We start from the raw sequence: 57,671 nt of genomic DNA on the forward strand, positions 1-57,671 counted from the left end.
TTCCCTTTCCGGCGGTTCCGACTCTATCAGATCCTTTCGGGCCTGATTCCCAGTCAGAGGGGGCTTGTCTTCCCGGCTGTTGGGCCGTTCCGACGTCTCAAACCTTAGCGGATCCGCTCGGCAGCTCCTAATCGGGCTGCCGACTCCAAATCGAATTGAATTCGGGCACGCCGAATTCGCCCCGTTGGGAGATCGTGCTGATGGTTTGTAGTGCCGCTACTGCGGCGGAGGTGCTGTCGGAGAACCGTTACGCCTCCCCGGCAACCCGAAGAACTCTACGGATCCTGGATGGGGATGTCAACCACCCCTGTCAAGATCTTTTAGTGCGGCCGGCGGGGGCCGTTCAGTCGAGGTCGCTGAGCCGGCCGCCGGCGTCCGGCTGGGCGTGCTCCACCCGGCGCAGGAGCCGGGTCAGGACCTCACCCAGGACCGTCCGCTCGTCCGCGGAGAGGTCCTGGAGGAGATCCTCCTCGAAGACCGTCGCCATGCGCATCGCGTCCAGCCACTTTTCGCGACCCTCCGGCAACAGCTCGACGATCACGCGCACGCGGTTGGACTCGTCCCGCTCCCGGGTCACCAGTCCCTCGGCGACCATGCGGTCGATCCGGTGGGTCATCGCGGCCGGCGTCAGGCCGAGGCGCTTGGCCAGATCGCTGGGGCCCAGGCGATAAGGGGCCCCGGAGAGGACCAGCGCCTTGAGGACCTCCCACTCGGCGTTGCTGATGCCGAGGTCCGCGGTCTGGCGGCCGTACGCCACGTTCATCCGGCGGTTGAGGCGGGAGAGCGCCGAGACGATCTTCTCCACCTGGGGGTCGAGGTCCTGGAATTCGCGCTGATAGGCCGCGATCTGCTCTTCGAGGGTCGGCTCGCCGCCGTTGCCGGTGCCGACCGTGCCGGGGGTGTCGCCCATGGGCCCAAGTATCGCACGGGGCTCGTTCGCGTTGAAGTTCTTCGAGGTGTACAGTTTAGCTTCTAACTTTAGCTTCGAAGTCTTCGGTGCTAAGTACTGAGGCGGCGGAAGTAGTACTGGCGCTGCCCGGACGCGGTACCGAGGACGACTACCTGATTGAGGTGAACGTGACCAGGGCGAGGGGCGCAGCGATGCGCCGGATCCACGTGGGCAACGCACTCAGCGCGTTCGGGCTCGGCTTCACGGTCCCTTACCTGTACGTCTATGTGGCGCAGGTGCGGGGACTGGGTGCCATGACGGCGGGGCTCGTCCTCGCCGTCTTCGCCGTGGCCGCGCTGATCGTGCTGCCGTTCGCCGGCAGGGCGATCGTGCGGCGCGGTCCACTGCCGGTCCTGCTCGCCGCCCTGGTCACGGCCGCGCTGGGGGCGCTGAGCCTGGGGCTCGCCGGTAATGCCACCGCCGTACTGGGTGCCGCGGCCGCGCTCGGCGCCGGGCAGGCCGTGATGCAGCCGGCGCTGGCGACGATGATCGTGGACTGCTCGACGGCGGAGACCCGGTCGCGTGCGTTCGCGACGCAGTTCTTCCTTCAAAACCTCGGGCTCGGGGTGGGTGGGCTGATCGGCGGGCATCTCGTCGACACCTCGCGCGTGTCCTCGTTCACGCTGCTGTTCGCCATCGAGGCGGCGATGTTCCTGCTGCTGGCCGTGGTGATGTCGACCGTGCGGCTGCCGCACGCTCCGCGGGTCGGGGACGCCCCGCAGTCCGCCGGGGGCAGCTGGAAGCGGTTGCTCGGCAATCGGGCCATGGTGCAGCTGTGCGTGCTGGGCTTCGTGTTGTTCTTCGCCTGCTACGGACAGTTCGAGTCGGGGCTGAGCGCGTACGGGGTGGAGGCCGCCGGGATCTCGACGTCCGCGCTCGGGACCGCGCTCGCCGCCAACACCGCGATGATCGTGGTCGCGCAGTTCGCCGTGCTGAAGTTCGTCGAGCGGCAGAAGCGGTCTCGGGTGATCGCGGCCGTGGGGCTGATCTGGGCCGTCGCGTGGGTCGTCGCCGGGTACGCCGGGCTGGGCCACGGCAGTCGGGAGATGGCGACGGCCGCGTTCGTGTCGACGTACGCGCTGTTCGGGCTGGGTGAGGCGATGCTGTCGCCGACGGTCGCGCCGCTGGTGGCCGATCTGGCGCCGGCCGGCCTGGCGGGGCAGTACAACTCGGCGTTCGCCCTGGTGAAGCAGCTCGCGCTGGCCGTCGGGCCGGCGGTGGGCGGGCCGATGGGGGCCTCTCTGCACGCGCCGTACATCGTGACGTTCCTGCTGTTCTCGCTGGGGATCACCTATCTGGCGCTGCGGCTGGGGCGGCAGCTGACCGCCGTCCAGGATCAGCCGTGGCTGGTGCGGAAGCGGGTGGTCGCGCGTGGTGGCGCGGTGGCGGAACCGGTGGCCGCCGAGGCGTGAGGCGGGTGGGGGAGGCGGTCGTCGTCCGAGAGGGCGGCGGCCGCCTTTCGCGTCACTCCTGCGGCTTCGGCAGGACGAACTCGCACCACACCGCTTTTCCGCCGCCCGGGGTGCGGCGGCTGCCCCAGTGGGAGGCGATCGTGGCGACGATGGCGATGCCTCGGCCGGACTCGTCGCCCGGTTCGGCGCGGCGGCGGCGCGGGAGGTGGTCGTCGCCGTCGGTGACCTCGATGATCAGGCGGCGGTCGGTGCGGCGCAGTCGCAGCCGCATGGGCGGGGTGCCGTGCTGGAGGGAGTTGGCGACGAGTTCGCTGGCGGCGAGGACGCCGAGGTCGTGCAGGTCGGGCGGGAAGCGCCAGCTGGTCAGGACACCGGAGGCGAAGGCACGCGCGCGTGGGGCCGCCTCGACGCCGCCGAGGAGCTCCAGGGCCGCGTTGCGGAACAGCTCGCCGTCGGGGCCGGTGCGGGCCGGGTGCTGGAGGACCAGGACGGCGACGTCGTCGTCGTGGTCGGCGGTGACGCCGGCCGAGCGGACGAGGCGGTCGCAGACGACCTGCGGGGTGCCGGTGGCGCCGGACAGGGCGCGTTCCAGGGAGGCGATGCCTTCGTCGAGGTCTTCGTCCCTGCGCTCGACCAGGCCGTCCGTGTAGAGGACGGCCGTCGAGCCGGGGCCGAGCGGGATCGAGCCGGAGGCGTGCATCCAGCCGCCGGTGCCCAGGGGCGGGCCGGTGGGTTCGTCGGCGCGCAGGACGGTGCCGCTCTCGTCGCGGACCAGGATGGGCAGGTGGCCTGCGGAGGCGTACACCAGTCGGCCCTCGTTGGGGTCGTGGATGGCGTACACGCAGGTGGCGATCTGGTTGGCGTCGATCTCCGCGGCGAGGCCGTCGAGGAGCTGGAGGATCTCGTGCGGGGGCAGGTCGAGGCGGGCGTACGCGCGGACCGCCGTGCGGAGCTGGCCCATGACGGCTGCCGCGCGGACGCCTCGGCCCATGACGTCGCCGATGACGAGGGCGGTGCGGCCGCCGCCGAGGGTGATGACGTCGTACCAGTCGCCGCCGACCGCGGCCTCGGTGCCGCCGGGCTGGTAGGTGGCGGCGATGCGCAGGTCGTCGGGCTCCTCGAGCTCCTGGGGGAGGAGGGAGCGCTGGAGGGTGACGGCGGTCTCGCGCTGACGGCGTTCACTGGTTCTGAGGCGTTCGGCGGCCTCGGCGTGGTCGGTGACGTCGGTGGCGAAGATCAGGACGGTGCCCTTGCCGTTGTCCTCGGCGGCCGGGGTGCAGGTGAACGTGTAGGAGCGGCCGTCCGGGGCCTTGCGGGACTTCAGGGTGCGGGGCTTGCCGCTGCGCAGGGCCTGGTCGAGGAGGGGCATGAGGCCGAGGTCGCGGAGCTCGGGGAGCGCCTCGGCGGCCGGTTCGCCGCAGGGGCGTACGCCGAAGGCCGCCGCGTAGGCGTCGTTGACGTAGGCGAGGCGGTGGTCGGGTCCGTGGACGAGGGCGACGAGGGCCGGGACGCGGTCGATGACCTCACGGACCGGGAGTTCGTCGACGGCGGGCACCGGGGGCGGCTCGTCGGTGAGTCGTTCGGCGCGGGCCGCGGGTACGGAGCCTTCGCTCCGCCGGTCCGTGGTGGTGACCGGGTGCTCGGCTCGCGCGGCGGCGCGGCGCTGCGTTCCGGGGAGCCGGGCGCTCCAGCGCGTGAAGTTCACGAATCCTTGCCTCGTGTAGTCGTCGGCGGCCCGGCTCCGGGCCCGGCCTGGGCTGCGGTGGCCGCGCGGCGGTGGCCGCACATTGTTACAGCACCCGGGGTGTGGAGCACGTGGAACGGCCTCGTGGGTCGGGGGGCGGGTGGTGGCCCGCCGGGAAGGGCTCGGGAGGGACTGGAGCAGGGAGCAGTCTGGCAGTGTGGCCGCCGTCCGGGCCGACATTCGTCAGACGTGGGGGCGGTCGGTGGAGTTCCTGGATCCGGTCAGGACGACCCCTTCGGGTCGCCGGAAGACTCGTCAGAAGGCTTTCCACCGGCAGCGAGTTCGAACTCCGCGCGGGGATGTTCGAGGGATCCCAGGGAAACGATCTCCCGTTTGAAGAGCCCGGAGAGGGTCCATTCGGCGAGCACGCGTGCTTTGCGGTTGAAGGTGGGCACGCGGCTGAGGTGGTACGCGCGGTGCATGAACCAGGCCGGGTAGCCCTTGAGCTTGCGCCCGTAGACGTGGGCGACGCCCTTGTGGAGGCCGAGCGAGGCGACCGATCCGACGTACTTGTGGGAGTACGGCTGGAGGGGTTCGCCGCGCAGGGAGCGCACGATGTTGTCGCCGATGACCTTGGCCTGGCGGACGGCGTGCTGGGCGTTCGGGGCGGTCTCCCTGCCGGACTCGTCGGCCGTCACGTCGGGGACGGCGGCGGCGTCTCCGGCCGCCCACGCGTGCGTGACGCCGTCGATGGTCAGCTCGGGGGTGCATTTCAGCCGACCTCGCGCGTTCAGCGGGAGGTCGGTGGCGGCGAGGAGCGGGTGGGGTTTCACGCCGGCGGTCCACACGACCGTACGGGTCGGGAAGCGGGCGCCGTCGCTGAGGACGGCGACGCGGTCGGCGCAGGACTCCAGGCGGGTGTCGAGGCGTACGTCGATGTTGCGGCGGCGCAGCTCACTGACGGTGTAGCGGCCCATGTCGGCGCCGACCTCCGGCAGGATCCGGTCGGAGGCCTCGACCAGGATCCACTTCATGTCCTCGGGCTTGATGTTGTGGTAGTAGCGCGTGGTGTAGCGGGCCATGTCCTCCAGCTCGCCGAGCGCCTCCACGCCCGCGTAGCCGCCGCCGACGAAGACGAAGGTGAGGGCGGCGTCGCGGATCGCGGGGTCGCGGGTGGAGGAGGCGATGTCCATCTGTTCGATGACGTGGTTGCGCAGCCCGATGGCCTCCTCGACGGTCTTGAAGCCGATGGCGTGGTCGGCCAGGCCGGGGATGGGCAGAGTGCGGGAGACGGAACCGGGCGCGAGGACGAGTTCGTCGTACGTCAGCTGCTGTGGGCCGGTGCCCTCTTCGTCGGTGGCGAGGGTGGTGAGGGTGGCGCTGCGCTTGGCGTGGTCGACGGCGGTGACCTCGCCGACCACGACCCGGCAGTGCGGCAGGACACGGCGCAGGGGCACGACGACGTGCCGGGGGGAGATGGAGCCCGCGGCGGCCTCGGGGAGGAAGGGCTGGTAGGTCATGTACGGGTCGGGTGTGACCACCGTGATCTCGGCCTCGCCCCGGCCGAGTTCCTGTTTCAGCTTCTGCTGGAGCCGCAGGGCCGTGTACATCCCGACGTAGCCGCCGCCGACAACGAGAATGCGCGCACGTTCCTTCACCGTCCCATGACGCACCGGACGCCGGAGTTTGTCCACAGCCCCGACAATTTGTGTGACCGCGAGTCGGGTGTGCGCAGGGTTGGCCGAAACACCGGAGTGCGGGGCATGAGCGCAGGTCAGAGGTGGTGCGCCGGGGTGCGGGAAGGGGTGCAATCGGGACGTATGCGGCCCGTACTCCGATCGGGGGGCGCTCCGTGCGGAACCTGCCCCTTCTGAATTGACTCCCTCTCAACTATGTTCGTGTGTCGACGGGGTGTCAGGGGGAAGTGCTCTGCGGGTCTGCGACGGGTGGGCCCGGGGAGGCCGTCCCCTGTGTTCCACGCCCCCGACTTTCGATGGCGGGGAGAGTCTCCGGGGGGAGACGTCATTACCGGGGGATCATTCATGCACATTCACAACTCGCATTGGTCGTCCACGTCCGCCCTGCCACACGGCGGCGCGGTCGGTGCGGCGATGGGCAACGGACGCGGAGAGGGCGCTCGGACAGCGCCTCTGCGCGTGGACGCACAGCGCAATCTGGAGCACGTACTGCGGGCGGCGCGCGAAGTCTTCGGCGAGCTGGGTTACGGCGCGCCGATGGAGGACGTGGCGCGGCGCGCGCGGGTCGGGGTCGGCACGGTGTACCGGCGCTTCCCGAGCAAGGACGTCCTGGTGCGGCGGATAGCCGAGGAGGAGACGTCCCGGCTGACCGATCAGGCGCGGGCGGCGCTCGGCCAGGAGGACGAGCCGTGGTCGGCGCTGTCGCGCTTCCTGCGGACGTCCGTGGCGTCCGGCGCCGGGCGGCTGCTGCCGCCGCAGGTGCTGCGGGTCGGCGTCGCGGAGGACGACGGCGAGGGCGTGCCGGCCGACGAGGCGCGGGTGCCGCAGCAGCGGACCCAGTCGGGCGGCGGCGAACTGCGGCTCGTCGCGGGCGACGGCACGACGGCCGCCGTCGACGACGCCGGGGCGGCGGCGCTGCTCGAGGTCGTGGGGCTGCTGGTGGAGCGGGCGCGGGAAGCGGGCGAACTGCGCACCGACGTGTCGGTGTCGGACGTGCTGCTGGTCATCGCGACGGCGGCGCCCTCGCTGCCGGATCCGGCTCAACAGGCGGCGGCTTCGGCGCGGCTGCTGGACATCCTGCTGGAGGGCCTGCGGTCACGCCCCTCTTCGTGAGGGGCGGGGCCGGCAGCGTCAGCGGCTTCCGGGCGGGTGGCTCGAAAGGGTGATGGTGGGGTGGGGGTACCGCGTGACCCTCACCCCACCCACCATGCCCGACGTTCGCGACATTCCGGACAGGGTGCTCAACTGCTGCCCGCAGCACGACAGTTGAACCTTCCCTGTACGGGTGAGAACTAGTACTGGATTGCGTCAGGTCCGCACGGACGAGTGGACGGCTGTTTCCACGGGGTCCTGACCAAAAGCCAATATGGCACTCTGACCCGGTGGTCAGGACTGGTTGGGCCGGCGGCGGGGGCATTCCGCGATGAGTGTTGACGGGGGGGACGAGTCGCTCGGTCCATCCGGTGACGGTGACACGGAGGCCGACGGCCCGACCGCACCGCAGGTGCCGAGCCAGGGCGGACGCGCGAGCGGGTTCTTCGGCGGTCCGACGGGCGGTCGCCCGCGCGATCCGGTGCCCCGTCCGCCGGTACGTCCGCTCGACGGCCCCTCCGAGGGCAGCGTTCCGGCGCAGCGCGAGCGGCGAACCGAGGTCGTCCTGCCGCCGCCGCGGGACCTGCCGCCGGCCGACACCGACCTGCTCGGCCGGATGCGCTCGGGCGACGACACGGCGTACGAGGAGCTGTACCGGCGTCACGCCGACGCCGTGCGCCGCTACGCCCGCACCTGCTGCCGGGACGCGCACACCGCCGACGATCTCACCGCCGAGGTCTTCGCCCGCATGCTGCAGGCGGTGCGCGGCGGTTCCGGACCCGAGTACGCCGTCCGCGCCTACCTCCTCACCTGCGTCCGGCGGGTGGCCGCCGGCTGGATCCAGTCGGCGAAGCGGGAGCAACTCGTGGACGACTTCGCGGTGTTCGCCACGCAGTCCGCCCGTTCCTCCGAAGTCGCCGACGACGCCGTGTCCGGCGGCTCCTTCGGGGCGGGCCTGGAACTGGGCGCCGATGTGCGCGCGATGCACGAGGCCGAGCAGTCCATGGCCATGCAGGCCTTCCGCTCGCTGCCCGAGCGGTGGCAGGCGGTGCTGTGGCACACGGAGGTCGAGGACGAGTCGCCGAGCGAGGTCGCCATGCTGTTCGGCCTCGACGCCAACGGCACCCGCGTGCTCGCCAGCCGCGCCCGTGAGGGCCTCAAGCAGGCCTATCTCCAGGCCCATGTCAGCTCCACCCTCACCAGCGACGAGGAGTGCGCGGGCTACGCCGACCAGCTCGGCACCTACGCCCGCCGCAGGCTGCGCACCCGCGCCGAACGGGGGCTGCGCAAGCACCTGGACGAGTGCGCCAGGTGCCGGCTGGCCGCTCTCCAGATCGAAGAGGTCGCCAGCAGCATCCCCGCCGTCGTGCCGGTCGCGGTCATCGGCTGGTTCGGCGCCGCCGGGTACGCCAAGGCGGTGGCGCTCATCGCCGGCGGTGCCGGAGCGGGGGCGGCGGGCGTCGCGGGCGCGGCGGCCGGGGCAGGCGGGTCCTCGGGCGGAGCGGGCGCCGGTGGCGGAGCGTTGGCCTCGGAGGGGCTGGGCGCCCCCGTGAAGGCCGGGATCGCGGCCGGAGTGGTCGCGGTGGCGGCCGTCGCGGTGGCGCTCGCGCTCGTCGGCCACGGCGGTCCCGCGAAGCAGCCCGAGGCCCGGCCCCCGGCGTCCGCGCCGGCGCCGGTCGCGCGGCCCGAGGAGCCGACACCCGCGCCGACGCCGACGAAGGAGCGCGAGCCGCGGCCTCCGGCGATCGTCCAGGCCGGCGCCCCGACACCGTCCCGCGCCGCCGGGTCGACGCCCACGCCGGCGCCCAGATCGACCCCCACGCCCAGCCCGACGCCCACCCCTGTCCCGACGCCGACCCCGCCCCCCACGCCCACACCCACTCCCACGCCCACGCCCACGCCTCCGCCCGCCCCGGCCGTCTATCCGCTGAGCGAGGTGTCCTTCGACGTCGGCGGCGACGGAACCGGCCCCGAGATCCGGCTGGGCGGCAGCAGCTGGGTGTGGCAGCGGTACGGCCTGTCCATCGCGGACCGGCGGTACGAGCGCGGGGTGACCGTGCACGGCCACTCCTCCGTCACCGTCGACCTCAACCGGGCCTGCACCTCCTACGACGCGCTCGTCGGCGTCGACGACCTGACGATGAAGCTCGGCGCGGTCTCCTTCGCCGTCTACGCCGACGGGCGCCGGGTCTGGGTGTCCGGGGTGATCGAGGGCGGCGACCCGGCCGTGCCCGTCCATGTGGATCTCGTCGGCCGCACCACCGTCCGTCTGGTGGTCGAGCCGCACAGCGGCCTCGACTCCGTGGCGCTCGCGGACTGGGCGGAGTCCGGCTTCACCTGCTCGTAGGCGCCCGCGCGGTCACGGCCGGCGGTCCAACCGGGTGGTCGCGCACGCTGTCGGTGAGCTCGCGCAGGGCATCGGCCACCGTCAGCGGCGCGCCCAGGAGCCGCTCGGCCGCGTGCCGCTCGGCGCCCAGGGCGTCGCGGGCGGCGGCCTCGGCCAGCTCGGCCCGGGCGTGCTGCGGGGCGGGACGCGGGTGGGGGCCGCGCAGGGTGTCGGCGGCCGCGAGAAGACGGGTCGCGCGCGGGTGGTCCCCGAGCCGGGTCAGCAGGTCCGCCGCGCCGTCCAGGATCGACGAGGTGACCGCCTCGGCGCACTGGTCGGCCATCGCCTGGCGCAGCGTGTCGGCGAGCATCGGCAGGCCGTGCGCCGGGCCGGACTCGGCGGCGGTGAGGTCCGCGTCGAGCATGTTCAGCGCCGCCACGAACTGGGGCGGCGGGGTGCCCGCTCCGGCCGCCACGCGGACCTCGTCGCACAGCACCCGCGCGTGTGCCACCTCCCCCTCGATCAGCGCGATGTGGGAGCGCAGCAGGAGGACGAACGCCCGGACGTCGGGCACGCCGTAGCGGTCGGCGGCGCTGTTCGCCTCGTCCAGCGCGGCCAGGGCGTTCTCGACGTCGCCCGAGCGGTAGGCGATCTCCGCGAGCCGGGCGATGAGGAACGGCGACTCGGCGTACGCCCCGACCTCGTAGGCGAGGCGCAGCGCCTCGCGGTACTCGCGCTCCGCCTGCGGGAAACGGCCGCGCGCCAACTCCGCCTCGCCGGCCGCGCCGCACACCTGGGCCCGCATCCAGCGGTCACCGACGCGCAGGCTGAGCATCCGCAGCTCCGCCAGGTCGTCGTCGACGCCGAGCAGTCCGCCGGGTGAGTCGACGACCATGTGGGTGCGGAACATCAGGGCGCAGCCGAGTTCCCAGTCGCCGCCGTGGACCCGGCAGTTGTCGACCATCCGGTCGAGGACCCCCCGGACGTCCACGATGTCGCGCATCTGGAAGGCCGTCAGCGGCCAGAGCAGGCCGGGCATCCGGGCCGCCCGGGGACCGCCCGGCTCGTAGTCGGCGCGCAGGCGGACCAGGTACTCCTGGTAGCGCGGGTCCGTCGCGAGGTCCTTCGGATCGGACTCCGACAACAGGAACACGTTCAGCATCCGCAGATTCATCCGCTGCACGTGCCGGGGGTGGGCGTTCTCCGTGGCGGCCGGTGTGCCGAGCAGGACGTCGACGGGGTCGAGGGCGGCCATCCGGGCGGTGAGGTCGGCGACGGTGAACGGCGGCTCGGGCGCGGGTTCTCGGAGGGTGTCCAGGACGGCGCCCAGGCGCAGGGTCCGGTCGCACCACTCGGCGCCCTCGCGACGGTAGTTGCGCAGCCACCAGAACCAGCCCGTGGCGATGCAGAGGGCGGTGGCCTCCTCCTCGTCGCCCGCCGTGTGCGCGCGCTGGAGGGCCACGCGGATGTTGTCCCGTTCGGTCTCCAGGCGGGCGATCCAGGGGAGTTGCCCGGCGGAGCGCAGCAGCGGGTCGGCCCGCTCGACGAGTGCGCGCACCCACGCGCGGTGGCGCCGTCGGGCCGCCGCGCGGCACGGGGGGAGCTCGGCGGCGCGTTCGTCGGCGTACTCGTGGATCGTCTCCAGCATGCGGTAGCGCATGGCGCCCCCGCCGCCCGGCTCGAACGGCGCCGCCACGACGAGGGACTTGTCGACGAGCGCGCCGACGAGGTCCGCGACCGGGCCGGTGCACACGGCTTCCGCCGCCTCCAGGTCCCAGCCGCCCGCGAACACGGACAGCTCGCGCAGCAGGGTGCGCTCCGGTTCGTCGAGCAGGTCCCACGACCAGTCGACGACGGCGCGCAGGGTCTGCTGGCGGGGCAGGACCGTGCGGCTGCCCGAGGTGAGGAGGCGGAAGCGGTCGTCGAGGCGGTCGGCGATCTGGCGCGGGGTGAGCAGCCGGAGCCGGGCGGCGGCCAGTTCGATGGCGAGCGGCAGTCCGTCCAGTCGCCGGCAGATCTCGGCGATCGCCTCTTCGTCCCGCAGGGCGGCCGGCGCGTCGGGGCGGGCGGCGGTCGCGCGCTCGGTGAAGAGGCGGTGCGCCTGGTCGGGGAGGAGGGGCTCGACCGGGCGGACCGACTCGCCGGGGACGCCCAGGGGTTCACGGCTGGTGGCGAGGATGGTGAGCCCGGGGCAGCGGGTGAGGAGGGTCTCGGCGAGGGCGGCGGCCGCGCCGATGACATGTTCGCAGTTGTCAAGGATCAGGAGTTGGCTGCGCGGGGCGCAGTACTCGACGAGCAGGGCGACGGGGTCGTCCTGAAGGGCCGCCAGCTCGGTGCTCAGCAGGACGGTCTCGCGCAGACCGAGGGCACTGACCACCGCGCCCGGCACCGCCTCCGGCCGGTCGAGCGGCGCCAGCTCGGCCAGCCACGCCTGCGGGAGCCCGGCGGCGGCTTCCTCGGCGAGACGGGTCTTCCCGGAGCCGCCCGGTCCGGTGAGCGTGACGAGACGGGCCCTGTGCAATGCGGAACGGATGGCGTCGAGCTCGGGTTCCCGGCCCACGAAAGAGGTAAGCCGCGGACGGATGTTGCCGGTGCGCTCGGGGAGTTGGAGCGACGTGCGGGGCGTCGGGGCATCCGGTTCGGTGCCGGGCGCCGACGGGGTGCCGTGGGTCGGTTCCGGGCGGTCGAGGAGCTCGGCGTGCAGGGCGCGCAACCGCGGCCCCGGGTCGGCGCCGAGGCCGTCGGCGAGGGTGCGGCGGGCGGTCTCGTACGCGGCGAGGGCGGCGGCTTCGCGGCCGGTGTCGCGCAGGGCGCGGATGAGGAGGGCGTGCAGCGGCTCGTCGTACGGGTGCGCCGCGACCAGTTCCGTCAGGCGCGGTACGGCTTCGCGGGCGCGGCCGAGGAGGAGGTCCGCCTCGGCGCGGGCGCGGGTGGCCTCCAGCCGGAGGGCCTCGGGGCGGGCGGCCGCGGTGCGGTCGGGGAGATCGGCCAGGGCGGGGCCGCGCCACAGGGCGAGAGCGTCGTCCAGGGTGCGGGCGGCGGCGGGCGCGTCACCCCGACGCAGCGCTTCGTCGCCCTGGCGTACGAGTCGTTCGAAGACGAAGAGGTCGACGTCGTCCTCGGTCGCGGCGAGGCGGTACCCGCCCGGGGCGGAGGTGACGGTGTCCTTGCCGACGGCACGGCGGAGACGGCCGATCAGGGCCTGGAGGGCGGCCGGGGCGTCCTGGGGCGGGTCCTCGGCCCACACCTCGTCGATGAGGGTCTCCGGGGCGGTGAGCCGGCCCGGGCGGAGCGCCAGGGCCGCGAGGAGGGCGCGGAGCCGGGGGCCCGGGACGGATAGGGCGGTGCCCTGGTCGTCCGCTGTCTGGGTGACGCCCAGAATTCTGTACCGCACCCGCTCATTGTCACCGGGGGCGAGGCGTGGGGCACGGGGTTTGCGGGCGGTGCGTTTCTCACCCCCCGGAGGAGACCGCCCGTCTCTGGGGAGCGATGCCAGCCGGTACCGCACGCGCGCGTGCCGGCGTGCCCGTCCAGCAGGTGCCCCTGCGGGACAGCAGGCGGCGGAGCCAGAGTTCGAGGGAGATCAGGTCGGCCAGGCCGTCCAGGGGGAGGGGTTCGCCCGCCGCGGCGGCCCGGAGGGCCTTGCGGACCACTCTGGCCTCGATCAGGCCCGCCTCCGCGAGGAGAGGGGCTTCGAAGAGGGTGAGGAGGGGGTCCATGGCCATGCGCAGGCCCGCCCGGGCCGCCGCGGTGGCGGACGCCTGGGAGGGGGCGCCCCAGCCGGACGGGAGGTCGGTGACGCCGGCGCCCTTCAGGACGGTGCGCAGGATCGCGGCACGCGCCCCCGGTTGCACGCGCAGGGTCTCGGGGAGCGCGCGGCACGCGCGGACGACCTGGTTGTCGAGGAACGGCGCGTGCAGTCGCTGGGAGCGGATCTCCGCGGCCTGTTCCAGGACGCGCAGGTCCATGGCGTGTCGGGCGAGGGCGGCGCGGGCCCGGTAGTCGCCCGGACGCTGGCCGGGGCCCACGCCGGTGCGGTGTGCGGCCCCTTGGAGGCGAACCGATACTTCAGCCAGCGCCTCGCCCGTCAGCCAGCGCGCGGCCGGGCCCGCTCCGCCCCAGGTGAGTGCGGCCAGGGACGCCCCGACGGCGCCTGAGGGGTCGTCGGAGCCGAAGCTGCGGTGCAGGAGGCGTTCGGCCAGACCCTCCAGTCCCGCGCGGTACGGCGTACGGGCCAGTCGGCGGGCCGCGCCGTACACGCGCGCGGGGACGAGCACCGAACCGTCGGCCTTCGTCAACGCGGCCACCGGACGCACCAGGTGACGGCGTTTGCGGTCCATCAACAGGTCCGCGAGGCGGGCCGGGTGGGCGTCCAGCACCTGCCGGGCGCCGTAGCCCGTGAAGTGGTCCGCGCTGCCCGCCGCGAGGCGCGCCCGGTGGCGGGCGGCCGTGACCAGGCTCTGGCCGGGTTCGTCGGTCAGCGGGCCGTCCAGGTCGGCGTACGGCAGGGCCTCCTCGCCGCCGGCCACCACGACGTGGTGCAGACGCGGGTTGGCCGCGAGGGCGCCGGCCCGTTCCAGCTCGGCCTCGCGTCCGCCGACGGCCAGGTCGTTGAAGGTGACGGCCAGCAGCCGCTCCCCCGCGCCCGTGCCGTGCCCCAGCAGCGTGCCCGGCATGCCGGGCAGACCCGCCGCGAGGAGCGCCAGCGTGCCGGAGGCCGGACCGCCGGAGAGGTCGGCGCCGATGCCCGGAACGGGCATCCCGCGCGCGGCACGTCGTTCCGCGGGCCCCATGCCGGGCACCGGGCCGGGGTCGATGTCGGGGACGTGCCGGGGCGCGGCCAGACGCGCGCGCACCGCCTCGATGAGCGCGTCGCGTACGGCGCCGACCGCGCTGTCCGGGTCGGCGGGGGGCGCCGCCACGGCGAGCGAGGCCACCGGCTCGTACCCGGCGATCTCGCGCGCCCCGGTGCGAAGGATCAGCGCGTGCCCCGGCGGAATGCGGTGCACGCCGTCGTAGGGGGTGGAGTCGTGCAGGGCGGCCGGCACGTCGGGGGCGGCCAGGAGCGCCGCCAGGTGACCGAAGTCGAGGTTGGCCTCGATGAGGTCGGCCAGCGGCAGCGCGGCCGTCGCGTACGCCGTGCCACCGGCCCAGGGAGTGTGGAACACCGGGCGCGCGCCCGCCAGATCGCCGCAGACGGTGATGCGCCGGCCGACCTGGACGATCGCCGTGTAGCTGCCCGACCAGGCCGTCAGATGCCGAAGTGCCCCTCCGCGCGCGGCGAACAGTCCGACGCGCAGCTGTTCGTCGGTCGCGCCGCAGGTGCCGAGGACCGCGACCCGGGTCTGGGCGTCGGCCTTCACCACCCGCACCTCGTCGGGGCGCCAGTCGCCGACGGCCCACAGCGGATCGGGGTCCCCCCACAGGAGTTGGGAGCCGACCGGTTGCAGGGTCTCGCCGTCGTGGCCGACCCGCCCTCCGTACGTCGCGTCGTCGTCGTGACGGCCCTCGTGGCCCACGGATCCGCCCAGCGCGCCCGCGGAGGTGCTGCTCCATCCCACCAACCACCGCATGGACGCCTCCACAGGCTGTGGACAACCGAGTGCACCGCACGAACGGTTCACCATGCTGCCACGAAGAACGCGCCGTAGACGGAGGCGGCGCCGGTCGCGATCCGGGGACTGCGCCCGCGTCAACGCGTCGGCGGCTCTGGAGGAGTACCTGCGCACCCCGGCGTCTGCGACGTGAATGCGCCCCCGGTACGCTCCCCCAAGACGCCCTGCGCGCCCTCGATTTCCATGGTGGGAGGCGTTGTCCCCCACAGAACAGAGGGTCGATTTTCGGCCAAATCCCCGTGATGCGACGCGTGTCGAGAACGTCCCGCGCAGGCTTCGCACACGCTCCGTACACACGCGCGTGCCGTACAAGGCTCGCGCCGGTCCGGGAGGCGGACGCCGCCTCCCGGACCGTTCCGCCGCCCGCGGGGATGTAGGCGGCGGTGTCCCCCAGCCCACTGGATCCAGTACAGCGGGCCGACCCACGCACGGCCCATGGAACCGCTCCCGCGGTGGCCGGAGAAGAGCGCACGGCCGGGCGCACGGCCACACAGCGGGAGCACGTGGCGACGGTCCGTACCTGCGCCCGGACTTTCGTACGGACCACAATCCCGCCAACCGGAAGAATGCCCCTTAACGCTTGGGATGCGGCGAACTACGCTGGGTTTACGAATGCCGCATGGTTATGCCAGCGCGGCAGCCGTCTGTGTCGAGGGGTGGCGCAATGTCCAGGGAGCAACGCGGGCCGAACGAAAAACTCGGCGCCGTTCTCGCCCTCGCGGGAATCAGCAACGCAGGACTCGCGCGACGCGTCAACGATCTTGGCGCTCAACGCGGGTTGACTCTTCGCTACGACAAGACGTCCGTGGCGCGCTGGGTGTCGAAGGGCATGGTGCCGCAGGGCGCCGCGCCCCACCTCATCGCGGCCGCCATCGGCCAGAAGCTCGGCCGCCCGGTGCCGCTCCACGAGATCGGCCTGGCCGACGCGGATCCCGCGCCCGAGGTGGGCCTCGCCTTCCCCAGGGACGTCAACCAGGCCGTTCGGTCGGCCACGGAGCTCTATCGCCTCGACCTGGCCGGCCGCCGGGCCGGTTCCGGGGGCATCTGGCAGTCGCTGGCCGGATCGTTCGCAGTAAGCGCCTACGCGACGCCCGCCTCACGGTGGCTGATAACCCCGGCCGACAGTTCGGTGGCGCGTGATGTACACCTCGTGGAGGAGTCCGGCGCACCGCTCAAAGTCGGCCACAGCGATGTGCAGAAGCTGCGGGAGGCAGCCGAGGACGCCAGACGCTGGGACTCCAAGTACGGAGGCGGCGACTGGCGTTCGTCCATGGTGCCGGAGTGCCTGCGGGTGGAGGCGGCGCCGCTGCTGCTCGGGGCGTACTCCGACGAGGTCGGCCGGGCCCTGTTCGGGGCGAGCGCCGAACTGACCCGGCTGGCGGGGTGGATGGCCTTCGACACCGGTCAGCAGGAGGCCGCGCAGCGCTACTACATCCAGGCCCTGCGGCTGGCCCGCGCGGCGGCCGACGTGCCTCTGGGGGGCTATGTCCTGGCCTCCATGTCCCTCCAGGCCACCTACCGCGGCTTCGGCGACGAGGGCGTCGACCTCGCGCAGGCGGCCCTGGAGCGCAACCGGGGGCTTGCCACGTCCCGCACGATGAGCTTCTTCCGGCTCGTCGAGGCACGTGCGCACGCCCGCGCGGGGGACGCACAGGCCGCCGGAGCGGCGCTGAAGGCCGCCGAGGGCTGGCTGGAGCGGTCCCGTGACGGCGACCACGACCCGTCCTGGCTCGGCTTCTACTCCTACGACCGTTTCGCCGCCGACGCCGCCGAGTGCTACCGCGACCTGAAGGCGCCGCGTCAGGTGCGGAGGTTCACCGAGCAGGCGCTGTCGCAGCCGACGGAGGAGTTCGTCCGGTCGCACGGGCTGCGGCTCGTCGTCTCGGCGGTCGCCGAACTGGAGTCGGGGAACCTCGACGCCGCCTGCGCGCAGGGCGTGCGGGCCGTGGAGGTGGCCGGGCGGATCTCCTCGGCCCGCACCACGGAGTACGTCAAGGATCTCCTGCATCGGCTGGAGCCCTACGGCGACGAACCCCGGGTGGTGGAATTGCGTGAGCGGGCCCGGCCCCTGCTGATGACTCCGGCCTAGGGCGGCGCGGCGGGCGCGGGATCGGCATGACGCCCCTCCCGGGTTTGAAGGCACTGTCAGTGGCGCAGTGCACTATCGAAGCCGGGAGGTGGTGCACGTGCCGAAGATCGCTTACGACTGTGATGTGCTCGTGGTCGGCGGGGGCATCGTCGGGCTGTCCACCGCGTACGCCATCACGCGCGCCGCGCCGGGTACGCGGGTGACGGTGCTGGAGAAGGAGCCGGGGGTCGCCCGGCACCAGACGGGGCGCAACAGCGGGGTCGTCCACAGCGGGATCTACTACCGGCCGGGATCGCTGAAGGCGCGGTACGCGGTGCGGGGCGCGGCGGAGATGACGAAGTTCTGCGCGGAGTACGGCATCGCGCACTCCGTCACCGGCAAACTGATCGTCGCCACGGACCGGGCGGAGCTGCCCCGGCTGCACGCGCTGGTGCAGCGCGGCCGGGAGAACGGGATCGCGGTACGGGAACTGGGCGGCGCCCAGATCGCGGAGTACGAGCCCGAGGTCCGGGGGCTCGCCGCGATACGCGTGCGGACGACGGGGATCTGCGACTACACGGCCGTCGCCCGGCAGCTGGGCCGGGCCTCCGGGGCGGACATCCGGTACGGCGCGCGGGTCGAGCGGATCGACCGGCGGCCGGAGCGCGGGGTGGCGGTGCTCACCGCGCGCGGGGACGTCGTACGGGGGCGGGTGCTGGTGAACTGCGCCGGGCTGTACTCCGACGAGGTCGCCCGGCTGACGGGGGACGAGCCCGAGGTGCGGATCGTGCCGTTCCGTGGCGAGTACTACGAACTGGCGCGGCCGGAGCTGGTGCGCGGGCTGGTGTACCCGGTGCCCGATCCGGCGTTCCCGTTCCTCGGCGTCCATCTGACCAGGGGGATCGACGGGGGCGTGCACGTCGGCCCCAATGCCGTGCCGGCGCTGGCCCGGGAGGGATACGGCTGGGGCGTCGTACGGCCCCGCGAGGCGATGGCGACGGCGGCCTGGCCCGGGGTGTGGCGGATGGGCCGCCGGCACTGGCGGTACGGGGTCGGGGAGCTGCGGCGGTCGGTGTCGAAGGGTGCGTTCGTGGACGCGGTGCGCCGGCTGCTGCCGGCCGTGGAGGAGGGGGACCTGGTGCGGGCGGCGGCCGGAGTGCGGGCGCAGGCGGTACTGCGGGACGGCACTCTGGTGGACGACTTCCTGATCCGGGAGGGGCCACGGGCGGTCCATGTGCTGAACGCGCCCTCACCGGCGGCCACCGCCTCGCTCCCGATCGGACGAGAGGTGGCCCGCCGGGCCCTGGGAGCACTGGCCGACGCGTGAGCGGTCGGGCGCCGGGCGCACGGGCGCGGCCGGCACCTGGAGCGGACCCGTAAAATCGACCCCACTGTGTCTGATTCCGTGAGCACCCCCGAAGTCCCCCAGCCCTTTCCCGGTGGCGAGCACCACCCGGGCGAGTCCGTTCGGCACACCCGGGCCAAGGGGGAGCCCCGGTTCCCCGACGGGCCCAAGGCCGATCCCGCCGGGTCGCACTTCGAGCGGCGGATCCGGAGTTTCCAGCCCCGGCGCAGCCGGGTGACGGCCGGGCAGGCGGACGCGTTGCAGCGGCTGTGGGCCAAGTGGGGACTCGACATCGACGGGCACTTCGTCGACCTCGCCGAGCTGTTCGGCGACGACCGTCCCGTCGTACTGGAGATCGGCTTCGGCATGGGCGAGGCGACCGCGCAGATGGCGGCCGCCGACCCGGACACCGGCATCCTCGCGGTGGACGTGCACACGCCCGGCCAGGGAAACCTGCTCAACCTCGCGGACCGCACCGGGCTGACCAACGTCCGGGTGGCCAACGGTGACGCGATCATCCTGCTGCGCGAGATGCTGCCGCCGGACTCGCTCGACGGGCTGCGCGTCTACTTCCCCGACCCCTGGCCGAAGAAGCGCCACCACAAGCGGCGCCTCATCCAGCCCGAGTTCCTCGACCTGGCCGCGACGCGACTGAAACCGGGTGCGACCGTGCACTGCGCCACGGACTGGGAGCCGTACGCCGAGCAGATGCTCGAGGTGCTGACCGCGCACCCCCGCTTCGAGAACACCCGGGCCGACGGCGGGTTCGCGCCCCGGCCCGAGTTCCGGCCGCTGACCCGTTTCGAGGGACAGGGTCTGGACAAGGGTCACGTCGTGAACGATCTGCTCTTCCGTCGCGTACAGGATCCCGTCCAGCCCGGGGATCGCTGACCGGTCAAAGGCCGATCAAGGGATCGGCCAAGGGATCGGTCGAGGGATCACCGGCCGACCTCCCCCTCCACCACAGTCCCCTCCCTCGTTAGGGTCGATGCCGTGGCCATCAGTCCTCCGTTTCCGCCTTGTCCGCCGTATCCCGGCGGCGCACCCGAGGACGGTGTGCTCCGGCATGCTCACTGGTGGCAGCACAGGTGGGTGCGGTACGGGGCGCTGATCACCCTGCTCACGCTGTCCGGGCTGGTCATCCTCGCGCTCGTGCGCGAACAGACCGGTACCGAGGGATTCCTGGTCGGACTCGGGCTCGCCGTGCTGCCCGTGCCGCTGCTGGTCGCCGCCTTCCGGTGGCTGGACCGGGTGGAGCCCGGACCCTGGCGGAACCTGGTCTTCGCCTTCGCCTGGGGCGCGTGCGCGGCGGCGCTGATAGCCATCATCGCCAACAGTTTCGCGACCCGATGGATAGCCACCGCGACCGCCGACCCGTCCAGCGCGGACACCCTCGGGGCGACCGTCATAGCGCCGATCGTCGAGGAGTCCGCGAAGGCCGCCGCCGTCCTGCTGGTGTTCCTCTTCCGCAGGCGGGACTTCACCGGGATCGTCGACGGGGTGGTCATAGCGGGGGTCACCGCCACCGGCTTCGCCTTCACCGAGAACATCCTCTACCTCGGCACCGCCTTCGGCACCGACCAGCTGACCGGCGACACCGGCATCGCCTCCGTCACCGCCGCGACCTTCTTCGTACGCGTCATCATGTCGCCGTTCGCGCACCCCCTGTTCACCGTCCTGACCGGCATCGGCTTCGGCGTCGCCGCGCTCTCCGGCGATCGCCAGCACCTGCGGCGCGTGCTGGTCCCGCTGTGCGGACTGCTCCTCGCGATGGGCATGCACGCCCTGTGGAACGGCTCCTCGTCGTTCGGCGAGTTCGGGTTCTTCGCGGTGTACGCGGCGTTCATGGTGCCCGCGTTCGGGCTGCTGACCTGGCTGGTGGTGTGGACGCGGCAACGCGAGCTGCGCACCGTACGGGAGGAACTGCCCGCCTACACGGCCGCCGGCTGGCTCACCCCGGCCGAGCCGTTCGCGCTCGGATCGATGCGGGCCCGGCGGCTGGCCCGGGAGTACGCCGGCCGTCACCTCGGCAAGCCGGCGGCGCGGGAGGTGGCGCGGTACGAGGCGTACGCGACGTCCCTCGCGTTCCTGCGGCACCGCGGCAGGCGAGGCCGGGCCGGCGCCGACTTCCTGGTCCGCGAGCGGGAGTTGCTCAACGAACTGTGGAGGCGCAAGGACGTCGCCCGGCCCGCGCTGGACCACGCGGCCCGGATGACGGCCCCGCCGGTACGGGTGACCGCGCCGCCCTGGCCGTTGTACGGGGTGTACGGGTACGGCCAGGGTCCGGCCCACGGCCAGGGCCACACCAGCGGCTTCGGACACCCGACCGCGCCGGTGTACGGGAGCCCGCCGGTGTACGGAAGTCCGCCGGGGCAGCCGTCGTACGGATACGGGCCGGGCTACCAGTACGGGTACGGATACCCCGCGGCGCACGGGCCCGGGAACGGCCCCGGGACCCCGTATCCGTCGGGGCCGTACCCCGCTCCCCACCCGCACCAGTAGCTCGGGCCGAGGCGGGTCACGCCGAGGCCCAGGTCAGGCCGAGGCGCAGGTCAGGCCGAGGCGCGGGTCAGCCGGGCGATCTCCTCCGCCGTCAGTTCCAGCCGCGCCACCGCCAGCAGCGCCGGCAGCTGCTCGACCGTCCGCGCGGAGGCGATCGGCGCGGCCACCGTCGGCTGCGCGGCGAGCCAGGCCAGGGCGACCGTGGGGATCTCGGTGTCATGGGCCTGGGCGATCTCGTCCAGGGCGGTGAGGACGTTCCGGCCGCGCTCGGTGTCGAGGTGCTTGGCGGCGCCGGCCGCGCGGGCGCTCTCCACGGTCGTACCGGGCCGGTACTTGCCGGTGAGGAAGCCGGCGGCCAGCGCGAAGTACGGGACGGCGGCGAGGCCGAAGCGGGCGGCGAGGTCCTGGAGGCCACCCTCGTAGGTGTCGCGGGAGACCAGGTTGTAGTGGGGCTGGAGGGCGACGTACCGGGCCAGGCCCTCGCGGTCGGAGAACTCCAGGGACTCCTGGAGCCGCTCGGGCGAGATGTTGGAGGCGGCGATGTGCCGGACCTTGCCCGCCCGCACCAGCTCGTCGAGCGCGCCGATGATCTCGTCGACGGGCACCTCGGGCTTGTCGAAGTGCGTGTAGTAGAGGTCGATGTGGTCGGTGCCCAGACGGCGGAGCGAGGCGTCGGCGGCGGCCTTGATGTTGTCGGCGGACAGACCGGGGAACTCGGGGTGCTGGCTCACCTTGGTGGCGATCACGACGTCGTCGCGGTTGCCCCGGGCCCGCACCCACCTGCCGATGATGGTCTCGGACTCACCACCGCTGTTGCCCTCTATCCACGCCGTGTAGGAGTCGGCGGTGTCGACGAAGTTGCCGCCTGCGGCCGCGTAGGCGTCGAGTACGGCGAAGGAGGCGCTCTCGTCGGCGGTCCAGCCGAAGACGTTGCCGCCCAGGGAGAGCGGGAAGACCTCGAGGTCGGAGGAGCCGAGCTTGCGAAGAGAAGTCATGCTTCGTCTCAACGGGCGCCGACGGCCCGCCCATTCCGGACGTGACGCGAAGAACATGTGAACAGCGCCTGTGAACGGCACGGACCGGCAGCCCCGACGCACAGACCGGCAGCCCCGACGCGCGGGGCGTCGGGGCTGCCGGGGTGGATCAGGGTGTCCGCGGGAGCGGAACCGCTCAGGGGTTGAGGCCCTTGCCGCGCAGCCAGGCCGCCGGGTCGATGCCGTCGGCGCTGCCGCCGGGGTGGACCTCCAGGTGGAGGTGGGCGCCGGTGACGTTCCCGGTCGCGCCCACGCGGCCGATCACATCACCGGTGGCGACCTTCTGGCCGACGCTGACGCTGATCGACGACTGGTGGCAGAACCACAGCTCGGTGCCGTCGTCCAGGGTCAGGATGGTGCGGTAGCCGTAGGAACCGGCCCAACCGGCCTCGGTGATGGTCCCGCTGTGGACGGCCTTGATGAGCGTGCCCGTCGGCGCGGCGAAGTCGAGACCCGTGTGGTAGCCGGAGGACCAGAGGGAACCGGCCTGGCCGAACGTCGAGGTGATGGTGTACGAGGAGGTCGGCAGCGTGTACTGCTTGGCCAGCTCGGCCAGGCGCGCGGCCTCGGCCTTCGCGGCGGCTTCCTCGGCGGCCTTCTTCTTGGCGGCGGCGGCCTTGGCCTCCGCCTCCTTCTCGGCCTTGGCGGCGGCGTCGGACTCGGCCTTGGCCGCTGCCGCGAGGGCCTTGACCTCGACCTGCGACTGCTGCGACTCGGCCTGCGCCATGATCCGGCTGCGCAGCGCCTCGCCGGCGTCGGAGACGCTCTCCTGGGTGTCCACGGCGGCTTCGGAGCCGAAGCTGGCGAGGGCCGGGGCGGCTTCCGGGGCGGGCTCGTCGTCGGAGATGAGTGAGCCCACGTTGGGCAGGTCGGGCATCGAGATGGAGACCGGCGCCTTGCCGGTGTTGGCGCTGGCCATGCCGCCCGCGCTGACGGCGGCTATGACGCCGACGCCGAGGACGGTGGAGCTGCGGGCGAATCCGCCGCCGCGCTGCTTGGCGACGCGGTGCTTGCCGCGTACCGGGCGGGTGGACTCCGCGGTGGGGTTCCACTCCTCCCACGGGCCCTCGTCGGTGCGGTAGCCGCCGTAGCCGAAGGTCTCGGTGGATGGCTGGCTGGGCGCGTACGGGGCCTCGGGGGCAGGCGGGTTGGACGCCACGCGGGCGCACTCCTTTCCTTCCGTCGCCTACCGGGTTAGCTGACGGGTTCGGAGCGGGAAGGTCTCCTACGCGCGTATACCGGTCGTGGACTCTGCGAGTTCACGACGGCTTCCGCGTGATTCACCCCAAGGTGGTGGTTCCCCGGTTCCCTTGCGGGATTCGGCACGTGCCGCACGGAGCCGACTCTGGTGCCGGCTGGGACGACCGCGCTGCGTTATCGAACGTTAATAGACCCGGGGGTGGGTTTCCAAGCCGTTCCTCTTGATCAACAACATTTCTGGCCTGGACTTTTAGGCCAGCAGCGGTGAAAAACGGGCGAGTTGACCACGCCTCGGCATGCCCCGGAAACGCTTCATCAGTCACAGGAGCGCTGATGGTGACTCAGTTGTTATGCACAGGGCGGTCGTCCGGTCACCAAGAGTGAGGGAGGGTCCGACGAAACGCCGAAGGCCGGAACCCTTTCGGATTCCGGCCTTCGGTTCATCAGTAGCGGGGACAGGATTTGAACCTGCGACCTCTGGGTTATGAGCCCAGCGAGCTACCGAGCTGCTCCACCCCGCGGCGATGAACACAACTGTACGCCATCAGCGGGGCGGAAAGCACACCGGTTGATCCACGGGGCCCCAGCCGCCTCAGAGGAGGTGGCGGTTCGGCTCCTTCGCCCGTTCCTCGTACTCCGGGAGGACGAGGACGTCGACGCCCCGGGCCACCAGCAGACCGGTCCCGTCCGCCTCCTTGACGAAGGTGTCCGGCTCGCGCCAGGCCGTGACCACCCTGCGCACCCCCGCGTCGAGGATGAGGCGGGCGCAGGGGGCCGGGCGGGAGGAGCGGCGGGCGCACGGTTCGAGGCTGCTGTAGACGGTGGCCGTGGGCAGCCGGGGGTCGGCGGGGTCGAGCTTCGCGAGGGCGGCCTCCTCGGCGTGCACGACCGGGTCGCCGGCCTCGCGGGAGTGGCCGCGGGCCAGCTCCGTGCCGTCGGCGGCCACGATCACCGCGCCGACGCTGAAGGCGGTCTCCGACGGCGGGCAGTCGGCCGCGAGTGCGCAGGCGAGGGCCAGCCAGTGCCGGTCGGCCGCGGCGGGCAGCGGTCCGGCGCCGGGGGCGGTGGGCTCGTAGCGGTTCAGGACGATGTCCTCGATGCGCCGGGTCTCCACCAGGCGCAGGCGTCCGCCCTGGTAGCCGCCGGGCCCGAAGAGGCGGGGCGCGGCCGGGTCGCCCACGAACAGCGGGGCGAGGACCAGCTGGAGTTCGTCGGCGAGGCCCTCCCGGAGCAGCTGGGTGTGGATCGTCCCGCCGCCCTCGACCATGAGGCGGCGCACCCCGCGCACGTCGTGGAGGTGTTCGAGGAGACGGCGCCAGTCCAGTTCGGGGCCGAGCGGGACGGCGTCCGCGGCGATGCCCAGCGCGCGGACCCGTTCGGCGCCCTTGTCCGTCGTGTACACGACCTTCTCGCCGCCCGTGTGCCAGAAGTTCGCCGCCGGGTCGAGGTCGCCGGAGCCGCTGACGGTGACCTTGAGGGGGTACGGCGGCCGTCCGGCGGCCACGCGGGCGGCGCGGCGCTCCGGGGAGTTCACGAGGAGCCGTGGGTTGTCTGCGCGGATCGTGCCGGCGCCGATGAGGATGGCGTCCACGGAGGCGCGTACCTCGTCGACGCGGTCGAAGTCGGCGCGGCTGGACAGGAGCAGGCGCTCGGGCGTGGTGTCGTCCAGGTAGCCGTCGAGGGAGACGGCTGCGGACAGCAGGACGTACGGGTACGGCATCGAGCGGCTCCCGGGGCTCGGTCCGACGGCGGTTCGACGGCGGTCTGGCAACGGTTCGACAGCAGCCTGACGGCGGACTTGGTTCAAGTTTGAAACAAACCTACACTGGGTGCATGACGACTCGCTGGCTCACCCCCGAGGAGCAACGCGCCTGGCGCGCGTTTGTCGCCGGTTACCTCCTCCTCGACGACGCGATCGACCGGCAGCTCCAGCAGGAGGCCGGCATGCCCCACCTGTACTACTCCATCCTCGCCAACCTCTCCGACATACCGGAGCGGCGTCTGCGGATGACGGAGCTGGCGGAGCGGCTGAAGATCACCCGCAGCCGGCTGACCTACGCGGTGTCCCGGCTGGAGAAGGACGGGCTGGTGCGGCGCGAGGACTGCCCGCGGGACAAGCGCGGCAGCGTCGCGGTCCTGACGGACGAGGGCATGACGGTGCTGGAGAACGTGGCGCCCGGTCATGTCGAGACGGTCCGCGCGGCCCTCTTCGACCGGCTCACCCCCGAGCAGGTGGGACAGCTGGAGGAGATCTTCACGCAGGTCGCGCGCGGGTTCCAGGAGAACGACGGCGCCGAGACGGCACCCGAGGACCTCCCATGGCGCCGGCGCTCGTCCCCGTGCTCCGGAACCTCGTGAGCGGGGTCGCAAAGCAGTTGCTTCAAATTTAAAGCATGGGGTAGGGTCTCGATTCGTTGGATCTGCTTCAAATCTGAAGCACAAGTCGGCCCGGTGCCGCCTTGCCACCGTCCTCCGGACCCGGGAGACCGCATGCCCGACACCCCCGCCGCCACCCCGCGCGCCCGCGTCCGGGTACCGCTGCGCTTCCCCGACGGCTACTCCGTCGACGCCGAACTGGTCACCTTCCACGGCCTCGCCGACGGCCAGGAGCACATCGCCGTCGTCCTCGGCGAGCAGGCGCCCGGGGCCACCCCCCTGGTCCGGCTGCACTCCGAGTGCCTGACCGGTGACGTCTTCGGCTCCGCCCGCTGCGACTGCGGGCCCCAACTGCGCGAGGCGGTCGAGCGCATAGCCGCGACCGGCGGGGTCCTGCTCTACCTCCGCCAGGAGGGCCGCGGCATCGGCCTCTACAACAAGCTCGACGCGTACGCCCTCCAGGACCAGGGCCTGGACACCTACGAGGCGAACGCCGCGCTCGGCCTGCCCGAGGACGACCGCGACTACACGGCCGCCGCCCAGATGCTGCGCGCCCTGGGCATCACGAGCCTGGACCTGCTGTCCAACAACCCCGACAAGGCAGGCCAGTTGCGGGACCTGGGCATCGACGTCCACGACCGTGTCCCGACGGGCGTCTTCACGACCCCGCACAACGTCCGCTACCTGCGCGCGAAGGTCCTCCAGACGCAGCACACGCTGCCCCTGGCCGACCTCACCGGGCTCAGCGTGGGCTGACCCCCGGCGGCCCGAACGGGCCGTCCAGCGCGGCCCATTGGAGCAGCATGATGGTCTTCGCGTCGGCGATCGCGCCGGTGCGGACCAGGTCGAGGGCCTCGGCGAAGGGGAGTTCGACCACGGTGATGTCCTCGCCCTCGGCCGCCACGCCCGCCGTGTCGGCACCGGGGGCGGAGGCGTCGTAGGGGGCGGCGAAGAAGCTGAGGCGCTCGGTGACCGAACCGGGGCTCATGAACGCGTCGAAGACGTGCTCGACGTCGTGCACCGCCCGTCCGGTCTCCTCGGCCGCCTCGCGGCGGATCGCCTCGCGCGGGTCGTCGCCGTCGAGGAGCCCGGCCGCGGCCTCCAGCAGCATGCCGTCCGGATGTCCGTTGACGTACGCGGGCAGCCGGAACTGCCGGGTGAGCAGGACGGTACGGCGCTCGGGATCGTAGAGCAGGATCGTGGCGCCGTCGCCCCTGTCGTACGTCTCGCGCTGCTCGCGGCTCCAGTGGCCGTCGCTGTGCCGGTAGTCGAAGGTGGTGCGGCGCAGGACGGACCAGTCGCAGGCCAGGACCTCGACGTCGAGGACGCGGACCCGGTCGTTGCCGGTGAGGTCGCGTCCGTGGCGGTCGAGTCCGGTACGGCCACGGGGGTCCGGGACGTCGATGCCGGGGGTACCGGACCTGCCGGGAGCGGGCCGGGACGAGGCGTCGTGGGAGCCGGACACGGGGGCGGGCGAGGTGTCGACGTGGTCGGTCATCGGCGGCCTTCGAGGAGGGTGGCGGCGGCGTCGGCGGTGCGGGCGTCGGGGATGTCGGCGAGGTCGGTGTGGACCGGCTTGCCCTGGGCGCGGGCCCGCTCGGTCATGCGGTCCGCGCCCTGCGACGGACCGCCGATGCGCAGGACCGCGTCGCAACGGTCCAGCAGGCGTTCGGCGACCGGGTGGAAGAGTTCGTCGAAGAGCGGGTCGCCGGGGGCGGCGCCGCCCGCCACCTCCAGCAGGGGCAGCGCGAGAGCCTCGCCGGTGACGGGCAGATGCCCGGCGCGGAACAGGACGAGGGCGGCCTCGTTCATGTCCCTCACATGGGCCGCGAGCTTCGCGGGGTCGTCGCCGGTGCCCGAACGGTACGGGCCGGCGACCAGGATCATCAGCGGTTTCACGGGGTCTCCTGGGGCGGTTTCAGGCCAGCTGGGTCTCGACGCCCGCTTCACGCAGGGCGTCCAGGGTCTGCGGGCCGCCGGGATGGGTGGCGGGGTCCGCCGCGGCGGCGTCGGTGACGAAGGAGTGCACGGCGTCGAGCGGGGCGACCTGGCTGAAGGCGCGGACGCCCAGCTTGGTCGCGTCGGCGACGGCGACCGTACGGGCCGCCTGGCCGAGTCCCGCCTGCTTGACGGCCGCGTCCTCGAGGGAGAACTCCGACCAGCCGTGCACGGCGTGCACTCCGCCGATCGACATCACGAACACGTCGAAGGCCAGGGACTCCAGGGTGCGCAGGGCCAGCGGCCCGACCAGGGACCGCTCACCGGGGCGGGACCGGCCGCCGACGACCAGCAGGTCGATGCCGGGACGGTCGGCCAGCCGCAGGGCCGCCTGCAGACTGAGCACGGCGACGGTCAACGGGCCCCGCGCGGCGAGGTGTTCCGCCACGTGCACGGTCGTGGTGCCGGCGTCCAGCAGCACCCGTGACCCCGGCTCGACGAGTGCGGCGACGGCCGCGCCGAGCCGGTCCTTCGTCGCCGCCTGCCACGCCTGGCGGGCCTCGAAGCCCCCGCCCTCCTCACGCGGCCGCCCGGCGACGGCCCCGCCGTGCACCCGCCGCACCAGCCCCTGCCGCTCCAGCACGTCGAGGTCCCTGCGCACGGTCATCTCCGAGACCCCGAGCCGCTGAGCGAGCTCGGCGACGGAGACCCGCGTCTGCCCCTGGCCATGCCCTTGGTCCTGGCCGTGCCCCTGGTCCTGGCCGTGCCCCTGTACGAGGCGAAGGGTCAGGTCGAGACGGTCTGCGACATCCATGACCACATTTCTACCATGCCGATGTTCGAATGAACATCGACATGTTCACCCAGGCCTATGAGCTCAGCGGAGCCACCGGGACCTCGGGAACATGCGGATAGTCGGCCGACCGGTGCTGGAAGGAGAGGATCTTCGGGTTCTGGACGACGCCGTCCCGGATCTCGATGGCCTTGCTGACCGTGACGTCGGAGTCCCATGCCGCGGGGCCGCTCATGACCTTGCGCAGGTAGGGAAGGAGCGCCTCGCTGATCTCCCAGGTGGCGGAGTTCCACAGGTGGGACGGGCTGTGATCCACCGCGTAGTAGTGACAGCCGGACCCCACCTCGGGCATGGGATCGCCGAAGGTGGTCGGGCGGGCCCACGCGAAGCCCATGCCCTCGTCGCAGGCGACGTCGATGAAGAAGGTTCCCGGCTTGAACAGCGCGAGTTCCGGTTCGGTGACGAACATGAGCGGCGCGTCGGTGTCCTGGAGGACGCAGTTGACGATGATGTCGAACCCGGCCAGGTACTCCGCCAGCGGCACGGAACCGGCCGCGGTGACTGCCCGCAGGCGCGACGGATCGTCCTCCTGCTCCTCGAAGTGGGCCATCACGACCGAGGGCATCGGCGAGGCCACCGCCGCGGCGGCGCGCTGGGTGAGCACCGTGACGTCGGTGACCCCCATGGCGCCCAGACCGGTGACCGCTCCGCGCGCCGTGGCGCCGAAGCTGATGACCACCGCACGCAGGCGGCGGCCGTAGTGGCCGGTCTGCCCGCCGAGCTGGAGGGCGTGCAGCACCGAGCAGTAGCCGGCCAGCTCGTTGTTCTTGTGGAACACGTGGACGCTGAAGGCGCCCGTGGAGGTCCAGTGGTTCATGGCCTCCCAGGCGATCAGGGTCAGCCGCCGGTCGATGCCGGTCTGCGTCATCTTCTCGTCCTGCACGCAGTGCGGCCACCCCCACAGCACCTGACCCTCGCGCAGTTCGGCGATGTCGTCGTGCGTCGGCTTGGGCAGCAGCACGATGTCGCACTCGGCGATGAGTTCCTCGCGCGAGCGCAGGCCGGCCACGAGTGGTCGCAGCGCGTCGTCGGCGATGCCGAACCGTCGGCCGTAGCCCTGTTCGAGGAAGATCCGCGCGCGTACGTCCGGGGCGATCCGGTCGAGGTGGCGGGGGTGCAGCGGGAGGCGGAACTCGTTCTCCTTGCGGGAGGAGGCGAGTACTCCGAGGCTCATCAGGCTCATGTGGGGCGGCTCATTTCCGACCGGACACGATGTGTTCCGGCATTGCCGTTCCCCGAGGGCGACGCCGAAACGGATGACGGCGTGCGAGGTGCGCTCGGTATGGCCACCGTACTCCCGCCCCGATCGCGGAGCGCCCGCCGCTCATCTGAGCCCGAAGGTCCGCGGGGCCGGGGGGTCGGCAGGTCCCGCCCCCGGATGCGCCCCTGGGCCCGCCCAGGACGGGCTGTTGCATAGAATCCGATCTCATGCCGAAGCCTGACGAGCTGATCGTTGACATCGCCGCCCTTGTGGAGTCGGGGCAGAGCAATCAGATGCCTTTGACCGTGGTCACCGGTGGTGCTGTCATCACCGGTCGGCTGGCTCCCGAGTCCATGTGGAGGCAGCGGGTGTCGGAGGTGCTGACGAGCTCCGCCCAGCTGGGCGAGTTCTCCACCGTCTTCGACACCTCCGCGAAGAGGGACGGGCCGCCCACGCATCTGCACTTCCATGTCGCCCGGATTCTGCAGGGCACGGTGGGGATCCCGGAGACGGGCGGGATGTACCGCGTGGCGATCGAGGACGTCAGCGCCTGGACCATCGGCGACTTCAGCTACTCGGACCACTGACCTGCCGAACCGCCCGGACAGCCGCTCACGCACCGGGCCGGAACGAAAGCGGCGCCCGGGTCGACCGAAGTCGACCGGGCGCCGCACCCGCAGGTCGGAAGGGGGATGTCCCCCGCCTGCAACCGGTAGGCCCTGTGGGACTCGAACCCACAACCAATGGATTAAAAGTCCACTGCTCTGCCAATTGAGCTAAGGGCCCAGGCGATGTTGCCTCCCCGAGCATAGCCGGACGCGGCCGTGTCTCCGATCGGGTATCGGAGACACGGGCGCGCCGGTCGACGCGAAGCGATCGAGATCGGTCACTGCTCGGGCAGTTCGGCGGGCGCTCCCGCCCGTGACGCCTCGCGGGCGATGGTCCGTTCGTGCTCGGGGTTGAGGAACCAGTTCCGGGCGGAGACCTGCCACCACACCCCCGCGAAGCCCAGCACCACGAGGACCGCGACCGGGGCGTAGTTGAAGGTCTCCCAGGTGACCGGGGAGACCTGGGGCAGCATGAACAGGACGGTGATGACGGCCACCCACGCCACCGACACCACGCCGATCGCCTTCGACCAGCGGCCCAGGTGCCACGGTCCCCGCGCGAAGGCGTCGCCCTTGCGGATGCGCAGCAGGGTCGGGATGACGTACGCGATGTAGAGGCCGATGACGGCGATCGAGGTGACGGCCGCGTACGCCGTCACGTTGATCAGGTACGGCAGGCCCAGCAGCAGCGCCCCGCCGGCCGCCAGCCAGACCGCCGCGACGGGCGTGCGGGTGCGCGGGCTGACCGTGTGCCAGATACGCGAGTACGGCAGCGCGCCGTCCCTCGAGAAGGCGTAGATCATGCGGCTGTTGGCGGTCACCGACGCCATCCCGCAGAACAGCTGGGCGCCGATGACCACGAGCAGCAGCAGCTTGCCGGCGGTCGCGCCGAGCGCGTCGAGCAGGATCTGGGCGGGCGGCGCGCCGGTCGGGGAGGCGAGCGCGGCGTCGTAGGACTGGATGGCGTACGTGAAGCCGAGCAGCAGCACGAAGCCCGCGATCCACGAGGTCCAGATGGACCGCACGATGCCCTTGGGGCCGGCCGTCGAGGCGTCGTGCGTCTCCTCGGTCATGTGGGCGGAGGCGTCGTAGCCGGTGAAGGTGTACTGGGCCATCAGCAGGCCGAGCAGGACGACGTACACGCCGCTGCCCCAGCCGGTGTTGTTGACGAACTCGCCGAACACGAAGGACGTCGACTGGTGCTTGTCGGGGACGAAGGCCAGCGCCCCGACGATGACGCCCACGCCGAGGACGTGCCACCACACGCTCACGCTGTTGAGGAGGGCGACGATCCGCACCCCGAAGGTGTTCAGCAGGCCGTGCAGCACCAGGATCCCGGCGAAGAGCAGGACGGTCCGGCCGGGTGTCACCTCGAAGTCGAACTGGAGGTTCAGATAGGCGCCGAGGAAGGACGCGGCGCCGAAGTCGATGCCCGCCGTCACCGCCACCTGGCCCAGCACGTTGAACCAGCCCGTGAACCAGGCCCAGGCCGCCGCCGATCGCGGGGGAGCCAGCCGGTGCGCCCAGAAGTACAGGCCCGCCGACGTCGGGTACGCCGAACAGATCTCGGCCATGGCCAGGCCGACGAACAGGGTCATCAGACCCACGGCGACCCAGCCCCAGACGATCACCGCCGGTCCGCCCGTGTTCATGCCGAACAGGTACAGCGTCAGGCAGCCCGACAGGACCGAGATGATCGTGAAGGAGACCGCGTAGTTGGAGAACGCCGACATGCGGCGGGCGAGGACCTGGGTGTAACCGAGTTGGGCCAGCCGCTCTTCGTCCGAGAGTTTCCCGGGGGCCGGCCGACCCGCTGTGCCGTCATCTGTCATGCCCCCAGCAATTCCCCTGCCGGGGGCGTGACACACGTCACAACTTGGCTAGAAAATGCCCTTGTAGTTCTGCCAGCCGGCGCCGATCTTGACCCGCGCCCCGAACGTGCCCGTCCCGGTGCCGGGCAGCCGGTACAGCCCGCCCGCGGTGTCCCGCACCACCAGGTCCGCCTTCCCGTCCCCGGTGATGTCCCCGGCCCCGGCGACCGCGTTGTACGAGGCCCCCCAGTTCGCGAACAGCTTGACCCTCGCCGTGAAGGTCCCCTTGCCGGTGCCGATGTAGCGGTACAGGTTGTTCGACTTGTCCTGGGCGATCAGGTCACCGACGCCGTCACCGTTGAGGTCACCGACGCCGATGATCTTCTTGTACGTCTTCCAGTCGTCGTAGAGCTTCACCGGCGCCGCCAGCTTCCCGGCCGCCGTCCCCTTGTAGAGGTAGACCCTGCCGGTCGACGGATTGCGGGCGATCAGGTCGGGCCGGCCGTCCTTGGTGACGTCACCCGGCGAGGTCAGGACGTCGAACTGGGTCCAGCCGCTGGTCCCGACCGTCGTGTACGGCGCCGCGGGCGACAGCGCGGCACCGCAGCCCGTCCGGTACAGCCGCAGCGCCCCGCTGCCGAGCCGCACGAGCACGTCGTTGCAGCGGTCGCCGCTCAGATCGCCGATCGGCACCGCCTTGATGTCCTTCGGCCATCCCGTGCCGCTGACCTGCCCGGAGAACGTGCCCTTTCCGGTGCCCTGTTGGTAGGTCAGGGTTCCCGGGCGGGGCACGGTGAACAGGTCGCCGACACCGTCCGGCTTCGTCCCCGTGCCCACGTAGTCGTGGAACACGGCAGCGCCGCGCACCGACCGGACCGTGCCGCGCACCGACAGCGGATCGCCGACGCCGTCCGCGGGCACGACCGAGAGCGTCCAGTCGTAGAAGCCGTTGGGCAGGACCGCCCCGGCCGTGATGCTGCTGCTCCACGGGACCCTCAGCTCGCCGCGCACGGCACCGCCGTCCGTGCCGCCGACCACCTTGCCGGTCGCCCTGTTGCGCACCGTCAGCTTCCAGCTCGCGGCCGGCTTGGAGAGCAGCACGTCGGTGAGCGAGGTCGAGGTGGGAGAGACCTCCGTGACGCTGCGGGCCGCGTCCAGCAGGCTCAGCGGCTGCTGCGGCACGCCGGACGGGACCAGGTGGACGCGCTCCTGTCCGTCGACGTAGGCGACGTTCCCACCGGACTCGTCGACCGTCCAGCGCACGTCCCGCTGCGAGGCGCCCGTGTCGGGCAGGTCGCCGATGACCCGGCCAAAGGGGGCGCCGTCCGAGACCGTCGTGAGCGTCAGCTTCCCGGCCCGCTTGTCGTGGGTGACGACGTACCCGTCGCCGAGCTCGGCCTCGTCGGCCGGCACCGGCACGGACCTCTTCGCCGTACGGTCGTAGACGCCCGCCCGGCCTTCGCACGTCCAGTACAGCCACCGGCCCAGCGCCTGGAGTTCGGTGGGCGTGCAGCCCGCGTCGGTGACGAGGGTCTCGGTGGTCTTCTTGGCCGTCAGGTCGTACGCGGTGACACTGCCCGGGGTCGCGCCGGTGGTCCACAGGGTGTCGCCGGAGAGGGCGGCCGGCCCGGAGGCGCGGGTGAGAGCGGGAGCGCCGTCGACGCTGTCGATCCGGTACACGTACTGCGCACCGGGTGCCGTGTAGAGCAGGTAGCGACCCGACACGTCGGTGATCCGTCCGTCCGCGGGCAGCCCGGGGCGGCCCCAGACATCGTCCGCGTCCGGCCCGTCGACCTCGATCGCGGGGGTGTCCCCGTCGCGCGCGAGCCAGGCGACGCGGCCGTCGGCCAGGCCCCGGACCTGGGCGCAGGCCGCGTCGGTGGCGGCGCAGGTGACGAGGGGGACGGTGGTGGCGAACGTGCTGCGCTCGCCGAACGAGGGGGTGCCGGACGGGGCGACGGTCCGTACCCGGACGGAACGCACACCGGTTCCGGAGTGATCCAGAACGACGAGCCGGCCCTGGTCGAGGGACAGCCCCTGGATCGTCAACGGCGGTTTGGGCAGGGCCTTGACCGGCGTGACGACCGGCGGCCCGCCGTCCGCGCCCGGGGTGAGGCGCTGGATGCCCCAGTCGTCGGTGCCGGTGCGGCCGATCTTCACCGCGGTGCCGCCGGGCCCCGCCGCGGTCCCGTAGGCCGAGGAAGGGAGCAGGGTCACCGGTTCGCCGCCGGTGAGGGGCTGCGCGGTCGTCGTGGCGGTCCCGTTGACCAGCCAGTCGCCGACGACGGCCAGGTCACGGGCCGCGTTCACCCCGTCGCTTACGCCCTTGAGCGCCACCTCGACGGGGGCTGCCGACAGGTCGCGCGGGAACACCAGGACCGTGGCCTTGTCCTGGGCGAAGACCACGACATGCCCACCGCCCAGGTTCGTGTTGCTGTACCCGGTGGGGATCGGACCGCTCCAGCCGCGCACCTCACCGGACGCACGGTCCACGGCGACCAGGCCCATCCGCCCGTCCACGGAGCCACGCAGATACACCGTCTGTTCGTCCGCTCCCGCCCCCAGCCCGAGGACGAGACCGGCCGGTCCGCCCGTGACCGTTCGGTCCGCGGTGGTGCCGTCGGGCCCCGGCGTCAGCAGATGCATGACCCGGGTGGTCCCGCCGTCCTCGCCGATCACGTTCTTGAAGGCCACCGTCAGGTGGTCGTAGGACGTGAGGTAGCCCAGCCCGGCCGGGACCTGGAGGCTCTGGGTGGAGCCGTCGGCCGCGTCCCAGAAGTCGACCCGGCCGTCGGCGTGCTTGTACGCCAGGACGTCGGTGCCGGTCGGCATGCCCACCGTGCCCGCGGGCGCCGTCGGCACACTCACCGACTCGCCGTCCGCGTAGCGCGTCCACAGCGCGCCCTTGGTGCCCTCCAGGCTGTGGAAGACCCCCTGTGCCCCGGCCGCGTCGTGGCTGCCGTGGGTCGACGACGACACGAAAGTCGCCGACGTGTACGAAGCCCGCAAGGACGCCGGCACCACCGTCTCCCCCGGGCCGTCGGCGACCGCCGTCGACGGCAGCAGCGGGGTCAGGCCGGCCGCCAGGACGGCGGAGGCGGCGACGAGACGCAGACGTGCGGAGCCATGACGAGTCAAGAAGGTCCCTCCCCGGGAACGGAGACGGACGGGACCGGACGCCTCTCGGCTTCCACGGTCCCCGGCCCCCCGGCCTTCACATCCGTCTCACAAGTCGGCTGATCCTACAGTCGCCCCACAGCCCGGGGGAAAGGGGTTACTGGTCACCAGGAGACGCGAAAACGCCGTGGCCCCCACCGAGTTCGGTGGGGGCCACGGCGTTCACTCAGATGAGTCGACGTCAGCCGTTGCGCTTCCAGCGCGGCTTGTCGTCGCGGCGGCCGGTCGAGCCGGTACCGGTACCGGTGCCGGTGCCGCGGTGGTCGTCACGACGGCCGTAGGGGCGGTCGTGGCTGCCGGAGCGGAAGCCGCCGCCGGAGGGGCGGTTGTCCTGACGGTCACGGTTGAACGGACGGTCGCTGCCCCGGTGGGTGGACGGACGCTCGTCACGACGGTCGCGGTTGAAGCCGCCCGACGGACGGTCGTCACGACGGAAGCCGCCGGAGGGACGCTCGTCACGACGGTCGCGGTTGAAGCCGCCCGACGGACGGTCGTCACGGCGGAAGCCGCCGGAGGGACGCTCGTCACGACGGTCGTCACGGCGGTCGTCGCGACGGTCGCGGTTGAAGCCGCCCGCGGGACGCTCGTCACGACGCTCGAAGGAACGGCCGCCACGGTCGTCACGGCCGGCGCCGCCACGGTCGTCACGACGGTCGCGGTTGAAGCCACCGCGGTCGTCACGACGCTCGAAGGAACGGCCACCACGGTCGTCACGGCCGGCGCCACCGCGGTCGTCACGACGGAACCCGCCACGCTCGCCGTCACGACGGTCACGGCTGAAGCCGCCACGGTCGTTGTCGCGGCGCTCGAAGGAGCGGCCGCCACGGTCGTCACGGCGCTCGTAGTTGCCCCGCTCGTCACGACGCTGACGCGGCTGCTCGTACGCGGGACGCTCGGCGGGCTGCTCGGAGACCACGGCCTCGGCCGGCGCCTCCACCGCGGCGTTCTGCTCCACGACCGCCTCGGCGGCCGCGACGACGGCCGCCTCCGGGTCCTCGCCGCGCTCACGCGCCACGCGGGCCACCAGACGGTCGGCGTCCTCGCGCAGCTCGGTCGCGCGTCGCTGCGCACGCTCCAGCTCCTTGGTGAGCTGGGAGACCTCACGCTCGGCCTGCTGCGCCGCGTTGCCCGCGGACTCGGCCTGGACCTCCGTCATGGAGCGGGCGCCGGTGATCTCGGCGACCTCCGGCTCGAAGGCGGCGCCGCCCTGGATGATGTGACGCCCGGCGTCGACGCCCGCGTCCTCCATCAGACGGAAGATCTGACGGCGCTGGTGCGGCAGCGAGAGGGAGACGACCGTGCCGGTACGGCCGGCCCGGGCGGTGCGGCCCGCGCGGTGCAGGTAGTCCTTGTGGTCGCCGGCCGGGTCCACGTTGAGCACCAGGTCGATGCCGTCGACGTGGATGCCGCGGGCGGCGACGTCGGTCGCGACGAGCGCGTTGACGTAACCGTCCTTGAAGTCGGCCAGCGTGCGGGTCCGCGCGCCCTGGGTCATGCCGCCGTGCAGCGCGTCCGCCTTCACACCGGAGTCGCGCAGCTGCTCGGCGATACGGTCGGCGCCGAGCTGGGTGCGGACGAAGATGATCGTGCGGCCCTTGCGGGAGGCGATCGCGGCGGTGACCGGCGCCTTGTCCTTGGGCTTCACGATCAGGATGTGGTGCGACATGGTCGTGACGTTGCCCTGGGCGCTGTCGACCTCGTGCGTGACGGGGTTGCTCAGGTAGCGCTTGACCAGCGTGGAGATCTCGTTCTCCATCGTGGCCGAGAACAGCATGCGCTGGCCGCCGCCGGGGATCTGGTCGAGCAGCTCGGTGACCTCGGGCAGGAAGCCCAGGTCGGACATCTGGTCGGCCTCGTCGAGGACGGCGACCTGGACGTTCTCGAGCGAGCAGGCGCCACGGTTGATGAGGTCGCGCAGACGGCCCGGGGTGGCGACGAGGACATCGACGCCGCGCTCCAGGGCGTACATCTGGTTGCTCATCGACGTACCGCCGCAGACGACCTTCATCTTCAGGCCGAGCACGTCGCCGTACGGCTGAAGCGCGTCCGCGACCTGCATCGCGAGCTCACGCGTCGGCGTGAGGATGATGCCGCGGGGCTTCTTCTTGTCGGTGTGGCCGCCGGACAGCGACGCCAGCAGCGGCAGACCGAACGAGAGGGTCTTGCCGGAGCCGGTGCGGCCGCGGCCGAGGATGTCCTTGCCTGCCAGGGCGTCCGGGATGGTCGCGGCCTGGATCGGGAAGGGGCTGGTCACACCGTTCTGTGCGAGCTTGCGCACGACGCCCTCGGGGAGCCCGAGGTCGGTGAAGGTGAGTTCGGGGGTCTTGGGGGCCTCGGGCGTCTCGACGATGGCCTCTACGGCCTCGGCGACGGCCTCTGCGGTCCCGGCGGTCTCCGCGACCTCGATGACCGCGAGGTTGATCGGCTCGTCGTTGTTCTCGGACACGACGGAGTGATCAGTACTGAAAATGGACATGCGAATGCGAAACCTTCCGGAGTCTCAAGTCGGCACGCGCCCGTCAACTCCGTGTTCGCATTGCACTACGACCGCCTCTATGCGGTCAGCCACGGCAAGGGAGAGTACGCGCCACACGGCGCGCTCTGCGGTGGCGCCGGGCAAATGGGATCAAACGATCTACCACTATAAGCACCCTGACCACCGAAGGCAAACCGAGTCCCATCACCGCAGCTCAGCGGCCATCTCGGACCCGAGCCGAAGAGCCCGAACCGAGGGACCCGAGCCGAGGGACCGGCCTCGTGCCGGACGGCCCGCCCGGGACGGCGCACCCGCTCTGTGGGACAGAACACCCGCACGGTGGAACAGAACACCAGCACGGTGAACAGAACACCAGCGCTAGGCGGGCGAGCCCGCCTCCGGCGCCGGCTCCCGGTCCCCCAGCTGCGCCGCCGGCCCTCCGTCGCCCTCGTGCGCCGAGGACGACGGCTCGGCGACCGTCGGCTCCGGTGTGGGCGACGGCGGCTCCGGCGTGGGCGCGGGCGGCTCCGGGTTCGGTGAGCGCGTGGGCGCGGGCGGCTGCGCCCCGGTGGGCGTCGGCGCCCCCGGCTGCTCGCTCTTCCCCGGCCGCGCCGCCCCCGCCGAGGCCGGCGCGCTCCGGCCCGCCGACGGCTGGGCCGAGGCCGACGCCGAGGCGCCCGCCCTGCCCTTGCCACCCTTGCCGTGCCCGTGCTTGCCGTCGCCGCCCGCCGCACCCATCCCGAAGCCGCCCCCCGCGCCCGCCGAGCCCCCGTCCGGGGCATCACCGCCCCGCCGGCCCGCCGAGTGCGACGGCTCGGACCGACCGCCCTCCTCGTGCCCCACGCTCATACAGCCGGCGGCCGCGGCGACGGCCAGGACCGTCGCGGCCAGACGAACGGGTACGTACAAGGGGCGCACGGGGCCACCTCCGGGGCAGACACAGGGAGTCGACGTGTCCAACTCCCGGCGCCCGCAAGAAGACACGCGCCGACGCGCGCCCCTCTGCCGTACGGCTCAGCCGTAGCCGAGGGCGTGCAGCCGCGTGTCGTCGATGCCGAAGTGGTGGGCGATCTCGTGCACCACCGTGACCTCCGTCTCCGCGACGACCTCCTCCCGCGTCGCGCACATCCGCAGCGTTGGCCCCCGGTAGATCGTGATCCGGTCCGGCAGCACGCCGGCGTACCACTCCCCGCGGTCCGTCAGCGGAGTCCCCTCGTAGAGCCCGAGCAGCTCGGGATCGTCCGCCGCCGGCTCGTCCTCGACGAACACCGCGACGTTGTCCATCAGCCGCGTCAACTCCGGCGGAATCCGGTCCAGCGCCTCGGCGACCAGTTCCTCGAACTCCTCACGCGTCATCTCCAGCACAGGCCCATTGTCCGGTAAGACGCGGTCGGGGGGAGGTCGTGAACCGTCCGCATACGAACGTCCGGACCGGGGCATAGGGCACCAATGGTCCGCGCCCGTCTCCCCACCGCAGTCCTGAAGCGTCCCAAGCCCGCCGGGCGCGGGAACCCGGTCCCCGAACTCGCCGCCCGACCCAATCCCTGGATCCGTGCTCTCGGCCTGACCGCCGTCGTCGTCATCGGCGCCTGGCTCGGCCTGCTGATCGTCGGGGACGTCCGCGTGTCCGTCGGCCCCATGAACACGACGATGACCCTGCGCCCGTCCGTCACCGGCGGCACGAAGATCAACATCTCCCCGCTCGGCGCGCTCAGCCTGGACAGCCACATCGCCCCGGTCCGCCTCGACGTGAACGTCGACCAGCTCGACCCCGAGCGCTCCCAGGCCCTCGTCGACCACCCCGAACGCCTCTCCGGCCTCCAGGACGAGGTCGCCCGCGACATCGAGCGCGGCACCCTCGACCTCGCGATCCGCTCCTGCGTCGCCGTGGTCACCGGCGCCACCGCGCTGGGCCTCGCCGTCTACCGGCGCCCACGCCGCGCCCTCGCCGCCGGCGGTCTCGCCCTCGCCCTGCTGGCCGCCTCGGGCGCGACCGCGTACGCCACCTGGAACCCCAAGTCGGTGCTGGAGCCGCGGTTCTCGGGCCTGCTGTCCTCCGCGCCCTCGCTCGTCGGCAACGCACGCAGCATCGTCACCGAGTTCGACGTCTACCAGCAGGAGCTCGCCCGCCTGGTCACCAACGTGACCAAGCTCTACGACGTCACCTCCACGCTCCCCGCCTTCCAGCCGGACCCGACCACGGTCCGCGTCCTGCACGTCTCCGACATCCACCTGAACCCCGCGAGCTGGAAGATCATCGCCTCGCTCGTGGAGCAGTACAAGGTCAACGTGATCGTCGACTCCGGCGACACGATGGACCACGGCTCGGCGGCGGAGAACGGCTTCCTGGACCCCATCGCCACGCTGGGCGCGCCGTACGTCTGGGTCAGGGGCAACCACGACTCGCTCGTCACCCAGCGCTACCTGGAGGGCATGAAGAACGTGCACGTCCTGGACGACGGCCGCGCGGTCACCCTCGCCGGGCTGCGCTTCGCGGGCATCGGCGACCCCCAGTTCACCCCCGACCGCTCCGCCGCGGCCGGCGCCGAGGAGTCCCAGGAGACGGCCGGCGCCCGGCTCGCCGGGGCCCTGCGCGCCCAGCGGGAGGCCGGCACCCCGGCGGACGTGGCCATCGCCCATGAGCCCTCCGCCGCCCGGGGCACGGACGGCGAGGTGCCCCTCGTGCTGGCCGGCCATCTCCACCACGAGGACATGGAGGTCATGAAGAAGGGCACGCGGCTGCGCGTCGAGGGCTCGACCGGCGGCAGCGGCCTGCGGGCCGTGGAGGGCAAGTACCCGGACCCCATCGAGGCGTCGATCCTCTACTTCGACCGCGACACCCGCCGCCTCCAGGCCTGGGACGAGATCAAGCTCGGCGGCCTGGGCCTGACGACGGCCGAGGTCAGCCGCCACCTGCCGAAGGAGAACCTGCCGGGAGCCGTACCGTCCCCGAGCCCCTCCCCGACTCCCTCCCCCAGCCCGCCGCTCAGTCCCTCGCTCAGCCCGTCGGTCAGCCCGTCCGGGACTGCCTCCAGGACGGCCCCGTAAACCGTTTTGGCGATACCCCCCGCCATCCCATATGCTCATGACGTCCCCGACGCGCTGAGAAGCGCCCAGGCGGGCCGATAGCCCTCATCGTCTAGCGGCCTAGGACGCCGCCCTTTCAAGGCGGTAGCACGGGTTCGAATCCCGTTGGGGGCACGCAACACCGTGTGCGACACTGTCGTACACAACAGCTGGGTCCTGTGGAGCAGTTTGGAGTGCTCGCCACCCTGTCAAGGTGGAGGCCGCGGGTTCAAATCCCGTCAGGACCGCTGAGGTTTCCTCTGAAACCTCGTGGCTGGGTAGCTCAGTTGGTACGAGCGATCGCCTGAAAAGCGATAGGTCGCCGGTTCGACCCCGGCCCCAGCCACTGGAACGAAAACCCTCTCCGGGTGACCGGAGGGGGTTTTCGTCGCTGTGCGGAGGACGAGGCGGCCCCAAAAGCACTCGCCCCTTCTTTCGCCGAGATGAGATCCTGGATCGCGTATGTCTACGCACCCCACTCCCGGCGCCTCCGCCCCGGGCACTCCCGCCCTCGGCGACCTCGCCCCCCGCCTGACCGAGCTGTCACTGCGCGACGCGCACCGGCTCGGGCGCAGGCTCGAAGGCGCGCGCAGGATCCGCAAGCCGGAAGCCCGGGCCGCCGTCCTCACCGAGATCGAGGCGGAGGTCGCCCAGGTCGAGGAGCGGATGGCGCTGCGGCGCGGCCGGGTGCCCGCCGTCTCGTACCCCGAGCAGCTCCCGGTCAGCCAGAAGAAGGACAAGATCGCGGCCGCCATCCGTGATCACCAGGTCGTCATCGTCGCCGGTGAGACCGGGTCCGGCAAGACCACCCAGATCCCCAAGATCTGTCTCGAGCTGGGGCGCGGCGTCCGCGGCATGATCGGGCACACGCAGCCCCGTCGGATCGCCGCCCGCACCGTCGCCGAGCGCGTCGCCGAGGAACTCCGCACCCCCCTGGGCGAGGCCGTCGGCTGGAAGGTGCGGTTCACCGACCAGGTGAACCCGGACGCCACCTTCGTAAAGCTGATGACGGACGGCATCCTCCTCGCGGAGATCCAGACCGACCGTGAGCTGCACGCCTACGACACGATCATCATCGACGAGGCCCACGAGCGGTCCCTCAACATCGACTTCCTGCTGGGCTACCTCGCCCAGCTGCTCCCCCGCCGCCCGGACCTCAAGGTCGTCATCACCTCCGCGACCATCGACCCGGAGCGTTTCTCCCGGCACTTCGGCGACGCCCCGATCGTCGAGGTCAGCGGGCGGACGTACCCGGTGGAGGTGCGTTACCGGCCGCTCCTCGAAGAGGACGCCGAGGACGCCGACCGCGACCAGATCACCGCGATCACCGACGCCGTGGAAGAGCTCATGGGCGAGGGGAAGGGCGACATCCTCGTCTTCCTCTCCGGTGAACGGGAGATCCGGGACACGGCCGACGCGCTGGAGAAGAAGAAGTACCGCTTCACCGAGGTGCTGCCCCTCTACGCCCGGCTCTCGCACGCCGAGCAGCACCGGGTCTTCCAGCAGCACACGGGCCGCAGGATCGTTCTGGCGACGAACGTCGCCGAGACGTCGCTGACCGTCCCGGGCATCAAGTACGTCATCGACCCCGGCTTCGCCCGCATCAGCCGCTACAGCCACCGCACCAAGGTCCAGCGCCTGCCGATCGAGGCGATCTCGCAGGCCAGCGCCAACCAGCGCAAGGGCCGTTGCGGCCGGACCAGCGACGGCATCTGCATCCGGCTGTACGACGAGGACGACTTCCTCGCCCGCCCGGAGTTCACGGACGCGGAGATCCTCCGTACGAACCTGGCGAGCGTCATCCTCCAGATGACCGCGGCGGGCCTCGGCGACATCGAGAAGTTCCCCTTCCTCGACCCGCCGGACCACCGCAACATCCGCGACGGTGTGCAGCTGCTCCAGGAGCTGAACGCGCTGGACCCGTCCGAGAAGGACCCCCGCCGCCGGCTCACCCAGACCGGCCGCAAGCTGGCCCAGCTGCCCGTCGACCCGCGCCTGGCCCGGATGGTCCTGGAGGCCGACAAGAACGGCTGTGTGCGCGAGGTCATGGTGATAGCCGCCGCGCTGTCCATCCAGGACCCGCGTGAGCGCCCGGCCGACAAGCAGACCCAGGCCGACCAGCAGCACGCCCGCTTCAAGGACGAGACGAGCGACTTCCTCGCCTATCTCAACCTGTGGCGGTACGTCCGCGAACAGCAGCGCGAGCGCGGTTCGTCGTCCTTCCGCCGGATGTGCAAGCAGGAGTACCTGAACTTCCTGCGCATCCGCGAGTGGCAGGACATCTACACGCAGCTCCGCACGGTCGCCAAGCAGATGGGCATCCATCTGAACGAGGACGACGCGCCCGAGCAGAGTGTCCATGTCTCGCTCCTCGCCGGGCTGCTCTCGCACATCGGCATGAAGGACGTGAAGGACGGCAACAAGAACGAGTACCTGGGCGCGCGGAGCGCCAAGTTCGCGATCTTCCCGGGCTCGGCCCTCTTCAAGAAGCAGCCGCGCTTCCTGATGTCCGCCGAGCTGGTGGAGACGAGCCGTCTCTGGGCCCGCGTCAACGCGAAGATCGAGCCCGAGTGGGTCGAGCCGCTCGCCGGGCATCTCCTGAAGCGGACGTACAGCGAGCCGCGCTGGGAGAAGGACCAGGCGGCCGTGATGGCCGACGAGAAGGTCACGCTGTACGGCGTCCCGATCGTCGCCCAGCGGAAGGTCAACTACGGCCGGATCGACCCGGAGACCTCCCGCGACCTGTTCATCCGCAACGCGCTGGTCGAGGGCGACTGGCGCACGCACCACAAGTTCTTCGCCGACAACCGCCGGCTCCTCAGCGAGGTCGAGGAACTGGAGCACCGTGCCCGGCGCCGGGACATCGTGGTGGACGACGAGACGCTGTTCGACTTCTACGACCAGCGGGTGCCCGAACACGTCGTGTCCGGCGCGCACTTCGACTCGTGGTGGAAGCACAAGCGGCACGAGCAGCCCGATCACCTGGACTTCGAGCGGGAGATGCTCATCCGGGAGTCGGCGGAGGCGGTCACCAAGGCCGACTATCCGGACTCCTGGCGGCAGGGTCGGCTGAAGTTCCGGGTCACGTACCAGTTCGAGCCGGGCGCGGACGCGGACGGCGTGACCGTGCACATCCCGCTCCAGGTCCTCAACCAGGTCACGGACGAGGGCTTCGACTGGCAGATCCCGGGTCTGCGGGAGGAGGTCGTCACGGAGCTGATCCGTTCCCTCCCCAAGCCGATCCGCCGCCACTACGTGCCGGCGCCGAACTTCGCGAAGCGTTTCCTGGACGTGGCGGTGCCCCTTCAGGAGCCGCTCACGACGACCATGGCGCGTGAGCTGAAGCGCATGGTCGGCGTCCCGTTCGAGGCCGACGACTTCGACTGGTCGCGGCTCCCCGACCATCTGAGGATCACCTTCCGGATCGTCGACGAGCGGCGCCGCAACCTGGCCGAGGACAAGGACCTCGAGACCCTGAAGCTCCGGCTGAAACCGAAGGCGCGGCAGGCCATCTCGCAGGCGGCCGCGGCCATCGCCGAACGGCAGGGCGGCGAGTCCCTGGAGCGCTCGGGCCTGACGGACTGGACGATCGGCTCACTCGCCCGGGTCTTCGAGACCCGTCGCGCGGGCCAGCCGGTGAAGGCGTACCCGGCGCTCGTCGACGACGGGGACACGGTGTCCGTACGCCTCTTCGACACGGAGGCGGAGCAGGCGGAGGCGATGTGGAAGGGCACGCGTCGGCTGATCCTGCGCACCATTCCGGTCAACCCGGCAAAGTTCGCATCCGAGAAGCTGACGAACGCCCAGAAGCTCGCGCTGTCCGCGAATCCGCACGGTTCGATCCAGGCTCTGTTCGACGACTGCGCGATGGCGGCGGCGGACCGGCTGATCGCCGACTTCGGCGGTCCGGCCTGGGACGAGGAGTCGTACCGGAAGCTCTACGACAAGGTGCGCGCGGAGATCGTCGACACGACGGTGCGGACGGTCGGGCAGGTGCAGCAGGTCCTGGCCGCCTGGCAGGCCTGTGAGCGCCGGCTGAAGGGCGTGCGCAGCCCCGTGCTGCTGGCGAACCTGGCGGACGTACGGAAACAGCTGGACGCCCTCGTGAAGCCCGGCTTCGTGACCTGGGCGGGACTGCGCCGCCTGCCCGACCTCATGCGCTATCTGGTGGCCGCTGACCGGCGCCTCCAGCAGATGCCGACCGGCGTCCAGCGGGACACCAGCCGCATGGAGAAGGTCCACGAGATGCAGGACGAGTACGCGTGGCTGCTGGAGCAGCTGCCGCAGGGCCGGCCGGTTCCCCAGCAGGTCCTGGAGATCCGCTGGATGATCGAGGAGCTCCGGGTCAGCTATTTCGCCCACGCGCTGGGCACGGCGTACCCCGTCTCCGACAAGCGGATCGTGAAGGCGATCGACGCGGCGGTGCCGTAACGGGTCCCGTACGGAGGGTGAGTTCGACCGGCGGGCTCACCCTCCTGTATTGTCCTTCTCGCAGCGCAACGCAACATCAAGTGCCGCAAAACCTGGTCCTGTGGAGCAGTTTGGAGTGCTCGCCACCCTGTCAAGGTGGAGGCCGCGGGTTCAAATCCCGTCAGGACCGCAGTGGACGAACGACAGAGAGCCCGGATCTTCGGATCCGGGCTCTCTGCGTTGCTCTCCGGACGTTGTCCGCCGCTCTCTTGACGTCGCCACTTTCCGCCGGTACCCCAGAAGCCAGGGCCCGTTCCGCGTGGCCCCGACGGAGGTGGGCCATGGCGGCATCGGTCAGGCACGAGACGCGGGCACTGCTGCGCGCCCACCTGTCGGCCGCCACCCCTTACCGGCATCTGACCCGCCACTGCCCGATCTGCCACCGCTTGCTGCGGCTGGCGATGGACGGCGCCCCACCGGCCTCGGAGGCCCTGGAGGCCCCACAGGCCCCGGAGGGGGCCATGGAGGACGAGAGCCCCTCGACGGCGTGAGCCGCGCCCGCACGGCCTCCGGCCGGGTCGGCGCCCACCCTCGCGTCCGTCAACAGCCTTGCCCGCGTGGGGTGCTGGAACGCGAGCCTCCTCTAGCGCACATGAGCCAGAGGCAACAAGGCTCCTGGCATGTGACGGGAGTCACGGCATGAGTTTTGAAAACCCGGGTTCTTACCAGGCTCCTACAACTGGTCAATTTTATATGTGCAATTGCACCACTCCGGAGGATGCCCCCAGGAACCCTCCCAGAGCCTCCCCAGACTCCGACAAGCCCGCTCACAGAGCCACCTGATACGACGCGCCAAGCGCCCTCGACCAGCCCCAAGCGCACAAAAAAGATCGCGCTGGACCCGGCGGAGTCCAGCGCGATCGACGACGTTCCCGATGGGCGAGGGGCCTGTTGGGGCAGGACCCACGTCGCTTGCAGCTAGGTTTCAGGCGTCCGAACAGGTTGGGGGACCTGACGTGTTGCCCGGTTATTCACTTGTCAGGCCTCGCTGCGCTGCTGCGGGATACCCGCAAGCAGTGCGCGAACCTCTGCCTCGCGATAACGGCGGTGTCCGCCGAGCGTACGAATCGATGTGAGCTTGCCGGCCTTCGCCCACCGCGTGACCGTCTTAGGGTCGACACGGAACATGGTGGCGACCTCAGCCGGGGTCAGCAGCGGCTCAGCATCAGGGGTGCGAGCGGTCATGAGCGGCCTCCTCGGGAGAACCGAACCTTCTCGGTTCTTTCCTCTAAATTCTGCACCTTGACCCGCGTTGCCCGAAATGGCGGACGCGAGTCGAGTCGGTTATAGGACGAACGGCTTGTCCTCGGCACTACAACTACACCATCCGTCCAGCCGCGTCGGCCAAACCGATGGAATTGCCCCCCAGGTGTTCATCGGCGACGGAAGCCGATGGACCATGCCATAGCGGACAGTCACGCCACTGTGACGATCAGTCACAGGACGATCAGGAGGCACCAGACCCCCCAAAGCGCTGCAATGCTGAGATTTCCCCCCACAGTGGAGCATAAGCAGGCGGACGGAGCCCTCCCCGGACTCCTTGTCCTATTTTGGCACGAGGAGGGGCAACCGACGCAAGGGCCGCGTACGTGCGTTCCATCACCCTTGCGACATAAGCCCGGATCGGGACCTACGTCCCGTCAGTTCCGTGAAGTGCGGTTGACCGTACGCTGTTCCCTTGCTCCACGGCCGTGACGTACGTCACTAATGAAAGCGCTGTCGCATCTGTCACATCGTCAGTTCACAGCGAGCGGGCCGAGCCGGCGGCCCTGAACGCACGGCCGCCGTCAGTTCGCCGAGCGCCGCTCGCGTACCGACCGCCACCGCTCCACGAGCCGCCCGTACGCCTCGCCCGCCGCCGCGCCGTCCCCGATCCGCAGCGCCTCGATCCCCTCGGCCACGTCCTTCGCCGAGTGATCGTCCTCCAGATCACCCGCCGGCAGCACATGCACCAGACCGCCGTAATCCAGTTCCACCAGCGAACGCGGGTGGAACTCCTCGAGCCAGCGCCCCACGTCCACCAGGCCCTCGATGAGCGGCCCCTCGTCCATCGCGTCCTTCAGCGTCCGCAGCGACCGGGCCACCCGGCGCCGCGCCTGCACCATCGGTGTGCGGTAGCGCAGCACGGGGGGCACCTCGGCCGTCCCCTTCTCGTACTCCCGCTCCTCGTCGGAGACGAGCACGAACCAGTTCAGCGGCACCTGCCAGACGGCCGTACGGATCCACGGGCGGGCGTCGGGGTTGCGTTCCAGCCACCGCTCGTGGTCCTTGGCGGCCTCCAGCCGCACGACCTCGGGCAGCGCCGCGTCCAGGACCGGCCGGGGCAGCTCGTCGTCCAGCTCCGCCAGGGCCAGCCAGCCGCGCAGCCGGGTGCGCCAGGGGCAGACGCAGAGCACCCCGTCCACCTGGGTCAGGAACGCGTCGCCGCTCTCGTGCACGGGCACCGCGACCGGCGGGGTGGGCAGCAGGTCGGCCAGCGAGCGGCGCAGCTCGTCCTGGTAGGAGGGGAGCTCGGGGCGGCCGGCGTAGCGCGCCCAGTGGCTGCGCTCGGGCTCGGAGAAAGCGGCCAGCGGCTCGTACACGCGCAGATAGACCGCGTACGGAACGATCACCGAGGACACCTGGGACACGCCTGCTCCCTCCCCCTTCGGCCGATCGGGAAACCCTGCGAATCGTCCCACGGCGGTACTCCGGGAGAAGGTGATCCCCAACACTGCGAGAGCGGCGGGCCACGCAGGCTCTACTCTCAGTCCACAGGCCCCGCCACCCTTACGGTGCCTGCGTCCCGCTCGCCGCTAGATACCCGGGAGTCACCACAGTGACCGACGTTTCCGGCGCACCTGCTGATGTACTGCACACCCTGTTCCACTCGGACCAGGGCGGTCATGAGCAAGTCGTGCTCTGCCAGGACCGCGCCAGCGGCCTCAAGGCCGTCATCGCCCTCCACTCCACCGCTCTGGGTCCCGCCCTCGGCGGTACCCGCTTCTACCCGTACGCGACCGAGGCGGAGGCCGTCGCCGACGCGCTGAACCTCGCGCGCGGGATGTCGTACAAGAACGCCATGGCCGGTCTGGACCACGGCGGCGGCAAGGCCGTGATCATCGGCGATCCCGACACGATCAAGACCGAGGCGCTGCTGCTCGCGTACGGCCGTTTCGTGGCCTCGCTCGGCGGCCGGTACGTGACCGCCTGCGACGTCGGCACCTATGTCGCCGACATGGACGTCGTGGCGCGCGAGTGCCGCTGGACGACCGGGCGCTCGCCGGAGAACGGCGGGGCCGGCGACTCGTCCGTGCTGACCGCCTTCGGCGTCTACCAGGGCATGCGGGCCTCCGCCCAGCATCTGTGGGGCGACCCGTCGCTGCGGGGCCGCACCGTCGGCATCGCGGGCGTCGGCAAGGTCGGCCACCACCTGGTGGAGCACCTGCTGCAGGAGGGCGCCCAGGTCGTGATCACGGACGTGCGCCAGGAAGCCGTGCGCCGGATCGTCGACAAGCACCCTTCGGTGGGCGTGGTCGCCGACACCGAGCTCCTGATCGAGATCGACGGGCTCGACATCTACGCGCCCTGCGCGCTCGGCGGTGCGCTGAGCGACGACTCCGTGCCGGTGCTGACGGCGAAGATCGTCTGTGGCGCGGCCAACAACCAGCTCGCCCACCCGGGCGTGGAGAAGGACCTCGCCGACCGCGGGATCCTCTACGCGCCGGACTACGTGGTGAACGCCGGCGGGGTCATCCAGGTCGCCGACGAACTGCACGGCTTCGACTTCGAGCGGTGCAGGGCGAAGGCCGCGAAGATCTTCGACACCACGCTCACCATCTTCGCGCGTGCGAAGACAGACGGGATTCCGCCGGCCGCGGCGGCCGACCGGATCGCCGAGCAGCGGATGCACGAAGCCGCTCAGGCGCGCGGCTGGTGACCCTCCGGTAGGACCCCGCGGCGACCCGCCCGGGAGTTTCGGCGGTACCGCCGGGAGGAAAGTTGGAGAGAACTCTCACTCTTCCCGGCGGGTCGGCCGCCGATAAGTGGTTAAAATCGCCACTGACCAGCAAGGACGGGGCGACCGAACGGTGCTGCGCACACGCGCGTGCTACGGGCGACGTACCGTACGGGCGTGGGCTCAGGTACCGTGGGAGCCCTACGACGGGCTCTCCACGGAGGGACCGTCCTGGATCATGAACGCGTGTCAACCTGGGGCCGTCGAGCCCCGTCGTTGAGGGGGTCGAGCCATGGGGCGCGGCCGGGCCAAGGCCAAGCAAGCGAAGGTCGCCCGCCAGCTGAAGTACAACAGCGGCGGGACAGATCTCTCACGCCTGGCCGAAGAGCTGGGCGCATCGCCATCGAATATTCCGCCGAATGGTGAGCCATTCGAGGACGATGACGATGACGATGAGCAAGACGACGACCCGTACGCACGGTACGCCGAGCTGTACGGGGCCGACGACGAGGATGACGGCGAGGACTCCTCGCAACATCGTCGCGGCGCTTGACCTTGTACTGAGCACCCGCCCGGTCGGTGACTTCGGTCACCGACCGGGTCTTGTGCTGCCTATCCGAACGCGGGCCTGCCCGGTGGCAGGCCCGCTCGGTCCTCAGCCTGCGTAGTCCCCGACCAGCTCCGCGCCCGTCGGGTGCTCGCCGCGTTCGGTGATCTCGCCGGCGACCCAGGCCTCCACGCCGCGGTCGGCCAGCGTCGCCAGGGCCACGTCCGTCGACTCCTCGGGCACGATCGCCATCATGCCGACGCCCATGTTCAGGGTCTTCTCCAGCTCCAGACGCTCGACGGAGCCGGTCCTGCCGACCAGGTCGAAGATCGGGGCCGGGGTCCAGGTGGAGCGGTCCACGACGGCGTGCAGGCCGTCCGGGATCACCCGGGCCAGATTGGCCGCGAGGCCGCCGCCGGTGATGTGCGAGAAGGCGTGGACGTCCGTCGTGCGGGTGAGTGCCAGACAGTCCAGCGAGTAGATCTTGGTGGGCTCCAGGAGCTCCTCGCCGAGGGTGCGGCCGAGGTCGTCGATCCGCGCCTCCAAGGACAGCCCGGCCTGCTTCAGCAGGACGTGCCGGACCAGGGAGTATCCGTTCGAGTGAAGGCCGGAGGCCGCCATGGCGATCACCGTGTCACCCGTGCGGATACGATCCGGGCCGAGCAGCCGGTCGGCCTCCACGACGCCCGTACCGGCCCCGGCCACGTCGAAGTCGTCCTCGCCCAGCAGACCCGGGTGCTCGGCCGTCTCGCCGCCGACCAGGGCGCAGCCGGCGAGCACACAGCCCTCGGCGATGCCCTTGACGATGGCGGCGACCCGCTCGGGGTGGACCTTGCCGACGCAGATGTAGTCGGTCATGAACAGCGGTTCGGCGCCGCACACCACGATGTCGTCCATGACCATGGCGACCAGGTCGTGGCCGATGGTGTCGTACACGCCCAGCCGGCGGGCGATGTCGACCTTGGTGCCCACCCCGTCCGTGGCGGAGGCGAGCAGCGGGCGCTCGAAACGCTTGAGGGCGGAGGCGTCGAAGAGGCCGGCGAAACCGCCGAGGCCGCCGAGGACCTCGGGGCGCTGCGTCTTCTTCACCCACTCCTTCATCAGCTCTACGGCGCGGTCGCCCGCCTCGATGTCGACTCCGGCAGCCGCGTAGGACGCACCGGAAGCACTGGTCTCAGACATTGCCTGGGATCTTTCGGGTTGGTGAAACGGGGCTCTGCGGCGTTACGGGCGACGGATGGCGTCAGCCGCGGCCGTGGCTGCGGGACCCGCGGCCAGCTCGGTCTCCAGGAGCTGCTTGCCGAGCAGCTCGGGGTCCGGGAGCTCCATCGGGTACACGCCGTCGAAGCAGGCGCGGCAGAGGTTCGGCTTGGCGATGGTGGTCGCCTCGATCATGCCGTCGATGGAGATGTAGGAGAGGGAGTCGGCGCCCAGGGAGGTGCCGATCTCGTCGATGGTCATGCCGTTGGCGATGAGCTCCGCGCGCGTGGCGAAGTCGATGCCGAAGAAGCAGGGCCACTTCACGGGCGGCGAGGAGATCCGGATGTGGACCTCGGCCGCGCCCGCCTCGCGGAGCATGCGGACCAGGGCCCGCTGGGTGTTGCCGCGCACGATCGAGTCGTCCACGACGACCAGGCGCTTGCCCTTGATGACTTCCTTCAGCGGGTTCAGCTTCAGGCGGATACCGAGCTGGCGGATGGTCTGCGAGGGCTGGATGAACGTCCGGCCGACGTACGCGTTCTTCACGAGACCCGCGCCGAAGGGGATGCCGGAGGCCTCCGCGTAGCCGATGGCCGCGGGGGTGCCGGACTCCGGTGTCGCTATGACCAGGTCGGCGTCGACCGGCGCTTCCTTGGCGAGCTTGCGGCCCATCTCCACGCGGGAGAGGTACACGTTCCGGCCGGCGATGTCGGTGTCGGGGCGGGCCAGGTACACGTACTCGAAGACACAGCCCTTGGGCTTCGCTTCCGCGAACCGGGAGGTGCGCAGTCCGTTCTCGTCGATGGCGATGAACTCGCCGGGCTCGATCTCACGGACGTAGGCGGCGCCGCAGATGTCGAGGGCGGCGGACTCGGAGGCGACCACCCAGCCGCGCTCCAGGCGGCCGAGGACCAGCGGGCGGATGCCCTGCGGGTCGCGGCCGGCGTAGAGGGTGTGCTCGTCCATGAAGACGAGCGAGAAGGCGCCCTTGACCTGCGGGAGGATCTGGTGGGCCGCTTCCTCGATGGTCAGCGGCTTGCCGTCCTCGTCGACCTGGGCCGCGAGCAGCGCGGTGAGCAGGTCGGTGTCGTTGGTCGCCGCGACGCGCGGGGTGCGGCCTTCCTGCTTGGGCAGGTCGGCGACCATCTCGGCGAGCTGGGCGGTGTTGACGAGGTTGCCGTTGTGACCGAGCGCGATCGAGCCGTGCGCGGTGGCACGGAACGTCGGCTGGGCGTTCTCCCACACGGAGGCGCCGGTGGTCGAGTAGCGGGCGTGTCCGACCGCGATATGACCCTGGAGCGAACCGAGCGAGGTCTCGTCGAAGACCTGGGACACGAGGCCCATGTCCTTGAAGACGAGGATCTGGGAGCCGTTGCTGACCGCGATCCCCGCGGATTCCTGACCCCGATGCTGGAGGGCGTAGAGCCCGAAGTAAGTGAGCTTGGCGACCTCTTCACCGGGAGCCCAGACTCCGAAGACGCCGCAAGCGTCCTGGGGTCCTTTCTCGCCGGGGAGCAGATCATGACTGAGTCGACCGTCACCACGTGGCACGCCTCCGAGTGTAGGCGAGATCGACCACTGGTCCGAATTGGGGATACCCGCCGGTAACTCGATCACCCGTCGGCCACCACCTCCAAGATCGACTCATTTCCGCAGGTCAATGGCTTGATGTGGTGATCCAATGGACGGTTGGGCGGGCCCCGGGGGCGAACCCCGGGGCGCCCGTTCCGCATGCGCGAGTGAGGTGTCGCACACCATGGGGCCCGACGGACGCCGTCCACCGGGGTCGGGGAGCCGGCCGGAGGTCATTTCCTGGTCAGCAGGACCTGATCGCCGTCGGCCGTGGCGAGCGTCAGCGTGCTGCCGTCGACCTCGGTGCTGAGGGCGCCCTCGGCTAGGGTCCCGGCCAGCGTGCGCTCGAAGTCCATCGGCTGGTCCGCGCACGCCATCCTGGTCGACCTGGCGTCGCTGAACCGGATGTGGTCGCCGTCGACGGCGGCCTTGGCGGTGAAGTTGTTGCAGCCGTAACTGCCCGCCGCCTTGCCGTCCCGGATCTCGACGTGCGCGCCGGACGGGGCGCGGTGGGTGGCGCCGTCCACGATGACGCTGTCGACGTTCCAGCGGACACCGGTGACGGGCTGCTCGGCGCTCACCGCCCCGCTGCCGGGCTGCTCACCGTCCGCCTTCTCGCTGCCGCAGGCCGCGGCGAGCGGGATGAGCAGGACGGCCGCGGTCAGCGTCATGCTCTGCTTGTACGTGTGCGTCGGGCTGTGCCTCTGCCGGTACATGCCGGTTCGACGGGGCGGGTGGGGCGGTCGGTTCCCTCCGGGGTCGGATTCAGGACATGAGGGGCAGCAGTGCCGTGAGGTCGGCCCGCTCGCCGCTCGCCGCGACCTTCGCCTGCCCAACGGCCTCCGGCCAGGTCACCCGGCCGGTCGCCAGCCGGATCCAGGTCAGCGGATCGGTCTCGACGACGTTGGGCGGGGTGCCCCGGGTGTGCCGGGGGCCCTCGACGCACTGCACGACGGCGTACGGCGGGATCCGCACCTCCGTCGCGCCGCCGGGCGCCCTGACGGCGAGGGCGTCGGCGAGGAGCCGGGTGGCGGCGGCGAGCGCCTGGCGGTCGTACGGGATGTCCAGGCCGGGGACGGCGGCGTTCAGGTCATCGGTGTGGACGACGAGTTCGACGGTCCGGGTGACGAGGTAGTCGGCGAGGGTCATCGCCCCGGTGCGGGCGGCGAGGAGGCGGTCGCCGGGGGCGGTGGCCAGGGCCTCGGCGATGCCCTCCTCGGTGCGGGCGAACAGGGCGTTCAGGTCGGGGTTGCCCGCGGCGAGGTCCCGGGTGCCGTCGGAGATGTCGGCGGCCCGGGAGGCGGTGGCGAACGGCCACTCGAGGAGCGTGAGGTCCGCCTTCGGGGGCTCGTCCCGGTCGAGGTTGCGGCTGACGGTCGCCACCGCCATGGTCACGTGCGCGGCCAGGTCCCGTACGGTCCAGTCCGCCAGCCGCGTGGGCAGCGCGAGCTGCTCGGGGCCGAGGGTCGCCACGGCCCGCCGTACGTTCCCGAACTGCGCGGTGACCGCGGCACGGATCTTGACGGGGTCGTACGCGCGCGTGCGTTTCCTGGCCGGGGGCATGGCGGTGAGCCTAGTGGCCGCCTGTGACAGCGGGGCCGTCCCGTCCTGTGACACCGGGGCCTTCCCGTCCGGCGCGACCGGGTGCGCGACCCGGTGAGGTCATGACGAAGGCCCCGCCCGTGGGAACGGGCGAGGCCTTCACCGCCGTACAGGCGCCTCGGGTGCTTCGGGTGTCTCGGGTGCCTACGCGAGCAGGGCCGGGATGGTCTCCTCGTGGGCCTTGCGCAGCTCCTCCAGGGACAGCTCGAACTCGCCCTGGAGCTCGACCGTGTCGCCGTCGACGACACCGATGCGGGTGACGGGCAGGCCGCGCGCCCCGCACATGTCGTTGAAACGGAGCTCCTCGGAGCGCGGGACGGCCACCACGGCACGGCCCGCCGACTCGGAGAAGAGCAGGGTGAAGGCGTCGAGCCCGTCCGGTACGACCAGTCGCGCGCCCTTGCCGCCGAGCAGCGCCGACTCGACGACCGCCTGGATCAGACCGCCGTCGGACAGGTCGTGCGCGGCGTCGATCATGCCGTCGCGGGACGCGGAGATCAGGATCTGGGCCAGCAGCCGCTCCCGCTCCAGGTCGACCTTCGGGGGCAGCCCGCCGAGGTGGTCGTGGACGACCTGGGACCAGGCCGAGCCGCCGAACTCCTCACGCGTGTCGCCGAGGAGGTAGAGCAGCTGGCCCTCCTCCTGGAAGGCGACCGGCGTGCGGCGCGCGACGTCGTCGATCACGCCGAGCACGGCCACCACCGGGGTGGGGTGGATGGCCACCTCGCCCGTCTGGTTGTAGAGGGAGACGTTGCCGCCGGTCACCGGGGTGCCCAGCTGCTGGCAGGCGTCGGCCAGGCCGCGGATGGCCTCCGCGAACTGCCACATCACCGCCGGGTCCTCGGGCGAGCCGAAGTTGAGGCAGTCGGAGACGGCGAGCGGCTTGGCGCCGGTCGTCGCCACGTTCCGGTAGGCCTCGGAGAGGGCCAGCTGCGCGCCCGCGTACGGGTCGAGCTTGGCGTACCGGCCGTTGCCGTCGGTCGCGATGGCGACGCCGAGGCCGGTCTCCTCGTCGATCCGGATCATGCCGGAGTCCTCGGGCTGCGCGAGGACGGTGTTGCCCTGCACGAAGTGGTCGTACTGCGAGGTGATCCACTTCTTGGACGCCTGGTTGGGCGAGGCGACCAGCCTGAGCACCTGGTCCTTGAGCTCGGCGCCGGTCGTGGGCCGGGGCAGCTTGTTCGCGTCGTCCGCCTGGAGGGCGTCCTGCCACTCCGGGCGGGCGTAGGGGCGCTCGTAGACCGGGCCGTCGTGGGCCACGGTCCGCGGGTCGACGTCGACGATCTTGCCGCCGTGCCAGAAGATCTCCAGCCGGTCGCCGTCGGTGACCTCCCCGATGACGGTCGCGATGACGTCCCACTTGTCGCAGATCTCCAGGAACCGGTCGACCTTCGACGGCTCGACGACCGCGCACATGCGCTCCTGCGACTCGCTCATGAGGATTTCCTCGGGCGAGAGCGTGGAGTCGCGCAGCGGTACGTCGTCCAGGGTGACGCGCATGCCGCCGGAGCCGTTGGAGGCCAGCTCGGACGTGGCGCAGGACAGGCCGGCCGCGCCGAGGTCCTGGATGCCGACGACGAGCTTCTCCTTGAAGGCCTCCAGGGTGCACTCGATGAGGAGCTTCTCCTGGAAGGGGTCGCCGACCTGCACGGCCGGGCGCTTCGACGGCTTGGCGTCGTCGAAGGTCTCGGAGGCGAGGATCGACGCGCCGCCGATGCCGTCGCCGCCGGTCCGGGCCCCGTAGAGGATGACCTTGTTGCCGGTTCCGGAGGCCTTCGCGAGGTGGATGTCCTCGTGCCGCATCACGCCGATGGCACCGGCGTTGACCAGCGGGTTGCCCTGGTAGCAGGCGTCGAAGACGACCTCGCCGCCGATGTTCGGCAGGCCCAGGCAGTTGCCGTAGCCGCCGATGCCGGCGACGACGCCCGGCAGGACGCGCTTGGTGTCGGGGTGGTCTGCGGCGCCGAAACGCAGCGGGTCCACGACCGCGACCGGACGCGCGCCCATCGCGATGATGTCGCGGACGATGCCGCCCACGCCCGTGGCCGCGCCCTGGTAGGGCTCGACGTACGAGGGGTGGTTGTGCGACTCGACCTTGAAGGTGACCGCGTAGCCCTGGCCGACGTCCACGACGCCCGCGTTCTCGCCGATGCCCACGAGCAGCGCGTCGGACTGGGGCGCCTTCTCACCGAACTGGCGGAGGTGGACCTTGGAGGACTTGTACGAGCAGTGCTCGGACCACATGACGGAGTACATGGCGAGCTCGGCGCCGGTGGGCCGGCGGCCGAGGATCTCCACGACGCGCTCGTACTCGTCCTTCTTCAGACCGAGTTCGGCCCAGGGCAGCTCGACGTCGGGGGTCTCGGCCGCGTGCTCGACCGTGTCCAGAGGCGTCCGGCTCATGCGTTGACCAGCTTCTTGAGGATCGAGGTGAAGAACGGGAGACCGTCGGTGCGGCCGGACCCGACGAGGGGCTCGACGGCGTGCTCCGGGTGCGGCATGAGGCCCACGACGTTGCCGGCCTCGTTGGTGATGCCGGCGATGTCACGGAGGCTGCCGTTGGGGTTCACGTCCACGTAGCGGAAGGCGACCCGGCCCTCGGCCTCGAGCTGGTCGAGGGTGTACTCGTCGGCGACGTACCGGCCGTCCATGTTCTTCAGCGGGATGTGGATCTCCTGGCCCGCCTCGTAGTCGGCGGTCCAGGCGGTCTCCGCGTTCTCCACCCGCAGCTTCTGGTCGCGGCAGATGAAGTGGAGGTGGTCGTTGCCGAGCATCCCGCCGGGAAGCAGATGGGCCTCCGTGAGGATCTGGAAGCCGTTGCAGATACCGAGGACGGGAAGACCGGCCTTCGCCTGCTCGATGACGGTCTCCATCACCGGCGAGAAGCGGGAGATGGCTCCGGCGCGCAGATAGTCGCCGTAGGAGAAACCGCCGGGCAGCACCACGGCGTCCACCTGATGGAGGTTCTTGTCCTTGTGCCAGAGAGCGACGGGTTCGGCGCCCGCGAGGCGGATCGCACGCTGAGTGTCCCGGTCGTCGAGGCTGCCCGGGAAAGTGACGACGCCAATACGAGCGGTCACTTCGCGGCTCCCGCGACTGCTTCTTCCGACTCGACCTTGACGGTGAAGTCCTCGATCACGGTGTTCGCGAGGAAGGATTCCGCAAGATCATGGATGCGGGCGAGGGCGGCCTCGTCGACCGGCCCGTCAACTTCCAGTTCGAATCGCTTTCCCTGACGTACGTCGGAGATGCCTTCGAAACCCAGCCGCGGCAGTGCGCGCTGCACCGCCTGGCCCTGGGGGTCGAGGATCTCCGGCTTGAGCATGACGTCGACTACGACGCGTGCCACTGGCACTCCCGGTGGTGTGGTGCTGAGCAGGTGCCTGCGGGTGTCTCCAACAGGTGTCTTCAGACTACCCGTACAAAATTTCTACGCGGGTAGAGTTGTAGGAAACTACGTGAGCGTCATCACGATCAGGTATCGGACCAGTGCCTTCGTGAAAATTTCAGGGAAAGATCCGGGGTGCACCGACGTTCCTTATTGCCCTGGGACACGCGGGCAGATTTAGTCGAGCTTCACATTGCAATGCCGGGCACTGTACAAATGAATTAGCAATAGCCGATACTTTGCCCCATAACAGGCGGACAGTCGACATCTCCGTGACGTCTTGGCACGTCATCGCAGAGCTGTCGCACGAAGGGACCGATATTCGTGGCGCAGAAGGTCGTGGTCACTCTCTTTGACGACATCGACGGCTCGGAAGCGGCGGAAACGATCGCCTTCGGGCTCGATGGCAAGTCGTACGAGATCGACCTGAATGAAACCAATGCCAAGAAACTGCGTAAGGCTCTCGCGCCCTACGTCGACGCCGGCCGCAAGCGGTCGAGGTCCGGCAAGGCGTACCGGCAGACG

General features: G+C 71.4%; 43 protein-coding genes, 6 tRNA genes and 1 riboswitch (1 of these 50 running past the window's edge). Of the genes, 20 read left to right on the forward strand and 29 right to left on the reverse strand.

Going from position 1 to position 57,671, the window contains the following annotated elements; genetic code table 11:
• Window positions 1–343: 343 nt before the first annotated feature.
• Window positions 344–910, reverse strand: coding sequence for a MarR family transcriptional regulator (locus ACIRPU_RS16370; protein ID WP_355703532.1), 567 nt, complete (start codon window positions 908–910; stop codon window positions 344–346).
• A gap of 191 nt (window positions 911–1,101) precedes the next feature.
• Between ACIRPU_RS16370 and ACIRPU_RS16375 the strand changes: the two genes are divergently transcribed.
• The gene (locus ACIRPU_RS16375; protein WP_403867238.1) at window positions 1,102–2,361 is read left to right on the forward strand and encodes an MFS transporter; all 1,260 of its coding nucleotides are present in this window, start codon (window positions 1,102–1,104) and stop codon (window positions 2,359–2,361) included.
• A 52-nt stretch (window positions 2,362–2,413) separates the two neighbouring features.
• Here the strand turns inward: ACIRPU_RS16375 and ACIRPU_RS16380 are convergent, their stop codons facing one another.
• Both ACIRPU_RS16380 and ACIRPU_RS16385 read right to left on the reverse strand, forming a co-directional pair.
• Window positions 2,414–4,066, reverse strand: coding sequence for a SpoIIE family protein phosphatase (locus tag ACIRPU_RS16380; RefSeq protein ID WP_384122827.1), 1,653 nt, complete (start codon window positions 4,064–4,066; stop codon window positions 2,414–2,416).
• Window positions 4,067–4,326: 260 nt separating this feature from the next.
• Complete coding sequence (locus tag ACIRPU_RS16385) at window positions 4,327–5,703, reverse strand: NAD(P)/FAD-dependent oxidoreductase (RefSeq protein WP_403867242.1); 1,377 nt, start codon at window positions 5,701–5,703, stop codon at window positions 4,327–4,329.
• Between the two features lie 384 nt (window positions 5,704–6,087).
• On the opposite strand from ACIRPU_RS16385, the gene ACIRPU_RS16390 reads away from it, so the two are divergent.
• Window positions 6,088–6,855: a helix-turn-helix domain-containing protein gene (locus ACIRPU_RS16390; RefSeq protein ID WP_355703535.1), complete on the forward strand. Its 768-nt coding sequence runs from the start codon at window positions 6,088–6,090 to the stop codon at window positions 6,853–6,855.
• 310 nt (window positions 6,856–7,165) lie between these two features.
• Entirely contained in the window at window positions 7,166–9,181 is a 2,016-nt protein-coding gene (locus ACIRPU_RS16395) for a sigma-70 family RNA polymerase sigma factor (RefSeq protein ID WP_403867245.1), read from the forward strand.
• Here ACIRPU_RS16395 and ACIRPU_RS16400 read toward each other — a convergent pair.
• The gene (locus ACIRPU_RS16400) at window positions 9,168–12,554 is read right to left on the reverse strand and encodes a BTAD domain-containing putative transcriptional regulator (protein ID WP_403867248.1); all 3,387 of its coding nucleotides are present in this window, start codon (window positions 12,552–12,554) and stop codon (window positions 9,168–9,170) included. The two genes, ACIRPU_RS16395 and ACIRPU_RS16400, sit on opposite strands and share 14 nt — an antisense overlap.
• Before the next feature lie 58 nt (window positions 12,555–12,612).
• The gene (locus tag ACIRPU_RS16405; protein WP_403867251.1) at window positions 12,613–14,733 is read right to left on the reverse strand and encodes an asparagine synthase-related protein; all 2,121 of its coding nucleotides are present in this window, start codon (window positions 14,731–14,733) and stop codon (window positions 12,613–12,615) included.
• 706 nt (window positions 14,734–15,439) lie between these two features.
• Here ACIRPU_RS16405 and ACIRPU_RS16410 point away from each other — a divergent pair.
• The 4 genes from ACIRPU_RS16410 (at window position 15,440) to ACIRPU_RS16425 (ending at window position 20,690) form a co-directional block, all read left to right on the forward strand.
• The gene (locus ACIRPU_RS16410; protein ID WP_355703539.1) at window positions 15,440–16,864 is read left to right on the forward strand and encodes an MFS transporter; all 1,425 of its coding nucleotides are present in this window, start codon (window positions 15,440–15,442) and stop codon (window positions 16,862–16,864) included.
• 88 nt (window positions 16,865–16,952) lie between these two features.
• Entirely contained in the window at window positions 16,953–18,170 is a 1,218-nt protein-coding gene (gene lhgO, locus ACIRPU_RS16415; RefSeq protein ID WP_403867952.1) for an L-2-hydroxyglutarate oxidase, read from the forward strand.
• A gap of 66 nt (window positions 18,171–18,236) precedes the next feature.
• On the forward strand, window positions 18,237–19,079 hold the full coding sequence (trmB, locus tag ACIRPU_RS16420) for a tRNA (guanosine(46)-N7)-methyltransferase TrmB (RefSeq protein WP_403867254.1): 843 nt from the start codon (window positions 18,237–18,239) through the stop codon (window positions 19,077–19,079).
• Between the two features lie 102 nt (window positions 19,080–19,181).
• The gene (locus tag ACIRPU_RS16425) at window positions 19,182–20,690 is read left to right on the forward strand and encodes a PrsW family glutamic-type intramembrane protease (RefSeq protein WP_403867257.1); all 1,509 of its coding nucleotides are present in this window, start codon (window positions 19,182–19,184) and stop codon (window positions 20,688–20,690) included.
• Between the two features lie 50 nt (window positions 20,691–20,740).
• Here ACIRPU_RS16425 and ACIRPU_RS16430 read toward each other — a convergent pair whose 3' ends face one another.
• The 4 genes from ACIRPU_RS16430 to ACIRPU_RS16445 all read right to left on the reverse strand — a co-directional run bounded on the left by ACIRPU_RS16430 (window position 20,741) and on the right by ACIRPU_RS16445 (window position 24,644).
• Window positions 20,741–21,685, reverse strand: a complete 945-nt coding sequence (locus tag ACIRPU_RS16430) for an aldo/keto reductase (protein WP_403867260.1) — start codon at window positions 21,683–21,685, stop codon at window positions 20,741–20,743.
• Between the two features lie 175 nt (window positions 21,686–21,860).
• On the reverse strand, window positions 21,861–22,883 hold the full coding sequence (locus ACIRPU_RS16435; protein WP_403867263.1) for a M23 family metallopeptidase: 1,023 nt from the start codon (window positions 22,881–22,883) through the stop codon (window positions 21,861–21,863).
• Between the two features lie 7 nt (window positions 22,884–22,890).
• Window positions 22,891–23,059: riboswitch (cyclic di-AMP (ydaO/yuaA leader) on the reverse strand.
• 312 nt (window positions 23,060–23,371) lie between these two features.
• Window positions 23,372–23,445, reverse strand: a tRNA-Met gene (locus tag ACIRPU_RS16440).
• Between the two features lie 71 nt (window positions 23,446–23,516).
• Window positions 23,517–24,644, reverse strand: coding sequence for a dihydrofolate reductase family protein (locus tag ACIRPU_RS16445; protein WP_403867266.1), 1,128 nt, complete (start codon window positions 24,642–24,644; stop codon window positions 23,517–23,519).
• A gap of 113 nt (window positions 24,645–24,757) precedes the next feature.
• Here ACIRPU_RS16445 and ACIRPU_RS16450 point away from each other — a divergent pair, with 113 nt between their 5' ends.
• Entirely contained in the window at window positions 24,758–25,282 is a 525-nt protein-coding gene (locus tag ACIRPU_RS16450) for a MarR family transcriptional regulator (RefSeq protein ID WP_355703544.1), read from the forward strand.
• A gap of 132 nt (window positions 25,283–25,414) precedes the next feature.
• Window positions 25,415–26,056: a GTP cyclohydrolase II gene (ribA, locus tag ACIRPU_RS16455; protein WP_403867269.1), complete on the forward strand. Its 642-nt coding sequence runs from the start codon at window positions 25,415–25,417 to the stop codon at window positions 26,054–26,056.
• Here the strand turns inward: ribA and ACIRPU_RS16460 are convergent.
• From ACIRPU_RS16460 to ACIRPU_RS16475, 4 genes are read right to left on the reverse strand one after another with little or no spacing between them, the layout of a single operon-like run.
• On the reverse strand, window positions 26,043–26,798 hold the full coding sequence (locus tag ACIRPU_RS16460; protein WP_403867272.1) for an NUDIX domain-containing protein: 756 nt from the start codon (window positions 26,796–26,798) through the stop codon (window positions 26,043–26,045). The genes ribA and ACIRPU_RS16460 overlap by 14 nt on opposite strands.
• On the reverse strand, window positions 26,795–27,187 hold the full coding sequence (locus tag ACIRPU_RS16465; RefSeq protein WP_403867955.1) for a DUF4406 domain-containing protein: 393 nt from the start codon (window positions 27,185–27,187) through the stop codon (window positions 26,795–26,797). Before ACIRPU_RS16465 ends, ACIRPU_RS16460 begins: the two co-directional genes overlap by 4 nt.
• A gap of 31 nt (window positions 27,188–27,218) precedes the next feature.
• On the reverse strand, window positions 27,219–28,052 hold the full coding sequence (locus ACIRPU_RS16470; protein WP_384125143.1) for a DeoR/GlpR family DNA-binding transcription regulator: 834 nt from the start codon (window positions 28,050–28,052) through the stop codon (window positions 27,219–27,221).
• A gap of 55 nt (window positions 28,053–28,107) precedes the next feature.
• On the reverse strand, window positions 28,108–29,274 hold the full coding sequence (locus ACIRPU_RS16475) for a N(5)-(carboxyethyl)ornithine synthase (RefSeq protein ID WP_403867275.1): 1,167 nt from the start codon (window positions 29,272–29,274) through the stop codon (window positions 28,108–28,110).
• Window positions 29,275–29,519: 245 nt separating this feature from the next.
• Between ACIRPU_RS16475 and ACIRPU_RS16480 the strand changes: the two genes are divergently transcribed.
• Window positions 29,520–29,879 (forward strand): hypothetical protein, encoded by a 360-nt coding sequence (locus ACIRPU_RS16480; RefSeq protein ID WP_355703549.1) that lies wholly within the window; start codon window positions 29,520–29,522, stop codon window positions 29,877–29,879.
• A gap of 126 nt (window positions 29,880–30,005) precedes the next feature.
• On the opposite strand, the gene ACIRPU_RS16485 is transcribed toward ACIRPU_RS16480, so the two are convergent.
• The 6 genes from ACIRPU_RS16485 to ACIRPU_RS16510 form a co-directional block, all read right to left on the reverse strand.
• A tRNA-Lys gene (locus tag ACIRPU_RS16485) sits at window positions 30,006–30,078 on the reverse strand.
• A gap of 100 nt (window positions 30,079–30,178) precedes the next feature.
• On the reverse strand, window positions 30,179–31,732 hold the full coding sequence (locus ACIRPU_RS16490) for an amino acid permease (protein WP_403867279.1): 1,554 nt from the start codon (window positions 31,730–31,732) through the stop codon (window positions 30,179–30,181).
• A 48-nt stretch (window positions 31,733–31,780) separates the two neighbouring features.
• Window positions 31,781–34,849: an FG-GAP repeat domain-containing protein gene (locus tag ACIRPU_RS16495; RefSeq protein WP_403867282.1), complete on the reverse strand. Its 3,069-nt coding sequence runs from the start codon at window positions 34,847–34,849 to the stop codon at window positions 31,781–31,783.
• 220 nt (window positions 34,850–35,069) lie between these two features.
• Window positions 35,070–37,364, reverse strand: coding sequence for a DEAD/DEAH box helicase (locus tag ACIRPU_RS16500; RefSeq protein ID WP_403867285.1), 2,295 nt, complete (start codon window positions 37,362–37,364; stop codon window positions 35,070–35,072).
• 378 nt (window positions 37,365–37,742) lie between these two features.
• Window positions 37,743–38,282 carry a hypothetical protein gene (locus ACIRPU_RS16505; protein ID WP_403867288.1) on the reverse strand — a complete coding sequence of 180 codons (540 nt, stop codon included), beginning with the start codon at window positions 38,280–38,282 and terminating at the stop codon, window positions 37,743–37,745.
• 96 nt (window positions 38,283–38,378) lie between these two features.
• Window positions 38,379–38,729: a metallopeptidase family protein gene (locus ACIRPU_RS16510; RefSeq protein WP_403867291.1), complete on the reverse strand. Its 351-nt coding sequence runs from the start codon at window positions 38,727–38,729 to the stop codon at window positions 38,379–38,381.
• Window positions 38,730–38,813: 84 nt separating this feature from the next.
• On the opposite strand from ACIRPU_RS16510, the gene ACIRPU_RS16515 reads away from it, so the two are divergent.
• From ACIRPU_RS16515 to ACIRPU_RS16540, 6 genes are all read left to right on the forward strand, one after another.
• On the forward strand, window positions 38,814–40,412 hold the full coding sequence (locus ACIRPU_RS16515; protein WP_403867294.1) for a metallophosphoesterase: 1,599 nt from the start codon (window positions 38,814–38,816) through the stop codon (window positions 40,410–40,412).
• 80 nt (window positions 40,413–40,492) lie between these two features.
• Window positions 40,493–40,565, forward strand: a tRNA-Glu gene (locus tag ACIRPU_RS16520).
• 38 nt (window positions 40,566–40,603) lie between these two features.
• Window positions 40,604–40,678: transfer RNA gene (locus ACIRPU_RS16525), tRNA-Asp, on the forward strand.
• A 24-nt stretch (window positions 40,679–40,702) separates the two neighbouring features.
• Window positions 40,703–40,776, forward strand: a tRNA-Phe gene (locus ACIRPU_RS16530).
• A gap of 116 nt (window positions 40,777–40,892) precedes the next feature.
• Window positions 40,893–44,861, forward strand: a complete 3,969-nt coding sequence (hrpA, locus tag ACIRPU_RS16535; RefSeq protein ID WP_403867298.1) for an ATP-dependent RNA helicase HrpA — start codon at window positions 40,893–40,895, stop codon at window positions 44,859–44,861.
• 94 nt (window positions 44,862–44,955) lie between these two features.
• A tRNA-Asp gene (locus tag ACIRPU_RS16540) sits at window positions 44,956–45,030 on the forward strand.
• Here ACIRPU_RS16540 and ACIRPU_RS16545 read toward each other — a convergent pair.
• Window positions 45,022–45,183 carry a hypothetical protein gene (locus tag ACIRPU_RS16545; protein WP_403867301.1) on the reverse strand — a complete coding sequence of 54 codons (162 nt, stop codon included), beginning with the start codon at window positions 45,181–45,183 and terminating at the stop codon, window positions 45,022–45,024. The genes ACIRPU_RS16540 and ACIRPU_RS16545 overlap by 9 nt on opposite strands.
• Between ACIRPU_RS16545 and ACIRPU_RS16550 the strand changes: the two genes are divergently transcribed.
• Window positions 45,182–45,391, forward strand: a complete 210-nt coding sequence (locus ACIRPU_RS16550) for a DUF6274 family protein (RefSeq protein ID WP_403867304.1) — start codon at window positions 45,182–45,184, stop codon at window positions 45,389–45,391. The two genes, ACIRPU_RS16545 and ACIRPU_RS16550, sit on opposite strands and share 2 nt — an antisense overlap.
• Before the next feature lie 487 nt (window positions 45,392–45,878).
• Here ACIRPU_RS16550 and bldC read toward each other — a convergent pair whose 3' ends face one another.
• Both bldC and ACIRPU_RS16560 read right to left on the reverse strand, forming a co-directional pair.
• On the reverse strand, window positions 45,879–46,085 hold the full coding sequence (bldC, locus tag ACIRPU_RS16555; RefSeq protein WP_003949541.1) for a developmental transcriptional regulator BldC: 207 nt from the start codon (window positions 46,083–46,085) through the stop codon (window positions 45,879–45,881).
• A gap of 602 nt (window positions 46,086–46,687) precedes the next feature.
• Window positions 46,688–47,530 (reverse strand): hypothetical protein, encoded by an 843-nt coding sequence (locus ACIRPU_RS16560; protein ID WP_403867307.1) that lies wholly within the window; start codon window positions 47,528–47,530, stop codon window positions 46,688–46,690.
• 188 nt (window positions 47,531–47,718) lie between these two features.
• Between ACIRPU_RS16560 and ACIRPU_RS16565 the strand changes: the two genes are divergently transcribed.
• Window positions 47,719–48,819 carry a Leu/Phe/Val dehydrogenase gene (locus ACIRPU_RS16565; RefSeq protein WP_403867310.1) on the forward strand — a complete coding sequence of 367 codons (1,101 nt, stop codon included), beginning with the start codon at window positions 47,719–47,721 and terminating at the stop codon, window positions 48,817–48,819.
• Window positions 48,820–49,129: 310 nt separating this feature from the next.
• On the forward strand, window positions 49,130–49,390 hold the full coding sequence (locus tag ACIRPU_RS16570) for a DUF3073 domain-containing protein (RefSeq protein ID WP_200726382.1): 261 nt from the start codon (window positions 49,130–49,132) through the stop codon (window positions 49,388–49,390).
• 102 nt (window positions 49,391–49,492) lie between these two features.
• Here ACIRPU_RS16570 and purM read toward each other — a convergent pair whose 3' ends face one another.
• From purM to purS, 7 genes are all read right to left on the reverse strand, one after another.
• Window positions 49,493–50,566 (reverse strand): phosphoribosylformylglycinamidine cyclo-ligase, encoded by a 1,074-nt coding sequence (purM, locus tag ACIRPU_RS16575; RefSeq protein WP_403867313.1) that lies wholly within the window; start codon window positions 50,564–50,566, stop codon window positions 49,493–49,495.
• Between the two features lie 42 nt (window positions 50,567–50,608).
• Window positions 50,609–52,135, reverse strand: coding sequence for an amidophosphoribosyltransferase (gene purF / locus ACIRPU_RS16580; RefSeq protein WP_355703561.1), 1,527 nt, complete (start codon window positions 52,133–52,135; stop codon window positions 50,609–50,611).
• Window positions 52,136–52,389: 254 nt separating this feature from the next.
• Window positions 52,390–52,827 (reverse strand): META domain-containing protein, encoded by a 438-nt coding sequence (locus ACIRPU_RS16585; protein WP_403867316.1) that lies wholly within the window; start codon window positions 52,825–52,827, stop codon window positions 52,390–52,392.
• Between the two features lie 94 nt (window positions 52,828–52,921).
• Window positions 52,922–53,719 carry a sterol carrier family protein gene (locus ACIRPU_RS16590; RefSeq protein WP_403867319.1) on the reverse strand — a complete coding sequence of 266 codons (798 nt, stop codon included), beginning with the start codon at window positions 53,717–53,719 and terminating at the stop codon, window positions 52,922–52,924.
• Between the two features lie 183 nt (window positions 53,720–53,902).
• Complete coding sequence (gene purL, locus ACIRPU_RS16595; RefSeq protein WP_403867322.1) at window positions 53,903–56,161, reverse strand: phosphoribosylformylglycinamidine synthase subunit PurL; 2,259 nt, start codon at window positions 56,159–56,161, stop codon at window positions 53,903–53,905.
• Window positions 56,158–56,838 carry a phosphoribosylformylglycinamidine synthase subunit PurQ gene (purQ, locus tag ACIRPU_RS16600; RefSeq protein WP_384120837.1) on the reverse strand — a complete coding sequence of 227 codons (681 nt, stop codon included), beginning with the start codon at window positions 56,836–56,838 and terminating at the stop codon, window positions 56,158–56,160. The genes purL and purQ overlap by 4 nt, the downstream gene beginning before the upstream one ends.
• Window positions 56,835–57,107 (reverse strand): phosphoribosylformylglycinamidine synthase subunit PurS, encoded by a 273-nt coding sequence (purS, locus tag ACIRPU_RS16605; RefSeq protein ID WP_020131278.1) that lies wholly within the window; start codon window positions 57,105–57,107, stop codon window positions 56,835–56,837. The genes purQ and purS overlap by 4 nt, the downstream gene beginning before the upstream one ends.
• Before the next feature lie 363 nt (window positions 57,108–57,470).
• On the opposite strand from purS, the gene ACIRPU_RS16610 reads away from it, so the two are divergent.
• A protein-coding gene (locus tag ACIRPU_RS16610; protein ID WP_355703566.1) for an Lsr2 family protein crosses the window boundary here: on the forward strand, window positions 57,471–57,671 show its 5' portion. The gene runs 117 nt beyond the window's last position; 201 of the gene's 318 nt are visible here — the first part of the coding sequence; its start codon is at window positions 57,471–57,473; its stop codon lies off the right edge, out of view.

It is taken from the genome of Streptomyces sp. NPDC102259 (genome assembly GCF_044766465.1).
Lineage (GTDB): Bacteria > Actinomycetota > Actinomycetes > Streptomycetales > Streptomycetaceae > Streptomyces.

Bases quoted from the DNA above. Each gene is read 5' to 3' on its own strand.
- ACIRPU_RS16370 (WP_355703532.1), bottom strand. From the start codon at position 910: ATGGGCGACACCCCCGGCACGGTCGGCACCGGCAACGGCGGCGAGCCG.
- ACIRPU_RS16375 (WP_403867238.1), top strand. From the start codon at position 1,102: ATGCGCCGGATCCACGTGGGCAACGCACTCAGCGCGTTCGGGCTCGGC.
- ACIRPU_RS16390 (WP_355703535.1), top strand. From the start codon at position 6,088: ATGCACATTCACAACTCGCATTGGTCGTCCACGTCCGCCCTGCCACAC.
- ACIRPU_RS16395 (WP_403867245.1), top strand. From the start codon at position 7,166: ATGAGTGTTGACGGGGGGGACGAGTCGCTCGGTCCATCCGGTGACGGT.
- ACIRPU_RS16405 (WP_403867251.1), bottom strand. From the start codon at position 14,733: ATGCGGTGGTTGGTGGGATGGAGCAGCACCTCCGCGGGCGCGCTGGGC.
- ACIRPU_RS16410 (WP_355703539.1), top strand. From the start codon at position 15,440: ATGTCCAGGGAGCAACGCGGGCCGAACGAAAAACTCGGCGCCGTTCTC.
- ACIRPU_RS16430 (WP_403867260.1), bottom strand. From the start codon at position 21,685: ATGACTTCTCTTCGCAAGCTCGGCTCCTCCGACCTCGAGGTCTTCCCG.
- ACIRPU_RS16445 (WP_403867266.1), bottom strand. From the start codon at position 24,644: ATGCCGTACCCGTACGTCCTGCTGTCCGCAGCCGTCTCCCTCGACGGC.
- ACIRPU_RS16450 (WP_355703544.1), top strand. From the start codon at position 24,758: ATGACGACTCGCTGGCTCACCCCCGAGGAGCAACGCGCCTGGCGCGCG.
- ribA (WP_403867269.1), top strand. From the start codon at position 25,415: ATGCCCGACACCCCCGCCGCCACCCCGCGCGCCCGCGTCCGGGTACCG.
- ACIRPU_RS16460 (WP_403867272.1), bottom strand. From the start codon at position 26,798: ATGACCGACCACGTCGACACCTCGCCCGCCCCCGTGTCCGGCTCCCAC.
- ACIRPU_RS16465 (WP_403867955.1), bottom strand. From the start codon at position 27,187: ATGATCCTGGTCGCCGGCCCGTACCGTTCGGGCACCGGCGACGACCCC.
- ACIRPU_RS16470 (WP_384125143.1), bottom strand. From the start codon at position 28,052: ATGGATGTCGCAGACCGTCTCGACCTGACCCTTCGCCTCGTACAGGGG.
- ACIRPU_RS16475 (WP_403867275.1), bottom strand. From the start codon at position 29,274: ATGAGCCTGATGAGCCTCGGAGTACTCGCCTCCTCCCGCAAGGAGAAC.
- ACIRPU_RS16480 (WP_355703549.1), top strand. From the start codon at position 29,520: ATGCCGAAGCCTGACGAGCTGATCGTTGACATCGCCGCCCTTGTGGAG.
- ACIRPU_RS16490 (WP_403867279.1), bottom strand. From the start codon at position 31,732: ATGACAGATGACGGCACAGCGGGTCGGCCGGCCCCCGGGAAACTCTCG.
- ACIRPU_RS16500 (WP_403867285.1), bottom strand. From the start codon at position 37,364: ATGTCCATTTTCAGTACTGATCACTCCGTCGTGTCCGAGAACAACGAC.
- ACIRPU_RS16515 (WP_403867294.1), top strand. From the start codon at position 38,814: ATGGTCCGCGCCCGTCTCCCCACCGCAGTCCTGAAGCGTCCCAAGCCC.
- hrpA (WP_403867298.1), top strand. From the start codon at position 40,893: ATGTCTACGCACCCCACTCCCGGCGCCTCCGCCCCGGGCACTCCCGCC.
- ACIRPU_RS16550 (WP_403867304.1), top strand. From the start codon at position 45,182: ATGGCGGCATCGGTCAGGCACGAGACGCGGGCACTGCTGCGCGCCCAC.
- ACIRPU_RS16545 (WP_403867301.1), bottom strand. From the start codon at position 45,183: ATGGCCCACCTCCGTCGGGGCCACGCGGAACGGGCCCTGGCTTCTGGG.
- bldC (WP_003949541.1), bottom strand. From the start codon at position 46,085: ATGACCGCTCGCACCCCTGATGCTGAGCCGCTGCTGACCCCGGCTGAG.
- ACIRPU_RS16570 (WP_200726382.1), top strand. From the start codon at position 49,130: ATGGGGCGCGGCCGGGCCAAGGCCAAGCAAGCGAAGGTCGCCCGCCAG.
- purM (WP_403867313.1), bottom strand. From the start codon at position 50,566: ATGTCTGAGACCAGTGCTTCCGGTGCGTCCTACGCGGCTGCCGGAGTC.
- ACIRPU_RS16585 (WP_403867316.1), bottom strand. From the start codon at position 52,827: ATGACGCTGACCGCGGCCGTCCTGCTCATCCCGCTCGCCGCGGCCTGC.
- ACIRPU_RS16590 (WP_403867319.1), bottom strand. From the start codon at position 53,719: ATGCCCCCGGCCAGGAAACGCACGCGCGCGTACGACCCCGTCAAGATC.
- purL (WP_403867322.1), bottom strand. From the start codon at position 56,161: ATGAGCCGGACGCCTCTGGACACGGTCGAGCACGCGGCCGAGACCCCC.